Origin of the sequence: Streptomyces sp. NRRL F-5122, from assembly GCF_001507435.1 — a bacterium.
Classification (GTDB): domain Bacteria; phylum Actinomycetota; class Actinomycetes; order Streptomycetales; family Streptomycetaceae; genus Streptomyces; species Streptomyces lannensis.
On the sequence record NZ_LMWH01000048.1, the window covers coordinates 55,288 to 110,067 of the forward strand.

General features: G+C 70.1%; 52 protein-coding genes, 1 tRNA gene and 1 pseudogene. 32 read left to right on the forward strand and 22 right to left on the reverse strand.

The window, feature by feature from the left end:
• Positions 1–47 precede the first annotated feature (47 nt).
• From ADL25_RS07975 to ADL25_RS07990, 4 genes are all read left to right on the forward strand, one after another.
• Complete coding sequence (locus ADL25_RS07975) at positions 48–647, forward strand: hypothetical protein (RefSeq protein ID WP_059126945.1); 600 nt, start codon at positions 48–50, stop codon at positions 645–647.
• Between the two features lie 107 nt (positions 648–754).
• A complete protein-coding gene (locus ADL25_RS07980; protein WP_059126946.1) occupies positions 755–1,744 on the forward strand; it encodes an asparaginase in 990 nt (329 codons plus the stop codon).
• Between the two features lie 130 nt (positions 1,745–1,874).
• The gene (locus tag ADL25_RS07985; protein WP_059126947.1) at positions 1,875–3,140 is read left to right on the forward strand and encodes a GNAT family N-acetyltransferase; all 1,266 of its coding nucleotides are present in this window, start codon (positions 1,875–1,877) and stop codon (positions 3,138–3,140) included.
• Positions 3,141–3,433: 293 nt separating this feature from the next.
• Positions 3,434–4,342 carry a winged helix-turn-helix domain-containing protein gene (locus ADL25_RS07990; RefSeq protein ID WP_079050241.1) on the forward strand — a complete coding sequence of 303 codons (909 nt, stop codon included), beginning with the start codon at positions 3,434–3,436 and terminating at the stop codon, positions 4,340–4,342.
• 42 nt (positions 4,343–4,384) lie between these two features.
• Here ADL25_RS07990 and ADL25_RS07995 read toward each other — a convergent pair whose 3' ends face one another.
• Positions 4,385–4,573 (reverse strand): hypothetical protein, encoded by a 189-nt coding sequence (locus tag ADL25_RS07995; RefSeq protein ID WP_059126949.1) that lies wholly within the window; start codon positions 4,571–4,573, stop codon positions 4,385–4,387.
• A gap of 228 nt (positions 4,574–4,801) precedes the next feature.
• On the opposite strand from ADL25_RS07995, the gene ADL25_RS08000 reads away from it, so the two are divergent.
• Together ADL25_RS08000 and ADL25_RS08005 are read left to right on the forward strand one after the other, a co-directional pair.
• Positions 4,802–5,680 carry a winged helix-turn-helix domain-containing protein gene (locus ADL25_RS08000; RefSeq protein ID WP_059126950.1) on the forward strand — a complete coding sequence of 293 codons (879 nt, stop codon included), beginning with the start codon at positions 4,802–4,804 and terminating at the stop codon, positions 5,678–5,680.
• Positions 5,629–6,417, forward strand: coding sequence for an HAD family hydrolase (locus tag ADL25_RS08005; protein ID WP_079050242.1), 789 nt, complete (start codon positions 5,629–5,631; stop codon positions 6,415–6,417). Before ADL25_RS08000 ends, ADL25_RS08005 begins: the two co-directional genes overlap by 52 nt.
• Here ADL25_RS08005 and ADL25_RS08010 read toward each other — a convergent pair.
• Positions 6,408–6,590 carry a hypothetical protein gene (locus ADL25_RS08010; RefSeq protein ID WP_059126952.1) on the reverse strand — a complete coding sequence of 61 codons (183 nt, stop codon included), beginning with the start codon at positions 6,588–6,590 and terminating at the stop codon, positions 6,408–6,410. The genes ADL25_RS08005 and ADL25_RS08010 overlap by 10 nt on opposite strands.
• Before the next feature lie 175 nt (positions 6,591–6,765).
• Here ADL25_RS08010 and ADL25_RS08015 point away from each other — a divergent pair, with 175 nt between their 5' ends.
• The 3 genes from ADL25_RS08015 to ADL25_RS08025 all read left to right on the forward strand — a co-directional run bounded on the left by ADL25_RS08015 (position 6,766) and on the right by ADL25_RS08025 (position 10,966).
• Positions 6,766–7,653 carry a GntR family transcriptional regulator gene (locus ADL25_RS08015; RefSeq protein ID WP_059126953.1) on the forward strand — a complete coding sequence of 296 codons (888 nt, stop codon included), beginning with the start codon at positions 6,766–6,768 and terminating at the stop codon, positions 7,651–7,653.
• A gap of 146 nt (positions 7,654–7,799) precedes the next feature.
• Positions 7,800–10,040, forward strand: coding sequence for a phosphotransferase family protein (locus tag ADL25_RS08020; protein WP_059126954.1), 2,241 nt, complete (start codon positions 7,800–7,802; stop codon positions 10,038–10,040).
• 38 nt (positions 10,041–10,078) lie between these two features.
• Positions 10,079–10,966, forward strand: coding sequence for a hypothetical protein (locus tag ADL25_RS08025; protein ID WP_059126955.1), 888 nt, complete (start codon positions 10,079–10,081; stop codon positions 10,964–10,966).
• A 51-nt stretch (positions 10,967–11,017) separates the two neighbouring features.
• On the opposite strand, the gene ADL25_RS08030 is transcribed toward ADL25_RS08025, so the two are convergent.
• Together ADL25_RS08030 and ADL25_RS08035 are read right to left on the reverse strand one after the other, a co-directional pair.
• Positions 11,018–11,491: a hypothetical protein gene (locus ADL25_RS08030; protein ID WP_181923092.1), complete on the reverse strand. Its 474-nt coding sequence runs from the start codon at positions 11,489–11,491 to the stop codon at positions 11,018–11,020.
• Between the two features lie 462 nt (positions 11,492–11,953).
• Entirely contained in the window at positions 11,954–12,841 is an 888-nt protein-coding gene (locus ADL25_RS08035; protein ID WP_059126956.1) for an NAD(P)-dependent oxidoreductase, read from the reverse strand.
• A gap of 50 nt (positions 12,842–12,891) precedes the next feature.
• Here ADL25_RS08035 and ADL25_RS08040 point away from each other — a divergent pair, with 50 nt between their 5' ends.
• On the forward strand, positions 12,892–13,242 hold the full coding sequence (locus ADL25_RS08040) for a winged helix-turn-helix transcriptional regulator (protein ID WP_059126957.1): 351 nt from the start codon (positions 12,892–12,894) through the stop codon (positions 13,240–13,242).
• A 250-nt stretch (positions 13,243–13,492) separates the two neighbouring features.
• Here ADL25_RS08040 and ADL25_RS50365 read toward each other — a convergent pair whose 3' ends face one another.
• Positions 13,493–13,702 (reverse strand): hypothetical protein, encoded by a 210-nt coding sequence (locus ADL25_RS50365; protein ID WP_234380722.1) that lies wholly within the window; start codon positions 13,700–13,702, stop codon positions 13,493–13,495.
• Positions 13,699–13,968 (reverse strand): hypothetical protein, encoded by a 270-nt coding sequence (locus ADL25_RS08050; RefSeq protein WP_059126958.1) that lies wholly within the window; start codon positions 13,966–13,968, stop codon positions 13,699–13,701. The genes ADL25_RS50365 and ADL25_RS08050 overlap by 4 nt, the downstream gene beginning before the upstream one ends.
• Before the next feature lie 57 nt (positions 13,969–14,025).
• On the opposite strand from ADL25_RS08050, the gene ADL25_RS08055 reads away from it, so the two are divergent.
• Positions 14,026–14,607, forward strand: a complete 582-nt coding sequence (locus ADL25_RS08055; RefSeq protein ID WP_059126959.1) for a DUF4240 domain-containing protein — start codon at positions 14,026–14,028, stop codon at positions 14,605–14,607.
• A gap of 86 nt (positions 14,608–14,693) precedes the next feature.
• Here the strand turns inward: ADL25_RS08055 and ADL25_RS08060 are convergent, their stop codons facing one another.
• A complete protein-coding gene (locus ADL25_RS08060; RefSeq protein ID WP_199839127.1) occupies positions 14,694–15,278 on the reverse strand; it encodes a TnsA-like heteromeric transposase endonuclease subunit in 585 nt (194 codons plus the stop codon).
• A gap of 259 nt (positions 15,279–15,537) precedes the next feature.
• Between ADL25_RS08060 and ADL25_RS08065 the strand changes: the two genes are divergently transcribed.
• From ADL25_RS08065 to ADL25_RS08075, 3 genes are all read left to right on the forward strand, one after another.
• On the forward strand, positions 15,538–15,987 hold the full coding sequence (locus ADL25_RS08065) for a helix-turn-helix domain-containing protein (RefSeq protein ID WP_059126960.1): 450 nt from the start codon (positions 15,538–15,540) through the stop codon (positions 15,985–15,987).
• 103 nt (positions 15,988–16,090) lie between these two features.
• On the forward strand, positions 16,091–16,741 hold the full coding sequence (locus ADL25_RS08070) for a hypothetical protein (RefSeq protein ID WP_059126961.1): 651 nt from the start codon (positions 16,091–16,093) through the stop codon (positions 16,739–16,741).
• A gap of 133 nt (positions 16,742–16,874) precedes the next feature.
• Positions 16,875–17,216 carry a DUF2516 family protein gene (locus ADL25_RS08075; protein WP_059127112.1) on the forward strand — a complete coding sequence of 114 codons (342 nt, stop codon included), beginning with the start codon at positions 16,875–16,877 and terminating at the stop codon, positions 17,214–17,216.
• 92 nt (positions 17,217–17,308) lie between these two features.
• On the opposite strand, the gene ADL25_RS08080 is transcribed toward ADL25_RS08075, so the two are convergent.
• The 3 genes from ADL25_RS08080 to ADL25_RS08090 form a co-directional block, all read right to left on the reverse strand.
• The gene (locus ADL25_RS08080) at positions 17,309–18,604 is read right to left on the reverse strand and encodes a PP2C family protein-serine/threonine phosphatase (RefSeq protein ID WP_059126962.1); all 1,296 of its coding nucleotides are present in this window, start codon (positions 18,602–18,604) and stop codon (positions 17,309–17,311) included.
• A 248-nt stretch (positions 18,605–18,852) separates the two neighbouring features.
• Entirely contained in the window at positions 18,853–19,929 is a 1,077-nt protein-coding gene (locus tag ADL25_RS08085) for an NlpC/P60 family protein (RefSeq protein WP_059126963.1), read from the reverse strand.
• A 229-nt stretch (positions 19,930–20,158) separates the two neighbouring features.
• On the reverse strand, positions 20,159–20,977 hold the full coding sequence (locus ADL25_RS08090) for a class I SAM-dependent methyltransferase (protein ID WP_181923091.1): 819 nt from the start codon (positions 20,975–20,977) through the stop codon (positions 20,159–20,161).
• A 282-nt stretch (positions 20,978–21,259) separates the two neighbouring features.
• Here ADL25_RS08090 and mshA point away from each other — a divergent pair, with 282 nt between their 5' ends.
• The 3 genes from mshA (at position 21,260) to ADL25_RS08105 (ending at position 24,956) form a co-directional block, all read left to right on the forward strand.
• Entirely contained in the window at positions 21,260–22,585 is a 1,326-nt protein-coding gene (gene mshA, locus ADL25_RS08095) for a D-inositol-3-phosphate glycosyltransferase (RefSeq protein WP_059126965.1), read from the forward strand.
• 35 nt (positions 22,586–22,620) lie between these two features.
• Entirely contained in the window at positions 22,621–23,121 is a 501-nt protein-coding gene (locus ADL25_RS08100) for a YbjN domain-containing protein (protein WP_059127113.1), read from the forward strand.
• Positions 23,122–23,288: 167 nt separating this feature from the next.
• On the forward strand, positions 23,289–24,956 hold the full coding sequence (locus tag ADL25_RS08105) for a glycoside hydrolase family 55 protein (protein ID WP_402522254.1): 1,668 nt from the start codon (positions 23,289–23,291) through the stop codon (positions 24,954–24,956).
• Positions 24,957–24,960: 4 nt separating this feature from the next.
• Here ADL25_RS08105 and ADL25_RS51810 read toward each other — a convergent pair whose 3' ends face one another.
• Positions 24,961–25,182, reverse strand: coding sequence for a hypothetical protein (locus tag ADL25_RS51810; protein ID WP_324614039.1), 222 nt, complete (start codon positions 25,180–25,182; stop codon positions 24,961–24,963).
• Between the two features lie 267 nt (positions 25,183–25,449).
• On the opposite strand from ADL25_RS51810, the gene ADL25_RS08115 reads away from it, so the two are divergent.
• Both ADL25_RS08115 and ADL25_RS08120 read left to right on the forward strand, forming a co-directional pair.
• On the forward strand, positions 25,450–25,821 hold the full coding sequence (locus tag ADL25_RS08115; protein ID WP_059126967.1) for a DUF4267 domain-containing protein: 372 nt from the start codon (positions 25,450–25,452) through the stop codon (positions 25,819–25,821).
• Positions 25,822–25,851: 30 nt separating this feature from the next.
• Positions 25,852–26,346, forward strand: a complete 495-nt coding sequence (locus ADL25_RS08120) for a cupin domain-containing protein (protein ID WP_059126968.1) — start codon at positions 25,852–25,854, stop codon at positions 26,344–26,346.
• 28 nt (positions 26,347–26,374) lie between these two features.
• Here ADL25_RS08120 and ADL25_RS08125 read toward each other — a convergent pair whose 3' ends face one another.
• On the reverse strand, positions 26,375–27,631 hold the full coding sequence (locus tag ADL25_RS08125; RefSeq protein ID WP_059126969.1) for an MDR family MFS transporter: 1,257 nt from the start codon (positions 27,629–27,631) through the stop codon (positions 26,375–26,377).
• 175 nt (positions 27,632–27,806) lie between these two features.
• Here ADL25_RS08125 and ADL25_RS08130 point away from each other — a divergent pair, with 175 nt between their 5' ends.
• The gene (locus ADL25_RS08130) at positions 27,807–28,568 is read left to right on the forward strand and encodes a phosphoglyceromutase (protein WP_059126970.1); all 762 of its coding nucleotides are present in this window, start codon (positions 27,807–27,809) and stop codon (positions 28,566–28,568) included.
• 78 nt (positions 28,569–28,646) lie between these two features.
• Here ADL25_RS08130 and ADL25_RS52140 read toward each other — a convergent pair whose 3' ends face one another.
• Entirely contained in the window at positions 28,647–29,060 is a 414-nt protein-coding gene (locus tag ADL25_RS52140; protein ID WP_059126971.1) for a hypothetical protein, read from the reverse strand.
• A gap of 715 nt (positions 29,061–29,775) precedes the next feature.
• Here ADL25_RS52140 and clpS point away from each other — a divergent pair.
• Entirely contained in the window at positions 29,776–30,048 is a 273-nt protein-coding gene (clpS, locus tag ADL25_RS08140; protein ID WP_059126972.1) for an ATP-dependent Clp protease adapter ClpS, read from the forward strand.
• Between the two features lie 64 nt (positions 30,049–30,112).
• On the opposite strand, the pseudogene ADL25_RS08145 reads toward clpS, so the two are convergent.
• The 3 genes and pseudogenes from ADL25_RS08145 to ADL25_RS08155 form a co-directional block, all read right to left on the reverse strand.
• Positions 30,113–31,051 (reverse strand): annotated as a pseudogene (locus ADL25_RS08145) (NAD(P)H-dependent flavin oxidoreductase); the annotation flags it as partial.
• A gap of 185 nt (positions 31,052–31,236) precedes the next feature.
• Positions 31,237–33,309, reverse strand: a complete 2,073-nt coding sequence (locus tag ADL25_RS08150; RefSeq protein ID WP_234380744.1) for an N-acetylmuramoyl-L-alanine amidase — start codon at positions 33,307–33,309, stop codon at positions 31,237–31,239.
• Positions 33,310–33,777: 468 nt separating this feature from the next.
• Positions 33,778–35,289, reverse strand: a complete 1,512-nt coding sequence (locus ADL25_RS08155) for an FG-GAP-like repeat-containing protein (protein ID WP_059126974.1) — start codon at positions 35,287–35,289, stop codon at positions 33,778–33,780.
• A 528-nt stretch (positions 35,290–35,817) separates the two neighbouring features.
• Between ADL25_RS08155 and ADL25_RS08160 the strand changes: the two genes are divergently transcribed.
• Positions 35,818–37,050: a serine/threonine-protein kinase gene (locus ADL25_RS08160; protein ID WP_234380724.1), complete on the forward strand. Its 1,233-nt coding sequence runs from the start codon at positions 35,818–35,820 to the stop codon at positions 37,048–37,050.
• A gap of 345 nt (positions 37,051–37,395) precedes the next feature.
• On the opposite strand, the gene ADL25_RS08165 is transcribed toward ADL25_RS08160, so the two are convergent.
• Both ADL25_RS08165 and phoU read right to left on the reverse strand, forming a co-directional pair.
• A complete protein-coding gene (locus ADL25_RS08165) occupies positions 37,396–37,647 on the reverse strand; it encodes an SCO4226 family nickel-binding protein (protein ID WP_059126976.1) in 252 nt (83 codons plus the stop codon).
• 496 nt (positions 37,648–38,143) lie between these two features.
• Entirely contained in the window at positions 38,144–38,833 is a 690-nt protein-coding gene (gene phoU, locus ADL25_RS08175; protein ID WP_059126978.1) for a phosphate signaling complex protein PhoU, read from the reverse strand.
• Between the two features lie 242 nt (positions 38,834–39,075).
• Here phoU and ADL25_RS08180 point away from each other — a divergent pair, with 242 nt between their 5' ends.
• Both ADL25_RS08180 and ADL25_RS08185 read left to right on the forward strand, forming a co-directional pair.
• Positions 39,076–40,344, forward strand: coding sequence for a sensor histidine kinase (locus ADL25_RS08180; RefSeq protein ID WP_059126979.1), 1,269 nt, complete (start codon positions 39,076–39,078; stop codon positions 40,342–40,344).
• Complete coding sequence (locus tag ADL25_RS08185) at positions 40,341–41,021, forward strand: response regulator transcription factor (RefSeq protein ID WP_009340348.1); 681 nt, start codon at positions 40,341–40,343, stop codon at positions 41,019–41,021. The genes ADL25_RS08180 and ADL25_RS08185 overlap by 4 nt, the downstream gene beginning before the upstream one ends.
• Before the next feature lie 205 nt (positions 41,022–41,226).
• On the opposite strand, the gene ADL25_RS08190 is transcribed toward ADL25_RS08185, so the two are convergent.
• Positions 41,227–41,892, reverse strand: a complete 666-nt coding sequence (locus ADL25_RS08190; RefSeq protein WP_059126980.1) for a hypothetical protein — start codon at positions 41,890–41,892, stop codon at positions 41,227–41,229.
• Positions 41,893–42,521: 629 nt separating this feature from the next.
• On the opposite strand from ADL25_RS08190, the gene ADL25_RS08195 reads away from it, so the two are divergent.
• From ADL25_RS08195 to ADL25_RS08220, 6 genes are all read left to right on the forward strand, one after another.
• Positions 42,522–43,004 (forward strand): CarD family transcriptional regulator, encoded by a 483-nt coding sequence (locus tag ADL25_RS08195; RefSeq protein WP_003953493.1) that lies wholly within the window; start codon positions 42,522–42,524, stop codon positions 43,002–43,004.
• A gap of 349 nt (positions 43,005–43,353) precedes the next feature.
• Positions 43,354–44,142, forward strand: a complete 789-nt coding sequence (ispD, locus tag ADL25_RS08200) for a 2-C-methyl-D-erythritol 4-phosphate cytidylyltransferase (RefSeq protein WP_059126981.1) — start codon at positions 43,354–43,356, stop codon at positions 44,140–44,142.
• Positions 44,132–44,626, forward strand: coding sequence for a 2-C-methyl-D-erythritol 2,4-cyclodiphosphate synthase (gene ispF, locus ADL25_RS08205; protein WP_059126982.1), 495 nt, complete (start codon positions 44,132–44,134; stop codon positions 44,624–44,626). The genes ispD and ispF overlap by 11 nt, the downstream gene beginning before the upstream one ends.
• A gap of 265 nt (positions 44,627–44,891) precedes the next feature.
• Entirely contained in the window at positions 44,892–46,292 is a 1,401-nt protein-coding gene (gene cysS, locus ADL25_RS08210) for a cysteine--tRNA ligase (RefSeq protein ID WP_059127116.1), read from the forward strand.
• A gap of 95 nt (positions 46,293–46,387) precedes the next feature.
• On the forward strand, positions 46,388–47,329 hold the full coding sequence (rlmB, locus tag ADL25_RS08215; RefSeq protein WP_059126983.1) for a 23S rRNA (guanosine(2251)-2'-O)-methyltransferase RlmB: 942 nt from the start codon (positions 46,388–46,390) through the stop codon (positions 47,327–47,329).
• A gap of 138 nt (positions 47,330–47,467) precedes the next feature.
• Positions 47,468–49,195, forward strand: a complete 1,728-nt coding sequence (locus ADL25_RS08220) for a DoxX family protein (protein ID WP_107116548.1) — start codon at positions 47,468–47,470, stop codon at positions 49,193–49,195.
• Between the two features lie 94 nt (positions 49,196–49,289).
• Here the strand turns inward: ADL25_RS08220 and ADL25_RS08225 are convergent, their stop codons facing one another.
• The 3 genes from ADL25_RS08225 to ADL25_RS08235 all read right to left on the reverse strand — a co-directional run bounded on the left by ADL25_RS08225 (position 49,290) and on the right by ADL25_RS08235 (position 51,894).
• The gene (locus tag ADL25_RS08225; RefSeq protein ID WP_059126985.1) at positions 49,290–50,021 is read right to left on the reverse strand and encodes a nucleotidyltransferase family protein; all 732 of its coding nucleotides are present in this window, start codon (positions 50,019–50,021) and stop codon (positions 49,290–49,292) included.
• 52 nt (positions 50,022–50,073) lie between these two features.
• Positions 50,074–50,520 (reverse strand): hypothetical protein, encoded by a 447-nt coding sequence (locus ADL25_RS08230; RefSeq protein WP_059126986.1) that lies wholly within the window; start codon positions 50,518–50,520, stop codon positions 50,074–50,076.
• Between the two features lie 237 nt (positions 50,521–50,757).
• Complete coding sequence (locus ADL25_RS08235; protein ID WP_059126987.1) at positions 50,758–51,894, reverse strand: ABC transporter ATP-binding protein; 1,137 nt, start codon at positions 51,892–51,894, stop codon at positions 50,758–50,760.
• A gap of 227 nt (positions 51,895–52,121) precedes the next feature.
• Here ADL25_RS08235 and ADL25_RS08240 point away from each other — a divergent pair.
• Both ADL25_RS08240 and ADL25_RS08245 read left to right on the forward strand, forming a co-directional pair.
• Positions 52,122–52,195, forward strand: a tRNA-Thr gene (locus ADL25_RS08240).
• A gap of 526 nt (positions 52,196–52,721) precedes the next feature.
• A complete protein-coding gene (locus ADL25_RS08245; RefSeq protein WP_159044900.1) occupies positions 52,722–54,575 on the forward strand; it encodes a hypothetical protein in 1,854 nt (617 codons plus the stop codon).
• Positions 54,576–54,780: the final 205 nt, after the last annotated feature.

Here is a 54,780-nt window from a genome sequence, read left to right on the forward strand (position 1 = left end):
GGCGCATCCGTGGGGGGTGCCGCGCCGGTCGAGGGGACGGTAAGGACATGAGCACAGTGGGTACCGGGCGACGACCCGGGGTTGCGGCGCCCGCCCGATCGGGGAGCGCCGGGGAGTGCCGGGCTCCCGTGCAGCGCACGGACAGCCCGCTGCCCGCGGACGGGTCCGGGCAGGACCTGTCCACGCTGCGGCTGACCGAACTGCGCGCACTGCGCCGTGGCGCCCAGCGGGACGAAGCCGATCTCAGCTATGTACGACGCCTGCTCCAGGGCCGTATCGACATCCTCCGGGCGGAACTGGCCCGGCGCGGCGGACGGATGCCCGAGGAGGTGGTGACGCGGCTGCCGGAGATCCTCAGGGACGCACCCGCCCGCCATCGCTCGTCCGCCCGCCATGTGACGGTCGGCACACCGCAGAGCGAGGAGTTCCGGCGGCTGGCGGCGGAGATGCTCGCCGAGGTGGAGCTCTCGGACCTCCAGGCGCGTACGGACGACGAGTTGGGGGCCGGCATGAAGCGCCTCGAGCGGTACGAGCGGCAGGTCTCGCGGCGGCGGCAGCGGTTGCAGCGCACGGCGGACGATTGCAGCGCCGAGATCGCACGCAGGTACCGTGAGGGAGAAGCACAAGTAGACGACCTGCTCATGTGACGCGGAGGGCCCCGGCGAACCCGGGGCCCCTGGGTGTGCGCGGCGGCCCCGGTACCCCGGCGGCATCCGGGCGAAGGGGCGGGTCCCCGTCGCGAAGGCAAGCACCCATGTCGACTTCTGCCCAGACCGTCCTGCCCACCGGATCCGGCCACTCCGCCATACCCCCGATACTCGCCGAGGTGGTGCGGTCCGGGTTCGTCGAGGGCCGGCACCGGGGGAGCCTGGTCCTGCTCGGCGCGGACGGTTCCGTGGAGTTCGCGCTCGGAGACGTCTCGTCGCCGGTCTTCCCCCGCTCGTCCAGCAAGCCCATGCAGGCGGCCGGTGTGCTGCGGGCGGGCCTGGACCTGGCCGGGGAGCGGCTGGCGATCGCCGCCGCGAGCCATTCGGGCGAGGCGTTCCATCTGGATCTGGTGCGCACCATGCTGACCGAGCACGGCCTGAGCGCGGAGGACCTCCAGTGCCCGCCGGACCTGCCGCTGGACCCGGCCGAGGCGGAGGCGTATCTGGTGTCCGGTTCCGCGCGCGAGCGGGTCGCGATGAACTGCTCGGGCAAGCACACGGCGATGCTGGCGGTGTGCGCGCTGCGGGGCTGGCCGCTCGACTCCTACCTCGACCCCGGCCACCCGCTGCAGCAGCTGATCCACTCGGTGGTGGAGGAGACGGCCGGGGAGCCGGTCGCGGCGGTCGGTACGGACGGCTGCGGCGCCCCGCTCATGGCGATCAGCCTCACCGGGCTGGCCCGCGCCTTCCGGTCCTTCGTGCTCGCGCAGCCGGGCACCCCGGAACGCCGCGTGGCCGACGCGATGCGGGCGCATCCCGAGTACGTGGCGGGCACGCGCCGCCCCGACACCTGGCTCATGCGGGAGATCCCCGGCGCCCTGTCGAAGATGGGCGCGGAGGCGGTCCAGGCGGTGGCACTCCCGGACGGCCGGGCCCTCGCGTTCAAGGTGGACGACGGCGCGACCCGGTCACTGGGCCCGATACTGTCCCGCGCCCTGACCCTGATGGGTGTGCAGGCCCCGGTGGTGGACCGCATCGGCAGGGCGCCGCTGCTGGGCGGGGACCGCGAAGTGGGGGAGATACGCGCGGTGTTCTAGCCGCACCGCCCCCGGTGGCCGGGGGCTGCGGGACGGAGCGTGGGCAGGATCGTCCCGGGGGCGCCCTCGTGGCAGCCGGGGCGCGGAAATCCGCGCGACACCCGATTCGCCGTACCCCTAGCGTGGGGCCATGAGCCGCCGCGCCCAAGACATCGAGGTACGCCCGATCACCGAACCCGAGATCCGGGACTGGAGCCGTGCGCTCAGCACGGGCTTCCTGCGTTCCCCGGCCCTCTCGGACCACGACGTCGCCGACCTCGGCACGTACGTCGTTCCGTCCCGTACGCTCGCCGCCTTCGACCGCGGCCCGGCGCGCATCGTGGGGACCTTCCGCTCCTTCGCCCAGGAGCTCACCGCCGTCGGCGGGGCGACGGTCCCCGCCGACGCGATCACCAACGTCACCGTCACGGCCACCCACCGCCGCCGCGGCATCCTCAGCCGCATGATGGCCCTGGACCTCGCCGCGGCGAAGGAGCGCGGCGACGTCGCCGCCACACTGATCGCCGCCGAGTACCCCATCTACGGCCGCTTCGGCTTCGGCCCCGCCACCCACACCGCCGAGTGGACCGTCGACCTCCCCCGCACCGGTCTCGACCGTCACCGCTCCATCCCGGACGACGGCGGCCGCATCGACCTGGTCGACGTCGGCGAGGTGCGCAAGCTCGGCCCCGAGCTCCACGAGCGCCTCCGGCTCGCCCAGCCGGGGGCGATCAACCGCAACGAGCGCTGGTGGCAGGTCACCACGGGCGCGGTCCGCCTGGACGCCCGGCCGTGGACCGAGCCCTTCCACGCCCTCTACCGGTCCCCGTCCGGGGAGATCGAGGGACTCGTCGCCTATTCCTGCGACGACAACTGGGGCGACGACAAGCGGCCCACGAACACCGCGTCCGTCAAGAGCCTGATCACCACCAGCCCGGCGGCCGAGCGCGCTCTGTGGCACTACCTCTGCTCGATCGACTGGGTCACCACGGTGAAGTCGGGCCGCCGGGCCCCCGACGACCTGCTGCCGCACCTCCTGCCCGACCCGCGCGCGGCCCGTCTCACCACGTACGCGGACTGGCTGTGGGTGCGGATCCTGGACGTCGTACGGGCTCTGGAGGCGCGTACGTACGGCGGCAGCGGCGCGCTCGTCCTCGAGGTCGTGGACGAGGCGGGCCTGACCGGCGGACGCTACCGGCTGGAGGCCGGCCCGGACGGCGCGGAGTGCAAGCCGACCGACCTGGAACCCCAGCTGACCCTTCCCGTGGCCGAACTGGCGACGCTGTGGCTGGGGGACGAGTCCGCGGTGCGTCTGGCGGCGCTCGGGCGGGTGCGGGAACAGCAAGAGGGCGCCGCCCTTGTCGCCGACGCCCTGCTGCGTACGTCCAGGCGACCGTGGTGCCCGGACATCTTCTGAGCCCTCGCGGGCTTGGCCGGTCTCTGCGGTGGCACTCCTTCCGGGCGGGCGGTGGCGCTTCGTGCTGTGCATCCGTAGCGATTCAGTTGTGGTGGTGCGTCTGGTGCGGACCGACCGAGCTCCCGGCTCCCCTCCGGAAGGGAGTTCGGTCAGCCATTGTGCTGGCCAAGAGCGCTCAAGCTCTCTCAACTTCTCGAAGTTGGCGACCAACTTCACCTTACTTATCTCCGATTGGAGACGTCTCATAACCACCTTCCCCTGAACTGCCGGAAGATGGCGTGAAGTTGTAGTGTTTGGTCGTGGAGCCGGAACATGCCTCCGTCAACGGACGGAAGAGGTCACAGCGGCCACAGAGGTCGCACCATGATGTGGCCGACGAGCTGCGCAGCCGGATCAGGTCCGGAGTGCTGCGGCCCGGCCAGCGCATGCCCACGCAGGCCGAGTTGGCGAACGAGTTCGGCGTGGAGCGCGGCGCGGTGCGTCAGGCGCTGCGCATCCTGCAGACGGAGCGTCTGCTCGTCAACGTGTCCAAAGGGAGCCCGGCGACCGTCGCAGCGCACATGGGCGGTGCCGTGGCCGGCCCGGAGGCTCCGCCCCAGCCCACGATGGTGGCGCTCGCCCCACGGATCTCGGCGGCCTTCGCCGCTCCGCACGTGGAGATAGACGCCCTGTGTCTGACATCGGTATCGCTCACGCTCGCGATGAGCGAGCCGTTGCGCGAGATTCACGCGGGGCGAATAAAACCGGCCAAGGTCGATGTGCGCCTGCTGCTGCCGAGCGGCCGGATCGAGCTGGCGTTCCCCAAACCGGTGGAGGACACCGACGACGACCGGCTGCGCCGGCGCTGGCTGGCGCAGCGGAACGCCCAGGGCCAGGTCCTCAGACACAACCTGCTGGCGCTGCGCAGCACGCACGGCATCGACGTGCATGTCACCTTCCGGGCGCTGCCGTTCACTCCGCCGGTGAAGCTGTACCTGCTCAACGGGGCGGAGGCGCTGTTCGCGTACTACACGGTGACCCGCCGCGGCGCGGAGATCGACCACGAGTATCTGGAGATGTACGACGCCGAGGGCACGCGGTCCATGCTGTTCCCCTTCGCGCAGGGGGCGGGACTGCGGGACACGACATTCGTGGAGCAGTCGCATCTGTGGTTCAACGCCCTTTGGGAGACCATCAGCTCGGAACTGGAGCTCGGCGGCTAGCCGATGTCCTCCAGCGGTTCGGACGGTCTCCCGAAGGGCTGGTCAGAGGGCCGGCTGGGCGACCATCAGGGCGAGGACGACCGCCCCGACGGAGCTGCAGGTGGGGCTCTTGGCCTTGATGCCGACGGTCAGCAAGAGCAGGCCGATGATGCCCATCGTCCCGTACTTCCACTGGACGAACTGGTCGAAGCCGGCGACGAAGAGAGCGGAGAGAAGGGCTATGGCGGGCATGGTGGCACCTCTTTCCGTGCGGGTGGATCCGGGCGATCCGGAGGGCGGGGCAAGGGTGAGCGAACCGTCTGCATGGGGTGACTACCTGCGGCTGGTGCGTGAGGGGAGGCAATTCCTCCGCCAACTCTGTCGAGTTGGTAACCAACTCCCTTAGAGTTATCCCCAGTTGGTCTATGTCTATAAACAACTATCAGACAACTCCACATAGATGGACGTAGGTTGTAGCGTTTGGTCGTGACCCAGGAGAACGTCGCAGTGAACGGCAGCAGAAGGCTCTCGCCCCAGGAGATCGCCGAGACGATGCGGGCCCGCATCCGTGCCGGCGAGCTGAAGGCAGGCGACCGCCTGCCCACACAGGCCGAGCTGGCCGAGGAGTTCGGTGTGGAGCGGGGCACGGTCCGGCAGGCCCTGCGCCTTCTCCAGGAGGCCGGCCTGCTGAGCAACGTCAGCAAGGGGAGCCCGCCCAGGATCGCCCAGCCCCAGCCGGTCAGGGACGAGCCGCAGCCGACGATGGTCGGGCTGACGCCGAGGCTCGTGGAGGCGTTCGGGTCCCCGCACGTCCGCATCGACGCGGCCTGCCTCACCGCGGAGACGCTGATGCTGGCGCTGGGCGAGCCGCTGCGGCAGATCCACGAGGGCCGCATCCGCCCGGAGTCGATCGACGTCCGCATCCTTCTTCCGTCCCGGGACATCAACCTGGCGTTCCCGATCTCGGTCCAGAGCCCCGGTGACGACGACCCGGTCCACAAGCGCTGGCTGGACCAGCGCAACGCCCAGGGTCACGTCCTGCGCCACAACCTCCAGTCCCTGCGCTCGTCGCACGGCATCGACGTCCGCGTGACGTTCCGCGCCCTGCCGTTCACCCCGCCGGTGAAGCTCTATCTGCTGAACGGGTCGGAGGCCCTGATCGCCTACTACATGCTCACGAGGCGGGAGGAGGAGGTCTACAGCCAGACGCTCGAGATGTACGACACCCTGGGCACCGAGTCCCTGCTCTTCTCCTTCGAACGCCGGACCGGGCAACGGGACGCGGCTTTCGTCGATCAGTCACAGAAGTGGTTCGACGCCCTCTGGGAAACCATCACGTCGGACCTGACACTCTCCTAGTGACTTCTGATACGACGCAGACTGATCTGGTGGCAGAAGAGACTGAGAATCTGCGGAAGTTGATCGCCAAGGCGCGATTTATACTCTTTGACTTCGATGGGCCGATCTGTCGGCTCTTTGCGGGGCACACAGCGGAGGACGTCGCGCGCCGACTGGTCGAATGGCTCGAAAGCCGGGGGCTGCGCGGCCTGCTGACCGAGGAGGAACGGGTCCATCCGGACCCTCACTACGTCCTCGAGGCGATCCATCGACGGCATCCGCAGAGCGATCTGGTGACCGAACTGGAGGAGCGGCTCACCCAGCAGGAGTTGAAGGCGGTGACGTCCGCGATGCCGACGCCGTACGCCGACCCGTTGATCCGTACCTGGAGCGCCCTCGGCGGTCAGCTCGCCGTGGCGACCAACAACTCCGCCCGAGTGGCGACCGCGTACCTCGCAAGACGCGACCTGGACTCCTGCTTCGCCCCCTATGTCTTCGGCCGCACACACGACCTCGACCTGCTGAAGCCGCATCCGCACTGCCTCAATCAGGCCCTCAACGCGATGGGCGCGGATCGCACCGCCTCCCTGATGATCGGGGACGCCCCCTCGGACTTCTACGCCGCTCGGAACGCCGGCGTCGCGTTCATCGGCTTCGCGCGCAACCAGGACAAGGAGAAGCGTCTGAGGAGCGCGGGAGCCGAAGTCGTCGTGGAGTCGCTTGAACCGGTGCTGCGGATGCTGCGCGGTCAGGCCTGAGACATCACGATGGCGAACATGACCGCGGCTCCCACCGCGAGGCGGGTGTGGTTCATCCGGATGCCCGCGAAGATCAGCGCTATGAGGATCGCCCCCAGTAGCCCGATCTTCGACTGGGCCAGCATCGACAGGACGAACTCCGCAGCGGCGACAAGTCCTTCTGACTGGATCACTTTCCCCACCCGATCCTTCCGCTTCCAGTCAACCAACCAACTTGCAGCCCAATTGGACTGGTTATCGTGATTGGCATGTGCCCTGCTCGCTTGATCCTGTAACCAACAGGGCAGTTGGACTGCTTGGTTGGCTGGAAACGGTTTGCCGATCGGGTGAAGGAGGTACGGTCGGCGTGTGGATGCAGAGCGCGTCGGTGAAGGTGGCGGCACGGAGTTCGACCGCGTCGCGGGAGTCCTGCGTGCCCGGATAGCCGACGAGACCTATCCGTTGAACGGCACGCTGCCCCCGCAGCGGGCGCTGGCCGACGAGTTCGGCGTCTCCCGCGACACCGTGCAGCGGGCGATCAGGGAGCTCACCAGCGAAGGCTGGATCGAGTCCAAGCGCGGTAGCGGATCGCGAGTGATCAAGACCCAGCGCATCGAGTCCTCGACCCCCCGGGGCGTGAAACCGGGCGACCCCGTGACCGTGGGGTCATTCATCGAGCAGGCGTTCAATTTGCCGGAGGTCGACCTCGACGTCTACACGCTGACCTCGGAGTCGCTCAACATGCATCTCAAGATGTTGTACGACAAATGGGTCCGTGATCGGAGAGTCGAATCGCATCCCACGCCCCCACGGGTGAAGCTGCGCCTTCTGCTGCCGGCGGAGGATCTGGAGCTTCCCTATCCGAAGGCCCGGAACGCCAAGGACGATTCCGCCGTGGCGGAGCGGCACCTGGGAATCGCCCAGGAGCACACGTCCTCGCTGCGGCGCGTGCTGGGCAACCTCCAGGCGGCGAAGCTCGTCGAGTCCTTCGACCTCGAGGTACGCCACGTGAGACTGCCTCCGGCGTTCAAGGTGTACCTGTTCAACGAGACCGAAGCCCTGTTCGGCCCCTACGTGGTCGACGAGCGGCCCATCGTCCTGGACAGCGGCAAGGAGATCGAGGCGCTCGATGTCATCGGACTCGGCGCCACGCTCACCCACCACATCAGGGACCACGACCCGAACTCACCTGGTTCGACGTTCGTCGACAGTATGCAGTCGTGGTTCGACTCGCTGTGGGATCTGCTCACGGTCTGACGTCCGAATCGGGGTGACCGATTCGCCGCCATGGCGGCACGCCGCCTTGCATCCTCGCGACCCGTTACGTCGTTGAGACCAGTCCGGAGGGCGCATGGTTCAGGTTGCCGCTAATGTTGCCGCAACTTGAGCAACAGGAGAGGCCCGTGGGCGCACCTCCCGTTCCCCGGCACGCCTTATGGGGGCGATGGGCCGCCGGTGACGCCTACGACGAGTTCGTGGGCCAGGCAATGCTGGGCGGGGTGATGACCACGGGTCATCACAACCGGAACTATGTGCTGCCCCTCACCGAGGCCATGGCGCGCCGCGTGCGACGCAAACCGGGCACGAATGTGACCGTGCGCGTGCGCAGACCCGAAGCGCTGCCGGTCGTGATCAGGACCTGGCGGGACGAAGCGGAGATCCTCGACGCCATCAAGGGGGAGCTGCCACACGTCCCCACCTGTCTGGTCCGCGGCCGGGGGGCGTCCATCCACAGTTATGTGGAAGGCGTCCCGCTGTCCACGATCTGTCCCAACGGCAAGCCGGTCGAGAGGTTGCTGATCGACGCACTGGCAGGACTGCTCGCCCAGATGTCGCAGGTACGCAGGGAGGCGCTGCCGCGACTGCCCGATGGGTGGCCGCGCAACGACAAGGACAGCCAGGGCTTTCTGAGGACACTCGCCCTTCGGGCCGACCGGCAGATCCGTCAGCCCAATTGGACTGCCTTCGGCGGACTGTTCGCCGCACTCGGCATCCCCGAGGACGCGCTGATCCGGCTGGCCGAGCGAGTGCCGCTCATGGTCCGCAGGCCCTTCAGCCTGCTCCACGCGGATCTGCACCGGGACAACGTGATCGTCACCTACCGTGGTGACCCGCCCCTGATCTGTGTGGACTGGGAGCTCGCGACCTACGGCGACCCCCTGCACGATCTCGCCACCCATCTGGTCCGGATGCAGTACCCGGCGTTCCAGTGGGGTGAGGTGATCGACGCGTGGGCGCACGCCGTGCAGGCCATCAGACCGATGGCGGCCAAGGGTCTGGCCAGGGATCTGCGGCACTACGTTGCATTCGAGCGTGCCCAGTCCATTTACCCCGATGTGATTCGCGCTGCGACGTCGCTGGACGACTCGTTCGACCAGAAGAGCCTGGACACGGCGACCGAGAGCGTGAGCCGCGCTCTCCAGGCCGCGGCCGAACCCCTTCGGCTGGCTCATGTGCCGGACGCCGCCGAGATCGAGCGGGTTCTCATCCGGTGGCGGACGTCTCGGGGCGAGCAGGCGAGCGGTGTCCGCCGGACGGCCACCGCTCTGCGGTGGAAGCCGGACGAGCGGCTTCCCGAGCACCCTGGTTTTCCGCGTTCGGCCGTTCGTGACGCCTTGCTCGCCGAGGGATCCGCGCCGGCCAACCGGGTGTTCAAGGGCACCGGCCACCTCAACTCGGTGGTGCGCGTGGCGGACATCGATTTCCCCGTCGTGGTACGGCGCAGGTTGGCATCCGGCTGCCGTCGCGAGCGCGGTTACCTCAGCGAACACGCGGTCCTCGCAGCCATCGAGCGGTCCGGTGACGCAGTGATGGCCCCGAGGGTGCTCGCCCTCGGCGAGAGTCACGCCGGCGATCCCTTCGCCATCCACACATACGTCGGCCCTCCCGAGGGGGACCGGCCACCGAACCATCCCGTCAATGGTCTGCTGCCCCACGAGGCGGACGGGCTGGTCGACCAGCTGTGCGCTCTGACACGGGTCGACTTTGCCCCCGTTGATCCGACGTCCTGCGAGGTGAGCGACGGGGGCGGCTTCTACGGATGGCTGAGTGAGCAACTCGTCCTGCTGGTGGCAAATCTGCCCAAGGAGTCTCAGCAACTGGCCCGAGTTCTGGGCCTGCCCGGTGCGGAACGCCTGCGGGAGATCCTTTCCCGGCACCTGGTGACCCCCCGGTCGGCCGCCCTGTTGCACGGGGATCTGAACCCCTGGAATCTGGTGCGTCGGTCGGGCGGACTCACGCTCATCGACTGGGAGATGGCCATGGTGGGCGATCCGCTGTACGACCTGGTCCGCCATATGCATCTCACTCCCACACGTCCCGAGATCCGCGGGAGGATGTTCACGCGTTGGTCCCGCTCGCTGACTGAGGAGTACACGAGGGGCTGGCAGGAGGACTGGCGCGTGTATCGGTGGATGGAGGTCGTCCGCTCGGCTTACGTGGACCTCGACCGTCTCGTGACCGGCGACAGTCTGGATGCCCCCAATGTGCGCCGTGCCGTGGACACGTACGCGATGACCCTGGCCGAGGCCACGGCCGCACTCGGATTGCCCGTCAAATGGATCGCGAATCCCCATCTTGTCCGTGCACTGCCACACAGGGACCATGGAGCCCAACGGGTTGGCGGGCTCTCCGCGGACAACTGAACCACCGCTGGGCGCCTCGGTGCGGGGAGGGGCTGCGGATGTCCGTCGGTGGGAGAAGGCCGGCCGAGGGCGATGTGATCGAGCGCCTGAAGAGGTTACGGGCCCGCTACGAGCCGGCGGTCACACGGATCCTGCTGCTGGGGTTCTTCGGCACGGGGCTGATCGCGCAGTTCGTGAAGCCGGTGGGGGACGCCCTGCAGGGCAAGGTGTTCCTTGGCGGCGCCCTGCTCAGCCTGGTCGGCTACGTCCTGTACGACTCGGTGAAGGACCTGACCGTGTCCCTGCGGATGCCACCGCGCCGGCAGGTCAATTCACGGGAGCTGGGCGGCTTCGTGAGCGAGGCGTTCAGCGCACGCACCGTGGAGATCAGCTTCCTCGGCTATACCGGCGAAACGCTCTACAACGAGCTCTACCATCGCCTCGAAGGGCTCCTCGACGATCCCGGCCCGACCAGACACGTCACCGTTCGTTTCCTGATCCCGGACTTCGGACAGTCGATGACCGTGCCCTCGATGGTGGGACCGGGCGGGATGCCATTGGACGACCCCGACTTCCGTAGGCGGCTCGAGCTGCGGTGCCAGGAGTACGACCGCACCCTCTCCATCATCGCCGAGAGGCTCACCGCGGTCGGCCGGGTGGCGGCGGAGTGCGAGTACCGCGTCTATCCCGGCATACCGAGGGACAAGATCTGCATCTTCAACAGGGAGTTGGTGCTGTACGGCCTCTACGACGTGGCCCCCCGGACGATGCTGCGCAGCACGGATCCCGAGTTCTACGACCCGAAGGGCTATCGCACGGACCTCAACGTCTGGTCCCAGGAGGGCGGTGACGAGGCCAAGACCGTGATCACTACATGGAACAAGCACTTCGACGACCTGTGGACCCTCGCCGCTAACCCGAGCTGGAGACAGGGGACGACAGCGTGAGGGGCGGCCTTTGGCCGGATGGAAAAGTCGTGGCCTTGCCTTCTCGCGCTCTCACCGGATCTCAGGCGAACGGTGAGCCCGCCAGGTGTGTCTGAGCGCCTCGAGTTCGCTCCGGGGGAAGTGTTCACCCCACTTGCCCCGGTATCCGCTCTCGCCGTGGACCAGCGCAACCTCGTCGAAGCAGCGAACCACCGCACGGGCGAGACCGTCGATGCTCAGCGCTCCGGACCACAGTTGGGTCCCGGCGTTGTCGTGTTCACCGCCGTGCCGCAGTTCGAGCAGGCGGAGCCAGACGTCGTCGCCCTCGCGATGGAAGAACCAGCGAAAAGCCGTCGGCTCCGCCTCGAACTGCACACGTGCCTCCGATGCGCCGGCCATGAGTCGGGTGACCGCATTCAGCAGGTCCTCGGGAGCGTTGCCGATGTGCGAGGCGGTCAGCTCGGCCTTCGCTGCAGGCGCTTCGATCGTGCAGTCGGCCCAGCCGTGCCCGGTCAGTGTCCAGGTGAGCCGAAGGCCAGTGCTCACGGTCGGTCACCTCTGGAGCCCACGCCACGAGGTCCTTGTCGGCCCTGTCCGAGATTCTCGTTGCCGTCGGTTCCGCGTACCCGCTGCCCCGGCACCGCCATCGGTGCCTCCTGACGTCGAAATCCGCGGACAGAGTGACCGCGCCGGAGCAGGAGCCGTCGGCCACCGCACAGGTATCGGCTCTCCTGGGGCACAGCCGCCGGTCGAACGTCCGTTCCTAGTCCCACGGTTGAACGATATGCGACCTCACCGACATGGACGGAGAAGTTTGCTCCGCGATGGCGGGCAGGAGGCGGAAGGGCCCGGCACCGCGGCTGACCGACCTTCGCGGACACGGGGCCGCCCCGTGACCCGTCTCAGTGAAGGTGAACCAGCGTGATGCTGTGACCTGTGGTGATTCAGATTGACTGAGACAGCTGCTACTCGGTTGTCTCAGTCGATCTGGGTAACGCGGGGGCTTCCTTAGCGACGGCCCAGGAGCTCGGCGATCCGTATGAACCCGTCGGCGCCGTGACCCCGTCCGATGGCTCGGCGGGCCATGCCCTCAGCCGCGCGCATCACACCCGCGTCAATGCCATGTGCCTCGGAGGTGTGGACGATGTGCGCCATGGACGATACGGCCGAGGTGATCGGGTTGCCCTCACCGGAGTAGCTACCGCTGTCGGCCTCCTCCGCGGCCTCTTCGAAGATCGGCGGGAGGATGTCGCCGATGCCCTTGGCGAACGGTGCCAGCTCCCGCGCGGAGATGCCTTCGGCCCGCGCCATCGACAGGGCGTGCACATAGCCCGCCATCGCGGTCCAGAAGATGTCGAGCAGCGCGATGTCGTATGCCGCCGCGCGGCCGATCTCCTCGCCGAGGTGGGTGTGGGTGCCACCCAGCGCCTCAAGGACGGGCTGGTGCTCGCGGTAGAGATCCTCTGGGCCGCTGTGGATGAACACCGCGGCCGGAGTGCCGATGGTCGTGTTCGGCGTCATGATCGCACCGTCCAGGTAGCGAACACCGTGCTCAGCCGCCCACGCTGCCGCATCTCGGGCCCGGTCCGGCGTGTCGGCGGTCAGATTGACCACCGTGCGCCCCTTGAGTGCGCCGGTGACCGCCTCTCGCCGCAGAATGGTGTCCACGGCGTCGTAGTTCACCACGCAGACCACGGTCACACTGCTTGCGGCAACCGCTTCCTCGGCCGACTGGACACTGACCGCGCCCCGCGCGACCAGCCCCCGGTCCCGGCCCGGCGTCCGGTTCCAGACCGTGGTTCGCAGGCCGGCATCCAGGAACGCGCCCGCCAGGGATCGGCCCATCGGCCCCAAGCCGAGGACGGTGGCGGCAGACTGTTCGGTGTGTGAGGACATCTCTCAACTCCCATAGAAAATATCGGTAATCTGTGACGAATGGGACGAAAATGACGCGCAGCCGTGCCCAGGACCCGAATGTCTGTGGGGTAACTGCCGCGATCGCTGTGATCGACGGAAAGTGGAAGACGGTTCTGCTCTGGCTGCTGGAATCCGGTCCGCACCGCCCAGGCGAGCTGCGTCGGCGGCTGCCGGGCCTCAGCGAGAAGGTGCTGACTCAGGCGCTCCGCGAGATGGAGGCCGACGGACTGGTGCACCGGGAGGTGCACGACGTACTTCCGCTGAAGACCATGTACTCCTTGACCGCGTTCGGTCGAGAACTCTCCGAGGCGCTGGCTCCCCTCTCTGATTGGGGCCACCGCCGCTTGGAGAAGCTCAGCGAGGCCCAGTCGGCCTCATGACACATCGCCTCGTCACCCACTTTTCACCAGGATCTGACGGCCCTCCGGCCGCCCTTCACCAGAGTCACCCCGCTGCCGCCCGTCGCCAAGTACCCACAAAAAAGTGGCTACTACGGGTGCACATGCCCTCGGCGGCGAACTCGTCGAGGAGCTCGAACAGGACCTTGATCGCGTGCTGTTCGTCCTCAGGCGGAAGGTTCCAGATGTCGTGCCAGCCGTTCGGGAGGGCGATGTGGAGGACCTGGCCGGGTCAGGCGGGGTTGCAGTCGCGTTCGCGACGGGCGATGAGCCAGTCGTGCCAGCCGGTGAGCCCGTGCCCACCGTGCCGGTGAGCATGATGGTCGTAGCCGGTCAGGAACGCGGTCAGCATGTGGAAGGAGGTCTTGCCGACGAACATGCCGGGACGTTGGCCGACGCGGGCGAAGTAGTCGCGCTCCGTCATTTCCGAGAGGGGTTTCATGAGCCCGCCCCCTCGTGGTCTCCGGAGCCGTGGTCCGGGGTTGGACCAAGCCTGCGGCGGGCCGCTTCCAGGCGTTCGGCGTAGTCCGCCGCAAAGATCCCCGGTAGCGACTTGTCGAGCGTTCCGGCGATGCGGTGAAGGGGTGCCCAGACCGCGGCGTCGTCGACGAGACGGCTGAGGTCCGTCATCTGCACTCGCTCCAGCCAGTCCGACAGGACCAGCGCCTCGTCCGGGGTGAGTTTGATGATGATCTCCGGATTTACCACCGCTCGAACATAGTCCGAGGACCGTGTGTTGTCAGAGGCGCCTGGCACAGTGCCGCCGTGGACATCGATTCCTTCTGGGAGCTCATCGAGGAGTGCCGGCGGCGGGCGCAGGGGCCGGACGAACGGCTCGCGTGGCTGCGTGGCGCACTGTCGCAAAGGTCGCCGGCAGAGGTCGTGCAGTTCCAGGTGCGCTTGGACGAGGTGACGCACGAAGCGTTCACGTGGGACCTGTGGGCAGCAGCGGACCGGATCTTCGGCGGCTGGTGTTCGGACGACGGGTTCTGCTACTTCGGCCTGTGGATGGTGGGACTCGGCCGGGAAGCCTTCACTGAAGTGGTGGCTGATTCCGATGCCCTGGCCGCCACCCTGGAGGTCCAGGGCCTGGTGGGCCGTCCGCGGGAGGTATGGAACGGCGACTGGCCCGGGTGGGAGTCGCTCGACTATGTCGCCATGGAGGCGTACGGGATCCTGGCTGGTGTTGACGACGAGTGCGGCGAAGCGTTCTACGAAGCCGTTGACGCCGAGCAGGGCGATGGAGGCGGCAACTCCGGACCGCTCGGTGAGCGGTGGGACGTTCGGTGCGAGGATGAGGCAGTACGCAGGCTGCCGAGACTGAGCGCGATGTTTCCCCTGCGATAGTGACCCGGTGGTGCGAGCGGGCGGAGACCGTCGCATCAAGTTCCAAAGCCTGGATGACTGTGGCGTAAGGGCTTCCAACTGTGTTTTCAGCGTCCGTAAGACGGGGTGTGGCGTAGAAGTCTGCGCATGATGAGCGGAGGCCACCATTCTGGGGTGCTTGGCCGGTAGCCCGACAGCCACCGCAGATTCGCCCCCAACACCGGATCGAGCACTCCGACCCGTCCATAGCCCCAGCCGATCCGGGCACAGGCCACGGCCGTGGCCGCGAACTTCGCCGCGTCCTCCGGCTCGATCCGCTCGTCCGGGCGCAGGTCCAGCACGGCGGCAGTGCCGTCTCGGCCGCGTACGAAGTAGTCCGGCGTGTGCCGGATCCGCCGGCCCCGGCCGCCGTGCCGCCAGGACAGGCGGAACGGCTGTGAGACCACCGCCATCACGTCCGGGTCGGCATCCAGCCGCATCAGATGTCCGAGTTCCACCCATGACTCGTAACCCACGAGGTCAGCGCAGGTCGCGGCCCAGTACCAACCCGCGAAGTCGCGCTGCCCCCGGTAGGACGGGAACGCACGTACCTGCCCGGCCGTCTCGAACCGGGCCCGCCGCATCACCTCAACTGGCCCACCGTGGACTCGCCCCGGGCGCCGATCCTCCAGCCAGAAGTCCTCAGCCTCCAACAGGCACCTCCATTCGGCGCTGGCCAGGTGGGACGACCGTAGGCAGCCGGACGAAGCGGTGGGTCAGAAAGAGCGAGACGGATCAGCGGACGGCCAAGGTTGACTGAGACGCGCGACCAGATGGTTCAGATGGACCGAGACCGGCTGACCTTCAGTGAGATGCGTCACCCCGCACGGGCGCACCCGCCGGACGTGACACGACGCACTTTTGCAAGCGACCTGCTTGCAATTGTTAGCAAGGGTGCGGCAAGGTGGACGTATGGCATCGCTCAACGTCGGCAATCTCGGTGAGTACCTGCGCGAGCAGCGGCGCAATGCGCAGCTGTCGCTCAGGCAGCTCGCCGACGCCGCCGGGGTGTCCAATCCGTATCTGAGCCAGATCGAGCGCGGGCTGCGCAAGCCGAGCGCGGAGGTGCTGCAGCAGGTCGCCAAGGCGCTGCGGATCTCCGCCGAGACGCTGTACGTGCGGGCCGGCATCCTCGACGCCGAGCGGGACCGGGACGAGGTGGAGACACGTGCGGTCATCCTCGCCGATCCCACGCTCACCGAGCGGCAGAAGCAGGTGCTGCTCCAGATCTACGAGTCCTTCCGCAAGGAAAACGGATTCGAGATCGCCCGCCCGGACACGGACGACGCCCAGGACACCGCAGCCCCCGGCCCCCGTACGGCCGACGACGGTGATGCCGGTCCGCGGAAGAGCGAGGGGTGACCTCAGGACCGTGACGACGAGCGAAACGCACGGGACGACTGGAAAGCGCCCCGCGGGCCACCCAAAACCCTCAGACGAAAAGCGATCCGGGAGGACCGTTCCCATGGCCATCAGCAACGACCTGCGCAAGACCCTCAGCGACCCGACCCCGCTCTACTTCGCCGCCGGCACCGCCGATCTGGCGCTGCAGCAGGCCAGGAAGGTGCCCGGCCTGGTGGAGCAGCTGCGCTCCGAGGCCCCGGCCCGCATCGAGGCCGTGCGCAACACCGACCCCAAGGCCGTCCAGGAGCGGGCCGCGGCCCGCGCCAAGGTGGCCGGAGCCCGCGTCAAGGAGACGCAGGAGAGCCTCCAGACCAAGTTCAACGAGTTCATCAACGGTCTGGACTCCGACATCAAGAAGTTCGGCACCAACCTCGACGCCGACCTGAAGAAGCTCGGTGAGACCGCCCAGGACCTCGCCCTGCGGAGCGTCGGTGTCGCCGCCGAGTACGCCGTCAAGGCCCGCGAGACCTACGAGAAGGTCGCCGAGCATGGCGAGCTGGCCGTGAAGACCTGGCGCGGTGAGGCCGCCGAGGAGATCGAGGAGCTGGCCGTCGCCGTCGAGGGCAAGCCGGAGCCCGTCGTCGTCAAGGACGAGCCGAAGCCTGTCGAGGCCGTGGCCGAGCCCGCCGCCCCGGCGAAGAAGCCGGTGGCGAAGAAGGCCCCGGCCGCCAAGAAGGCCCCGGCGAAGAAGACCACGCCCCCGGCGAAGTAAGTAAGTGCGACGGATCGTGTGACATCGGACGGACCGGGCACTTGCGCAGTGCCCGGTCCGTTCTCACGGATACACGGCTGCCGGACACGGGTACGGTGGCCGTACATAGGACTCGACCCGGGTGGTGGGCATAGTGCTGTTGACGGCATTCGGCGGCTTTCTCTCGCTGCTGTACCTCGCCATGCTGGTGCTCGCCGTGGTGGCACTGGTGATGGCCGCGCTGTACCGGAATGACGCGTACCGGGCGGCCGACAAGCAGAACAAGGGCTTCTGGCTGATCATCCTGGGTATCGCGGTCGCGGTGAACCTGCTGGTACCGATGCTCTTCCTGCAGCTCGCGGGCCTGGTCGCGAGCATCGTCTTCTTTGTGGACGTCCGGCCCGCCCTCAAGCAGATCTCCGGAGGCGGCTGGGGTCGGCGTCGGCGCGGAAGCAGCAGCGACGGTCCCTACGGTCCGTACAACGGCGGACGGTAGACGAGGGCAGCGGTCCTACCAGTACGACGGCGGCGGCGGGCCATGCCCGCCGCCGCCGTGTTGATCGTCGTCGCGTCGCTTCTCGCCGTGCGTCACGGTCCGCGGTCGAGCAGGACGACCGCGACGTCATCCGCCAGCTCACCACCGTTGAGGTCGCGGACCTCGTTGACCGTGGTGCGCAGCAGTTCCTCGCCGGTCAGGCCATCGGCCAGCCGGCGTCGCACCAGCTCCAGCATGCCCTCCTGGCCGAGCCGCTCGCGGCCCTCGCCGATACGCCCCTCGATCAGCCCGTCCGTGTAGAGCATCAGGCTCCAGACGGGCCCCAGCTCGACCTGCAGACGCGGCCAGCGGGCGTGCCGCATCAGACCGAGCGCCGGGCCGTTGTTGTCGTACGGCAGCAGCTCGGCCGGCCGGTCCGGGCGGGCGATCAGCGGGGACGGGTGGCCGGCCAGACACAGTCCGGCGCGGCGGCCGTCCGGCGCGATGTCCACCGTGCACAGCGTCGCGAAGATCTCCTCGTTGCCGCGCTCGTGCTCCAGCACTTGCTGGAGGGTGGACAGCAGCTCGTCACCGCACAGGCCCGCGAGCGTCAGGGCACGCCAGGCTATGCGCAGCTCCACACCGAGCGCCGCCTCGTCGGGGCCGTGCCCGCAGACGTCGCCGATCATCGCGTGCACCGTGCCGTCGGGCGTGCGGACGGTGTCGTAGAAGTCACCGCCGAGCAGCGCGCGGGAGCGGCCGGGGCGGTAGCGGGCAGCGAAACGCAGCGAGGAGCCGTCGAGCAGCGGATTGGGCAGCAGACCCCGCTCGAGCCGGGCGTTCTCCTGGGCCCGCAGCTTGGACTCCGTCAGCCGGCGCTCGGCCGTCTCGGAGCGCTTGCGTTCGACCGCGTAGCGTATCGCCCGGCTCAGCAGGCGTCCGTCCAGCTCGTCGCGGAACAGGTAGTCCTGGGCGCCGACGCGCACGGCCTCGGCGCCGCGCTCGGCGTCGCAGGATGCGGTGAGGGCGAGGACGGCGTGCCGGGGCGCGATCTGCAGCACGTGCCGCAGTGCCGCCAGCTCGTCGTCCTCGGCCGCGGCCCGGCCGGGGGCGGGCAGCGCGAGGTCCAGCAGGATGCAGTGGACGTCGTCCGTGAGCAGCCGCCCGGCCTCGGTGAGGTTGCGGGCGGTGCGCAGCCGGATGGGACGGCCCGCGGTGTCGAGCATCTCGGGCACGATCGGCGAACCGGCCGGGTCGTCCTCGATCACCAGCAGGGTGAGCGTCTCGGCCGCGGTGGTGCCGCGGGCGGCCGGCCCCTGTGCGGCCGCGGTCACGGGCGGGGACTCGGCTTGAGCCTGACCACTCTCCGCGGCCGGGATCGCCCTCTGCCGCGGTACGGGTACGGGCATCGTCTTGGGTTCCTTCCCTCCCCCCGAGGGCACGGCGGGGCGAGGGACCTCGACCCACCGACGGGGACCATAGCGGTAGCCGAGGGGGCAACGGAATGCCCGGTGGGGCGGCTCGGGGCAACCGGCCGCCGTCATATGCCGCATCAAGTACCGCAGTTGGACACGACGGACCCCACCGGGGATGACGAATGTCACGTGTGGTCGAGGTTTTGGGCGGGGCCGTCGTGTGCCACGTCACGTGGGACGCATCACGCGTCCGGGCGAACGACCCCCAGGATGGGCATTGAGCCCGCGCCCGCGATGGTCACCGTCCGGCCCGGGCGCGGGGCGTGGATGATCGCGCCGTGACCGATGTACATCGCGACATGGCTGGCGTCATGGAAGTAGATGATCAGGTCGCCGGGGCGCATGTCCTTGACGTCGACGTGCCGGAGCTGCTTCCACTGCTCCTGGGAGGTCCGGGGGATCGGTGTGCCGGCCGCGATCCAGGCCTGGGAGGTCAGGCCCGAACAGTCGTACGACTTGGGGCCCTCTGCGCCCCATACGTACGGTTTGCCGATCTGGCGCGTGGCGAACCGCACGGCCTTCCTGCCCTCTTGGGAGGCCTTGGCCTTGATCTCCTTCAGTATCCCGGAGTCGAGCCAGGCGGTCTGGGCCTTGTGTGCGGCCTCCTCCTCGAGCTTGCGCAGCCGCTCCCGTTCCTTCTTCTGCAGCTGCGACTGGAGCTTCTCCGCCGCGGCGATCTGCTTCTCGATCCTCTTCTTGGCCTCGGCCCTGACCTTGCGGTTGGCGTCGAGTTCCTTCCAGCGGTCGGAGGCGTCGCGTGCGTACTGCTCCAAGTCGTGCTGTGTGCGCGTCAAGTCGGCGAGCAGGCCCTGGGTCGCGCGTTCGCCCTGGCGGACGGTGCCCGCGTCGTCGAGGAACGCCTGCGGATCGCTGCTCAGCCAGAGGCGTACCTCGGGCGGCAGACCCCCGCCGCGGTACTGGGCGCGGGCCGCGGCGCCTGCGCGGTCCTTCAACTCGGCGAGCTTGTCCTGCCCCTTGACGATTTCCCGGGCCAGCTCGACGATCTGCGCCGACTGCTCCTTGCTCTTCTCCTCGGCCGCGTTGTAGGCGTCGGTGGCGACCGCGGCGTCGTGGTACAGCGTGTCCAGTTTCTCGCGGACGGCTTCGAGATCCCCGACCGGCGCCGTCGCCGACCGGTCGGACGGCCTGGGCGTCGGCCGGCCCGGGCCGGCGTACGCCTCTGCGGGCACGCCCAGCACGGTGACTGCGCAGACCAGAACGATGGCCGACGTGGTGAGGGTCCGCTTCCCGGATCCCATAACTTCGCCCCCAAAGCTGATTAACTGTCAGTAACTCCCAGACGCCTGGGGGATCGTGTCACGGCGGCGTGCAAAGTGACAGAGGCAGGACTTAGGGGCGCAAAAAACTCCCTCTCCTGCCGCACCTCGTACGACGATCTCCCTCCCCCACAGGCCGTCTTCGTACGACGATCTCCCCGCGAATGTGACGAAGGACTCAGGAAGATCGTTCCCCGCAGATCGGACGGGTTCAGTCGCGGGGTGCCAACGCCCCCCAGGTCACGGTGACTTCCCCCTGACGCCAGCGCGCCGGGCCGTCGGTGACCGGCCAGTCCGACGTCAGTCGGCGGACGGTGCGTATCCACCGCTGGCGCGCGCCGTACGAGGCGTAGGGAGCGGCGGCGGCCCAGGCGCGGTCGAAGTCGCGCAGGAAGGTATGCACCGGTTCACCTGGGACGTTGCGGTGGATGAGCGCCTTCGGCAGCCGTTCGGCCAGGTCGGACGGGCGGTCCAGCGAGCCGAGCCGGGTCGCGAACGTGACCGTGCGCGGGCCCTCGGGGCCGAGCGCGACCCACACATGGCGGCGTCCGATCTCGTCGCACGTCCCTTCGACGAGCAGCCCGCCGCGGAAGCCGGCCCCGGGGTCGGCGGGGGCGAGCCGGGCGCGCAGCCGCTCCCACACGGCGGCGACCTCGCGCTCCTCGTACTGCCGCAGGACGTTCGCGGCACGGATGAGGGCCGGGCGGCCCTGCACGGGCACCTCGAAGCCGCCGTGCCGGAAGACCAGGCCCTCCCGGGCGTACGGCTGCGCGGCCGCGACCCGGACAGGCTCTATCTCCACGCCCACCACCCGGGTCCGCGGTGCCGCCGCACGCAGCCGGTGCAGCAGCTCGACCGCGGTCCACGGCGCGGCGCCGTACCCGAGGTCGACGGCCACGGGGTCCGCCACGCGGCGGAGCTCTGCCCCGTGGACCGCTGCGATCCAGCGGTCCATCCGGCGCAGCCGGTTCGGATTGGTGGTCCCGCGCGTCACCGTACCCACGGGGCGGGACGCGGCGCGGGTTGACATGCGTACGAGGGTAAGCGGCCCGGGCGGTGGGGCTCTGGACGGGGCCGGCGCGCTGCATCGATCGGCGACCCGACGGGGTCCGCGGCGAGAGGTGATCGCGTCCCGCAGGGCCGACGCCGGATCCCTCCACGCCGACCAGCCTCGAACGGTTGAGCGACGATAGGTAATGATTGGGCAAAACCATCCGTGCTGGAAATGGAGAGTCGTCCTCCGGCGTTCGCACCTTGGAGGGGGTCCTGCGCCCTCCCTGAAGGCATGCCCGGAACAAGGAGGAAACGCCACGTGAGCCAGTACATCAGCAGGCTCGGGCGTCGCTCCCCGACGGCTCCGCCGCGGCTGCGGCTGCCGCATCGCAGGCCGCGCCGCGTGGCCATGCTCTCCGTGCACACCTCGCCGCTCCATCAGCCCGGCACGGGCGACGCCGGCGGCATGAACGTCTACATCGTGGAACTGGCGCAGCGTCTGGCAGAGATCAACATCGAGGTCGAGGTCTTCACTCGGGCGACCACGGCCGCCCTCCCGCCGGTCGTCGAGCTCGCCCCGGGCGTCCTCGTCCGGCACATCGACGCCGGACCCTACGAAGGGCTCGCCAAGGAGGAGCTCCCCGCCCAGCTCTGCGCCTTCACCCACGGCGTGATGCAGGCCTGGGCAGGTCACCGCCCTGGCTACTACGACCTCGTGCACTCCCACTACTGGCTCTCCGGCCATGTCGGCTGGCTCGCCGCCCAGCGCTGGGGCGCCCCCCTGGTGCACGCCATGCACACCATGGCCAAGGTCAAGAACGCCTCGCTCGCCGAGGGCGACACCCCCGAGCCCGCCGCCCGGGTCATCGGCGAGACCCAGATCGTCTCCGCCGCCGACCGGCTCATCGCCAACACCGCGGAAGAGGCCGCCGAACTCGTACGGCACTATGCGGCCGACGCCGGCAAGGTGGCCGTCGTCCATCCGGGGGTGAACCTGGAGCGGTTCTGCCCGGCGGACGGGCGCGCCGCCGCCCGCGCCCGGCTCGGTCTGCCGCAGGATGCGCTGATCCCCCTCTTCGCGGGTCGCATTCAGCCCCTCAAGGCGCCCGACGTGCTGCTGCGCGCCGTCGCCCTCCTGCTCGACGAGTGCCCCGAACTGCGCTCCCGCATCGTGGTGCCGGTCGTGGGCGGTCCGAGCGGCAGCGGCCTCGCCAAGCCGGAGGGACTGCAGAAGCTCGCCGCGCGGCTGGGCATCGCCGATGTCGTGCACTTCCGGCCGCCCGTCGAGCAGGCCCGGCTCGCCGACTGGTTCCGTGCCGCGTCCGTTCTGGTCATGCCGTCGTACAGCGAGTCCTTCGGGCTTGTGGCCATCGAGGCGCAGGCGGCCGGTACGCCGGTGATCGCCGCCTCGGTCGGCGGACTGCCCGTCGCCGTCCAGGACGGACGGACCGGATTCCTCGTGCCCGGACACGACCCCGCCGCCTACGCGCGCGTGCTGCGCGAGTTCGCCGCCAACCCCCATCTGTGCGCCGGCATGGGCGAGGCCGCGGCCCGGCACGCCAAGTCGTTCGGCTGGGACACGGCGGCCTCGACGACGGCCGGCGTCTACGCGGAGGCGATGCAGGCGCACCGGCGCCGGGCGTGAGCGCCGCGGCCGACGCCGTCACGTACGCTGCCCGCATGTCCGACGAACAGCAGGCGGCACAGGTCATCGAAGGGGCGCTCGAGGACGCCGAACTGGAGTGGGAGAGCCCGCAGACGGGCTCGTACGTCGTGAAACTCCCCGGGACGCGCAAGCTGTCGACGACCGTGTCGCTGATCGTCGGCAGGCACTCCCTCTCTCTCAACGCCTTTGTGATCCGGCACCCCGACGAGAACGAGCCGGCCGTGCATCGCTGGCTGCTCGAGCGCAATCTCAAGCTGTACGGGGTGGGTTACGCCGTCGACCCGCTCGGCGACATCTATCTGACCGGCCGGCTCCCGCTGGGCGCGGTCACCGCGGACGCAGTGGACCGGCTGCTCGGGTCGGTGCTCGAGGCGGCGGACGGCAGTTTCAACACCCTGCTGGAGCTCGGTTTCGCGTCCGCGATCCGCAAGGAGTACGCCTGGCGGGTGTCGCGCGGCGAGTCGACCCGCAATCTGGCGGCGTTCAGTCACTTGACCGAGCGCTCCGAAAGCTGACGCTCCGGTCCGTACCAATCAACCGCTGCACAACTCTTTCCCCGCCCAGGGGCGCCGTGGCATGCTCACCGCCAACGCAAACATGAACAGCGTTCACATCCATGGAAATTCACGTCTCGGAGTCCTCGGAGTCCTCGACATCCTTGGAAGGCGGTTCGGACATGGGCATGGGGCACGCGGACATCACCAGACGGAGCCTGCTCGGCAGCGCCATCGCCGTGGCGGCCGTCGCCGTGACCGGAACGCCGGCGACGGCCGTCGCCTCCACTCGCGACAAGGGGGAAGTGCCCCTCCTGTGGCGCGAGTTCGTCCGAACCCCCTTCACCCATCCGCAGATCCCGTACATCGGCCGGGCCGGCTACGGCCGTGGCGCCACCCGCTTCCCGCGCCGTCGTGTGGTGGCCGATGTGACCGCGTACGGAGCCGTGCCGGACGGCGCCACCGACTGCGCCCCCGCGATCAACCGTGCTGTCGCCGACGCCGGGAGGGCCGGGGGCGGCACGGTGCTGATCCCGCCGGGCACGTACCGCATCGACGATCTGATCCGCATCGGACACGACAACGTCGTCCTCAAGGGTGCGGGCAGCGGCCGTACGACGCTGTACGCGACGAAGAACCTCACCGAGCTGATCGGTGTCTACGGCTCGCGGTACGGTGGCGACAAGTCCTCCTGGTCCTGGGCGGGGGGCCTCATCTGGCTGGCACCGAAGGCGCGTTGGGACTCCCTGGCCGTGGCGATCCGGGACCGGGCGTGGCCGTTCGAGGGCTGGACGGGCAACAAGCGCGACGAATGGGAGACGCTGACCACGGTGTCCCCGGCCCAGCGGGGCTCCTGGACGGTGACGGTCGCCGACACCCGGCGGCTGAGGCCGGGGCAACTCGTCCTGCTGCGCCTCGCGGACGACGCCGGGCACACCCTCCTGGAGCACATGTCCGGAGGCGGCTCGGGCCCCGAGGCGTACTACTGGGACGACAAGACGAAGCTGACCTCGTACGTCCCCTACGAGTGGCCCGTGCGCATCGCGCGCGTGGCGGGCCGGAAGGTCACGTTCGAGCGACCCCTTCCGCTGGACGTGCGCCCGGAGTGGGATCCGCGTCTGACGACACACGTACCCGCGCTGACCGGCGCGGGAGTGGAGGGCCTGACTCTCCAGGCCGTCCAGACCCCGCAGTCCCCGCACCTGCTGGACAAGGGCTACAACGGGGTCGCGTTCCAGTGCACCTACGACTGCTGGGCGGACGACGTCGTGGTGCGTGACGTCGACAACGGCTTCGGCCTGGTCGCCGCCTCCTCCTGCACGCTGCGCCGCACCCGGGTGGCCGGCCGGGGCTCGCACCACCCGTACTTCTGCCGGGAGGGCTCGCACGACAACCTGATCGAGGACTTCACCGTCGAGGAGCGCACGGTGCCGGCCCCGCCGAACACCCAGCTCCACGGCATCAATGTGGAGGGGTTGTCCTCCTACAACGTCTGGTCGCGCGGCGAGATGCGGATGGGCACCTTCGACTCGCACCGCGGGCTGCCCTTCGCGAACGTCCGGACGGACATCACGGTGAACAACAACGGCCGCCACGGCGGGGACGCGTCCGCGGGTCCCCTCTTCGGCGCCCGCTTCACCCACTGGAACGTCCGTGTGACGAACGGACGTGCGGGACTGATGAGGATCGACGGCCTGGCGCCGTACTCGGCCACCGTGGGGCTGAACGAGGTCACGGAGTTCGACCAGATCGACGTCCCCGACTTCGCGGGCGATCTGCACGCCCGTCTGGAGTTGTACGGGACGACGGACACCGTGCGTCCGCGCAACCTCTACGAGGCGCAGCGGGAGTTGTAGCCCGTCACCGGCGGTCGATCAGGAGGGGCAGCCGGCGGTCGTGCTGCTCACGGGGCAGCCGGCCGCCGCGCATCGGTGTGAGCGGTCCGTGCAGACCCGCCCGGAGGGTCTCGGCGACGACGCCCGGATCCTCTTCCGCGGCGAGCGGTGCCACGGCCGGGCGCGGTTCGCCGAAGGCGGCGCGCAGCGGGGCGGGCTCCCCGGCCGTCGCGAACGGCGGGTCCACGGCAAGTGGCTGTAGAGGACGGGCCGGCTGTATTCGATCTCGGCGGCGAGGCGGCGAGGCGGCGAGGCGGCGAGTGGTCAGCGCGTCCCGGCCCTCGGCCTCCGCGAGTTCCCGCGCGGCCGTGACGATGAGTCGCTCGCGTTCCGCTCCTTCGCGCTCACGGCGCGTCCGGGGTCGGCATGGCCACAATTCTAGCGTTGCTAGTCATTCTTTCGATGCTATGTTAGCGTAGCTTCAATATCTAGCGGTGCTAGAAAGGAGCCCGACATGCTTACGCCGGCTGCCTACGGCCTCGCCCTTCTGCTCGACCTGTTCGTTCTTGTGATCGGGGCGCGCTTCCTGCTGCAGCCCCGGGCCGCCGCCATCGGTTACGGCGTGCCGGCCAAGCCGGGCGGCGACGCCGCGTATCTGGAGATCAAGGGCCTGCGCGACGCCTCCACCGGCATACTTGGGCTCGCTCTGCTCGCCTTCGCCGGAGCACACGCCGAGGCTTGGTTCATGGTGGCCGCCGCCCTGGTCCCGCTCGGCGACACGCTGATCGTGCTGCGGCACGGCGGCACAAGGGCCGCCGCCTTCGGTATCCACTTGGCCACGGCGGCGGTGGTGCTCGTCTCCGCCGTGCTGCTCTTCCTCGCCTGATCCGCCGACGCGCCACCGAGGAGTTCTCAAATGTCGCTTTTCGTGCCGCAGTTCGACTCGTCCGTGATCGTCCGCTCCGCCGACGCGGAAGTCGTCGGCCGGGCTCCCACGACCGTACGGCTGCTGGCCGACAGCAGCGCGACCGGCGGGGCGCTGTCCACCCAGCGCGTCACCCTCACCGGGGGCGCGGACGGGGCGCGACCCCACTTCCACACCCGCTCGGCCGAGATGTTCTACATCCTCGACGGCACGGCCCAGCTGCTCTCCGGCGACCGGGTCGTCACGGCGGAGCAGGGCGATCTGGTCGTCGTGCCTCCTGGGGCGGCGCACGCCTTCGCCGCCGCGCCCGGACAGGACGCCGACATCCTGATCGTGATCACTCCGGGTGTCGAGCGCTTCGAGTACTTCCGCCATCTCGAGCGCGTAGGCCTTGGGAAGGTGCCGCCGGAGACGCTCCTCGAAGTACAGGAGCTCTACGACAACCACTTCCTGTCGAGTGAGGCCTGGGAGGGCCGCCGGGACTGAGCGGACGTGCCGGGACGGGGGCGCCCGCTCAGGCTGTGCTGGCCTCTGCCTCGGGCGCTCCCACCCGGGCCCCCGTCGTCGTCACCTCCGCGGGCAGGCGGCGCATCAGTGCCGCGTACCCGGCCGCCGCGCCCGTGCCGACCACCGCGCACAGCCCCCACAGCCACTCGGCGCCGAACCGGTCGATGACGACACCGGACATCAGCGGGGCGACCAGGGCCGCCACCGCCCAGGACAGGGTGTACATGCCCTGGTAGCGGCCGCGCCCGTGCACGGGGGAGAGGCGGACCACGAGGCCGGTCTGGGTCGGGGCGTTGACGATCTCAGCCAGGGTCCACACGCAGACCGTCAGCATGAAGACGCCGACCGAGCCGGCGAAGGCGGTGAGCCCGAAGCCGTACCCCGCCAGCATGGAGGAGGCCACCAGCAACCGGCGCGGGTCGCGGTGCTCGATGAAACGGGTGACCGGGATCTGCAGCGCGACGATCAGCGCGCCGTTGACGGCGATGGCCATGCCGTAGTCCGCGGGTGTGAAACCGGCCCGGCCCATCGCCACCGGCAGGCCCACCGACCCCTGCTGGAAGACGACCGCGACGAGGAAGGACAGCCCGACCACGCTCATGAAGCGCCCGTCGCGCAGGACGGCCGCCAGCCCCACGTCCTTCCCGGCCGCCTCCTTGGCGGTGACCACGGGCCGCGACTCGGGGAGCTTGGCGAACACCACGATCGCGCAGATCATCGTCATCCCCGCCTCGATCAGGAACCCGGCGAGGTAGCTGAACTCGGCGATGAACCCCGCGGTCATGGAGGAGACGGCGAAGCCCAGGTTGATCGCCCAGTAGTTGAGGGAGAAGGCGCGGACCCGGTCCTCGGGCCGGACGATGTCCGCCATCATCGCCTGCACCGCTGGACGGGACGCGTTGCTCGCCATACCGACCAGGAAGGCCACCGCGGCGATCGCGACGGGGTCGTGCATGAAGCCGAGCAGGGCCACGGAGACGGCCGTGGACAACTGGGCGACGAGGAGGGTCGGCCGCCGGCCGAGCCGGTCCGTCATCACGCCCGAGCCGACGGAGGAGATCACTCCTCCCAGTCCGTGCAGCGAGGCGACGAGTCCGGCGTAGGACGCGGAGTAGCCGCGGTCCAGGGTGAGGTAGAGCGCCATGAACGTGGCGACGAAGGCGCCCAGCCGGTTGACGAGCGTGCTGATCCACAGCCACCAGAACGCGCGGGGAAGGCCGGAGACCGTCTCGCGGGCGGCACGTCTGACGGCGGCGAGCGGCATGAGAGGTCCCCCACGGATGTAAGCGGTACGAGCGGTGAGCACAACTTACGAGTTTGCAGGCCGGAGGGGCTACTCGATTAACAGATGCCGTCAACTGGCGGACGCCCGAGAGGACGGCCGTCCGCCTGGCGAGCGGGTGCGCAAGCGGTCGGAGGCTTCGATTACGCTCGGGGCCATGGCCGACGCACCGTACAAGCTGATCCTCCTCCGCCATGGCGAGAGCGAGTGGAACGCGAAGAACCTGTTCACCGGCTGGGTGGACGTCAACCTGAACGAGAAGGGCGAGAAGGAGGCGGTCCGCGGCGGTGAGCTGCTGAAGGACGCCGGCCTGCTGCCCGACGTGGTCCACACCTCCGTCCAGAAGCGCGCGATCCGCACCGCGCAGCTCGCGCTGGAGGCGGCCGACCGCCACTGGATCCCGGTCCACCGCAGCTGGCGTCTGAACGAGCGCCACTACGGTGCCCTGCAGGGCAAGGACAAGGCCCAGACGCTGGAGGAGTTCGGCGAGGAGCAGTTCATGCTGTGGCGCCGCTCCTACGACGTGCCGCCGCCGCCGCTCGAGGACGGGGCCGAGTTCTCCCAGTCGGACGACGCGCGTTACGCGTCGATCCCGCCGGAGCTGCGCCCGAAGACGGAGTGCCTGAAGGACGTCGTCTTCCGCATGCTCCCCTACTGGTACGACGGCATCGTGCCCGACCTGCTGACCGGCCGCACGGTCCTGGTCGCGGCCCACGGCAACAGCCTGCGCGCCCTGGTCAAGCACCTGGACGGCATCTCGGACGCCGACATTGCGGGGCTGAACATCCCGACGGGCATCCCGCTCTACTACGAGCTCGACGCCGACTTCAAGCCGCTCAACCCCGGCGGCAAGTACCTCGACCCGGACGCGGCCGCGGCGGCGATCGAGGCGGTCAAGAACCAGGGCAAGAAGAAGTAGGTTTTGTGATCATGCCCCTGAGCTGCGCAGACGGCGCGACTCAGGGGCATTTTCACGGCCCGGGCCCTCTCTGGGCCCTCAGGCCCGCGGGTCCTGCGGCCGGAGCGCTCGCCCGAGAGCTTTCCGAGCCCGGTCCCGGCGGCTCGGCATGAGGTGCGCGTACACCTTCAACGTCAGCCCCGGATCGGAGTGCCCGAGGGACTCAGAGAGGGCCTTCGTCAGGCTCGGAGCGGCGGGCAGTTCGGCCGGTCTCGCGGCCGTCCCCTCGTTGCCGCCGGGCTCCACACCCGGCGCGTCCAGGCGGTGCTGCCACGCGGCGGGCCACCCGACGATCACCGCCAGGACTCCGACGGCGGGCCACGACAGCCACGCGAACGTGTCGACAGGCGCCGGAAGGCTGCTCCCGGTGGCGACATTGACGGCGACCGCGAGCAACACCGACAACAGGGCCGAGGCCAGGCCGATGAGCGCGATCGCCCGCTCCCGCCGCATCCGCGCCCCCGTCCGCCGCCCGGCACGTGTCCTCAGTGTGCCTCGGCGGCCGGGCTTCCCCCAGCGATTCGGGCTCCTCGGCACACCAGCCTGGCTCAGACGCCACCGCACAGCACCGGTCAGGGCTTCGTGTTCGGTGGCTTGACCCGGCCGGTGGGCAGGTTGATCCTGTTGCTCGCTGTGTGAGGGCGGGCACGATTCTCTGCGGAGGGCGCATGGCCTGGTGGCGTTCGATCGGGTCCGGACTCCGGGGGCCCGTCGCGTTCGTGGTGGGGTGGACCGTGCTCCTCGTGGGCGAGTTCACCGGTCGCCCGCTCTGGGCGGCGCTCCTGGCGCCCCTCTTCCTGGTGCCGAGTTGCGTCGCGATGTGGCGCCAGGAGCGCAAGCGCCGGCTCCGACTGCACACGCCTCGTCGCCGTCCGTGGCGCGGACGTTCGCCGGCGTCCCCGCCGTTGTCGCCCCCGGTGCGTGGTCGACGGGGCGACTGAGGGAGGAAGGTGATGGCTCCTCCCACGACCGGGATCGCCTGCTTCTCGCCGACGTCGTACGTGAACTCGGTCTTCCGGGATGACCACGAGGTGAGCGACATCTGAACATGCCCTCGGCCTGCGGTTTCCGGGGCGGCGGGAGGGCCGTTCGCCGGGCGGCTGCACTTAGCATGGCGGCGCTCGTGCCGGTCGGGGCACGCTGGGGATGATCTTGTGCCGGGGGCGTCATGGAAGAGGGCCGGAGATCGGGTTCGGACGTGGAGGGGGACTCGTCCTGGGTGGCGATCGTCCACAACGATCCCATCACCCTCATGTCGTACGTGGTCCATGTGTTCCGGGTCTATTTCGGCTGGTCCGAGGCCGAGGCCCGCGATTCGATGACGGACGTGCACCGCAAGGGCGAAGTCGTGGTCGCCGTGGGCAGCCGTGAGGAGATGGAACGGCATGTGCAGGCGCTGCACGGCTACGGCCTGCTGGCCACCCTCCAGCGCAACCCATGAGCTGCGAAAGCTCGGTTCGTGCCGCTGCCGGGTCCGGCGCGGGCCCCGTTCCACGGTGTTGCCGTCACTGCCGTCCGGCGCGGTTCAGGGCGTCCTCGGCCTGACGCGCCAGTCTGTCGACGAGGTCGGCCGCGGGCGGCAGGTCGGTGACCAGGTCGACGGCCTCGCCCGCCCAGACCGGTAGCGGCGGCACCTCGCCACTGGCCACGTCGTCCTGATAGGCCCGCTGCGCTTCGGTGTCCGTGGCGAGTTCCGCCTCCCGGCCCCGCCATCGGTCGAGGTAGCGATGGCCCAGGGTGCGGGCGGTGTACCGGGAGGGCCACGAGGAGCTGCGGGCGATGTCGAGCACGCGGCTGCGTTCCGTGTCCTGCCCGCGTCCCTCGACGAGCGCGGCGCTGATGGCCGGGTGCACCAGGGCCTCGGCCGTGGCCTGGAAGCGGGTGCCGATGACGGCGCCCGCGGCGCCCAGGGCGAGGGCGGCGGCCAGGCCCCTGCCGTCGGCGATGCCGCCGGCCGCGAGCACCGGCACCGGTGCCGCGAGGTCCACCACCACCGGCACGAAGGGAAGGGTGGACCGTCCGTGCCGGGCCCCGTGTCCTCCGCTCTCGGTGCCCTGCGCCACGATGACGTCGGCGCCCAGGTCCACCGCCTGCCTGGCCTCCTCCAGATCGGTGACCTGGATGGCGAGTAACGGACCTGCCCGGCGGATGCGTTCGGTGAAGGCGCTCGGGTCCCCGAAGGAGAGCATCACGGCACTGGGCCGGTGCTCCAGCGCGCGCTCGACCGTGCGGACATCGAGCGCCCAGGTCAGAAAGCCGATGCCCCACGGTCGGTCGGTGCCCTGTACGACGAGGGGCAGTTCACGGGCCAGCCACTGCGGATCGCCGCCCCCGGCGCCCAGCAGTCCGAGCCCGCCGCCGCGCGAGACGGCCGCGGCCAGCGCACCTCCGGCGGAACCGCCCATCGGTGCCAGCGCGATCGGATGCCGTACACCCGACAACTTCGTGAACGCCGTCCGACAACGCCATGGCCCGCATCATCGCACTCGCCGCAGTGCGGCACACGGTGAACGGCGCGCGCCCCGCGGTGCGGAAGGAGGGGCGAACGACCATGCCCCCTGCCGGCGCGTTCTGCGCCGGCAGGGGGCATGTTGGCGTGGTCGTGGCACTGACTACCGCAAGGAACGCCCTACTTGAGGTACACGAGACCGTCGGTCGTGACGGTGGGACGGCCGCTGGTACCCACCAGGACGATCTTCACGGTGTGCTTGGCGCTGGCGGACCAGGACTTGGTCCAGATCGCCTGCCGGTACAGCGTGCTGGACGACTTCAGGTCGACGGTGCTGACCTTCGTGCCGTCGACGTAGACGTAGACCTGGCCGGAGGTGGAGGCGCGGGAGACCACCCACGCCGCCGAGCGACCCGTGAACGTCCAGGTGAGGCTCGCGCCCTTCGAGGCACTGGAGTACGACTTGCCGCCGAGGTAGCTGCTGGAGGAGCGGGTGCTCCAGCTGCCGGACTTCGTGGCGGAGCTCTCCTGCAGGATCACGGGGGTGAAAGCGGGCGAGGAGGTACGGGAGTTGCCCGCGTAGTCGTAGGCGCGCATCGACCAGGTGGTGGCGGTGCCGGACTTGGCGGTGCTGCCGGCGCTGGTGGTGGTCGCGCCGTAGGTGGCCGCGGTCGGGGACAGCAGCTTCACATAGCGCAGGGCCTTGTCGTCCGTCGCCTTCCAGCCGAGGGTGACCGGGACTGCGGTGGTGTTGACGGTGCCGGAGCGCAGGGAGAGCCGCGGGGTGGTGGTGAAGGTCGGCGCGGTCGTCTCCGCCATGACGCTCAGCGCGGCGCTGGTGGCCGTCTTGCCGGACTGGTGCACGGCCCGTACGGCGACGGTGTGGCTGCCGAGGGCCAGGGTCGCGGCGGCGGAGGTGGCGGTGCCCGAGGTGGTGGCCACGGCCTTGCCGTCGACCAGCAGCTGGAAGTTCTTGATGAGCGACGACGGCGTGGTGGCCGTCCAGTGCACGGTGATGGCGCCCTTGGTGTAGTACGTCGAGCCGGAGAGGCCCGCGCCGTCGACCGTCGTGGTCTTCAGACCCTGCACAGGTCCGGCGGCCCACGCCCGGATGGTGGGCAGCTGGGCGTAGAGGGAGCCGCCGGGGCACTGGGTGTTGTAGCCGTCACGGTGGCCGGAGATCCGCTGGAAGGTGTACTTGGTCCCGGTGGTGAAACTGGTGCCGAAGTAGTTCTTCTGGCCGGCGCCCGCGGTGAGCTGGGTGGTTCCGGCGGGGTCGGCACCGTACTGGCCGAGCTTCCAGGCCGCCACGCGGGCGATCGAGGCCAGCGCGGCGTTGGAGGCGCTGGTCGTGGTGTAGTCACCGAGCACCGCGATGCCCGCGGACTCCCGGTTCCAGCCGTAGGTGTGGGCGCCGAGCACCGGCAGATCGACACCGCCCTTGCGGCCTTCGAAGACGGTGCCGCACTTGTCGACGAGGAAGTTGTAGCCGATGTCCTTCCAGCCCTCGACCTGCACGTGGTACGCGTAGATGCCCCGCACGATCGACGCCGACTCGGTGCAGGAGTAGTCGTTGGCCCCGTCGGTGTGGTGGACGAACACGGCCTTGACGTCCGGGTTGTACTCCGGCGCCTCGGGGCTGATCGACTCGTCGGCGCCCCAGCCCGCGCGCGCCACGATGGGCGGTTCGGGCACGGTGGACGGCCGCGCGGCCGGCACGGTGGGCGAAGCGCTCGCCGAGGGGGATGCGGGCACGGAGTCGCTGGGGGTGACCGCGGGCGTGGAGTCGGTCGGAGCGGGAGGCGTGGTGGTCTGGGCGTCCGTCGGCGCGACGGTGGTGCCGTCACCGGGTGTGGCGGAGTCCGTGGGCGCGGTGGAGTCCGTGGGCTCAGTGGAGTCCGTGGGTGTGGCACCGGGACTCGTCTCGGCGACGAACGCGGCCGGCTCGGCGGCGGCGGACTTCGTCTCGGCGGCGGTCACCACACCCGGGTCCACCAGGTTGACCTCGAGCCCCTTGGGCAGCGAGCCGGTGGTGCCGTTCTTGTGGACGACCTGTACCTGGACGCCGTCGGAGGAGCCGACCCACAGCGGTTCGGAGGCGCCGCGCACGTGAGGGCCGGGCTTCTCCAGCGGGTCGATGTTCAGCTCTAGGTCCTGCCAGGAGCTCCACTCGCCGCTGTCGAGGCTGTGGGTGCGTACCTGCACCGTGCCGTCGAGCCGCTTGGCGGCACCCGTCCACGAGACGCCGACCATCGAGAACTGCTGGGTGTCCGTGCGGGGCAGTTCCCGCTTGCCGGACTCGCTGCCCTTCAGCGCGAGGTCGTAGACCTTCACCGGACGCTTGGCACGACCCGTCGCTCCGTGGTCCTCCGAGGGGCTGGCGACCGCGTAGGTCACGATGCCCCCGCCGCCCAGGACGACCGCACCCAGCGTCAGCCACGCGCGCCGTTTGAGGCTCAGCGGTCTGTATGCATGCGAACGACGACCACTCACGACGTATCCCACCCCTAGAAGGCCGATGAAGGCCGCAGACGAAAGTCACATGAGGCACGCCCTTCACAGAGGTGACTCGCTCTCTCAGCGCGCCCCGGCCCGTGAACGTCACGCGGTACGAGGCCGCCGTGATGTAGATCACTGCGGTGGGAGGTGTGACCGGAGTTCCAAGAGGTCGCGGTGCTCCGGTCCCTGGCTGCCGGTCGACACGGCGGCAGGCGCCGGTCGTCATGGCGTCAGTGTCTGTCCGAGGTGGGCGCCGGCGGGTGTGCCGAGGGAGGCTCTGCGGAGCGCGACGGTCCGGGCGAGGCCGAAGCCCGTGCTGTGGACCGGTGTGTAAAGGACGATGCCGTCGCCCGCGTCCTCGCCGTCCGCCCCGAAGACGAGGCCCGCGTGTCCGGAGCCGGACAGATCGACGAGCGACACGGAGGAGCCGAAGCGGTCGCCGGTCTCGGTCGAGTCGAGGATTCCGGGGGTGTCCTGGTTGAGGGCGAAGGATCCGCTCGTCGTCAGACCGGAGGCGCTGCCCTGGAGCAGGGTGGCCTGACCGGCGTCGACACGTTCGACGCCGTCGCGGGTGAGGTCTTCGCCCGGAGTGCCGACAAGAGCGTCCGCACGGCCGTCGGCGTTGTAGTCGCCGACCGCGACGGAGGCGCCGAAGGCGTCACCGGGCCGGTCGGTGCCCGCCACGCCGACGGCGTCCTGGTAGACGACCTTGCGGCCTGCCGGCCTGAAGCCGGTGGCCGTCCCGGGGACCACGGTGATCTGACCGCCCGCCCGGCCGCCGGACTCGGCGGCACAGGGCTGCCCGATCACGAGGTCGTCGTGGCCGTCGCCGTCGACGTCGCCCGCGGCGATCGACCGGGCACCCCGCACCGGGACGACTCCCACCGTGGTCAATCCCGACGTCGAGCCCGCGAACCACACCACGCGCCCGATGCCGTCGGCGCCGCGGTGGACGAGGGCGACGTCCGCGAAGCCGTCTCCGTCGAAGTCGCCGGTCGCGGCGTGGAGTCGCGCGTCGGGAGCGGTGGCGCCGTCGAGCGTGCCGGACGTGGTGGCGCCGCCGGTCAGACGGACGTTCCAGGTACCGCCGCGGCCCGCGCCCGCCGCGAACACGTCCGCCCTGCCGTCGCCGTCGAAGTCACCGACGGCGACCGCGGAACCGAGCCGCGCTCCGGTGGCCGGGACACCGGAGGTCGTGTAGGAGAACCCCGAACGCAGACCCGGTCCGTAGAGGACGGTGACGGACCCGCGGTCGGCGTGGCCGCTCGCGCCGTCCTCGCCGGGGGCGCCGATCACGAGGTCGGCACGGCCGTCCCCGTTCACGTCGCCCCATGCGGTCGCGGCACCGAAGCCGTCGCCCGGCTCGGAGGAACCGGGCACCCCCGGGCTGTCCTGGGTGAGCGTCACCTTCGAGGCGACGGCGGGTCCGTCGGGGCCGCCCGGGACGACGGTCACGCTTCCGGCGGCGCCCGACGCCTTCGGGGTGCCGACGACCAGGGCGGTGATGCCGTCGCGGTTGCGGCCGGAGGCGGCCGGGGTGTGCTCGGCACCGGTCCCGTCCCGGGCGGGCAGCGCTCCGCCGAAGCGGTCCGTGCCCCGGTGCGGTGACGGCGTGTGCCCCGCTCGCCCGTCCGCCGGATGCACGGGGTGCCCGGCGGGTTCACGTCCGTGCCCCTGTGACTGCGCGGGCGGAAGGCCGACGGCACAGACGACGACGCCCGCTCCGCTCAGCACGACGGCTCCGGTCGTGAGTCACGCCGACCGTCTCCGGCTCCACGGCATGTGCGCACCGGTCGTACGGAGACTCAATGTCCCACCCCTCGATCCCCGACTTCCCCACCCGCCCCCGGGCGATACTCACCGAGCGAACGGGCCCGGCCGGACGTCACAGGGTGAGCCGCCCGGCCGGGTCGTTCCGACAGGACAACGCGCGGGCGGCCCCCGAGGAGACGGGCCGTGGCGAAGTGTTCGGGGCAGGTACGACGCGGCAGGGCGCACGCCTTTGGCACCCGGCGCGGGAGTGACACCTCGGCGCCCCCGTGCGCTGTAGGAGTGGACCGTCGGTACCGGCAGCGTTCGTCCCGCTCGTGCGGGTGTGCTCACGCTCCGGTCGGGCGGAGGCGACCCCTTCGTTCGCCTGCCCCGGCGGGCCCGTCGCCGGCGCGGCGTGTCGTCGGCACCGGTGACGTGAGCCCCTTGCGGCTCACGACGTGATGGACCGTGAGAAGCGGCGTCACAGTGGTCGAGTGTTGTCGATGTGGGGTGGGGGCACTGGTGCTGCTGGAGGACCGTTATCAACTGGAGGAACCGCTCGGGCGCGGCGCGATGGGCGAGGTGTGGCGGGCCGCCGACCACGTTCTCAACCGCACCGTCGCGGTGAAGGTCCTGCACGGCGACGACGCCGCAGCTCTCGAGCGGTTCCGGATGGAGGCGCAGACCGCGGGCCGTCTCAGCCACCCCAACGTGGTGGGGGTGTACGACTTCGGCTCCCATGACGGCCGGCCCTACCTGGTGATGGAACTCGTCGACGGCTGGAACCTTTCCCAGGAGCGTTCCGTGTACGGCGTGCTGGCCCCGCGTGAGGCGGCCGGCATCGCGGCCCAGATGGCCGCCGGACTGGCCGCCGCCCACCGGCACGGGGTGATCCACCGGGACGTCAAGCCCGCCAACGTCATGCTCACGATCGACCGGGACGTGAAGCTCACCGACTTCGGGATCGCCCGCTTCGCCGACGCCGCCGCCGGCGCGCTGACCGCCACCGGCAAGATCGTCGGCAGCGCCGCCTACCTCGCCCCCGAACGCGCCATGGGGCACTCCGCCCAGCCCGCCTCCGACGTCTACTCGCTCGGCTGCGTTCTGTATGAACTGCTCACCGGTCATCCCCCCTTCCGCGGCACCAATTCGCTGGCCGTGGTGCAGCAGCACGTCGAAGCCCAGCCGGCACCGCCCACCCAGCTGCGGCCGGACATACCGCCGGCGCTGGCCGACTACGTGATGTGCCTGCTCTCCAAGGACGCGGACGGCCGCCCCACCGCCGACCAGGCGGCCGCCTGGCTCGAGGCCTGGCACCAGTCGCCGGATCCGGCGGAACCGGAACAGGACCGTCCGGAGGCTGTGACCCTCACGGCCGCCCTGCCGATCGCCGCGGAACCGGAGGTGGCGGATACGTCCCCGCGCGTCCAGCGGCGGGGCAGGCGCAAGCCGCCGTCAAAGGCCGTACTGGGCGCCGTGGGTGTGGCCCTCTTCGCGGGTGCCGTCGCCCTCGGCGCCACCTGGAACGGGGATTCCGGCCGCGACACCCCCACCGCGCCGGCCTCCTCGGCACCGGGGGCGGCACCGTCCGCTTCCGTCGACCGGACGTCGCCGACCGGGCCCTCCGCCGGTGCTCCGTCCGACACCGCCGCACCACAGGACGACCAGGGGGGCAACGACGACCACGGCGGCGACGGCCACGGGGGCGGGCACGGCCGGAAGGGCAAGGGGTCCGACGACTGAGTCGCCCCTCGTATGGACACGCCGTACGGAAGATGTGGCCGGACGAGGAGCCCGGCGCCACGGTTGTGCTGATCTTGCGACAGTGACCGGACACCCGTGACACCTGGTGCGCTCGGTGCGCTGGAGGTAGTGACCCCGGGTGGGGTCCGCCGCCTGCTCTCCGGGGGGAGGTACGCGGGCGGCATCGCGACAGGGGCAGGCCGGTTCACCTCCCGTGACCGGCCTGCTCCTGCTCACGTCGTGGTGGCGCAGCCCACCGGGACGAGGAGGACACCGGTGCGGGACCGCACACCTCCCCGCTCGAGTTCGCGGACCGTCGTGGTCCGAGGGCGGCGTGGGTGCGGGTCACCAGATGGACAGCGGGACGGGGTGGACCTCGTCGGGTGCATGGCCGGCGCGTTCGTGGACGCGGCGGACGGCTTCGGCCGAGGGGGCCTCGGAGAGGCAGTAGAGCGTGCCGGACTCGGGGTCGGCCCAGGCCCGCTCGAAGTGCACGCCCTCCTCCCTCTCCACGGCGAGATCGGCCCGGTGGACCTGCTTCAGCCGGTCGTCAGTGATGCCCTTCATCCCATGGTGGACGTCCATGAACTGAGTCATCGCCGCGCACCTCCTTCCGGACGGGCTCGCCTTCTCCGCTTCCCATGCTGCGCCTGTCGGGCGGCACCTGCCACGGACACGAGGGGCCCCGGCACAGTGCCGGGGCCCCTCGTGGTCCTGCTCGATGTCCGGTCGTCCCGTGAGATCGTCCGCGTCGTCCGGCGTCAGCCGCACTGGCACGGAGCGCCCGACTGGCACCCGCATCCGCAGCCGGAGCCGCAGCCGCATGCGCCCACCAGCGGGAGGCTCGTGATCTCGACGGGTTGTTGGGTCTCGCGCTCCTGCGTGGGGTCCTGGGTGCTGGGGGTCTCGGCCATGGGTCCCTCCAAGAGACTGGTGCCTGTGCCCATTTCATGCCCCCGTCGACAGGCGCATCAACGGCGCACAGAGGCTTGTGCACACCCGGCCGGGCCCCTTCGAGCCCCCCGACTGGAGGGTGCCGGTCCGAGCGTCCGCCCCGAGCGCGGACCGCCGGCCCCTCCCCGTCGGGCTTCGGTCAGGCGCCCTCGACGCCCGTCACCGGCTGGATGTCGGGCTGGAGTTCGTCCGCGTGCTCGCCCGTCACCAGGTAGACCACGCGCTTCGCCACCGCAACCGCGTGGTCGGCGTAACGCTCGTAGTAGCGGCCCAGCAGGGTGACGTCCACGGCCGTCTCTATGCCGTGCTGCCAGCGGTCGTCGATCAGGTGCCGGAAGAGCGCGCGGTGCAGGAGGTCCATCTCGTCGTCGTCCTGCTCCAGCTGCATCGCCAGGTCGACGTCCTTGGTGACGATCACCTCGGCGGCCTTGGCCATCAGACGCTGGGCGAGCTGGCCCATCTCCAGGATGGTGGCGTGCAGGTCCTGCGGGACGGCACGCTCCGGGAAGCGGAGCCGGGCCAGCTTCGCGACATGCTGCGCCAGATCGCCCGAGCGCTCGAGGTCGGCGCTCATCCGCAGCGACGTGACGACGATGCGCAGGTCCGTCGCCACCGGCTGCTGGCGGGCGAGGAGGGCGATCGCGCGCGCCTCCAGGTCGTGCTGGAGCTCGTCGACCTTCTTGTCGCCCTCGATGACGGTCTCCGCCAGCTTCAGGTCACCGTCGAGGATCGCCGTCGTGGCGCGTCCGATCGCCGACCCCACGAGCCGGGCCATCTCGACCAGACCTTCACCGATCGAGTCAAGTTCCTCGTGGTACGCGTCCCGCATCAGGGTGTCCCTCTCTTACGTCTTTTCGGGGGGCCGGGGGCCCGGGCCCGTCGTCACCATGGTGAACACGGCCGTCACGGCGCCCTTTGCACCCCACGCTCCCACGTTCTGGTCCGTACGCGACTGTTTCAGTCATCTCAAATGAACCGGCCCTGGCTCCAAGGTGAACTCTGGGCGACGAGTGTCCGAGGTCGCACTCGGATGGCTGTGGTCCGGCGTCCTGACGTGCCTAACCTGGGTGCATGGACGTGAACGCGGCGGTCGCCGCAGCGGCAGCGATCGCCGGGGTGCTCACCGGCGTGATCGCCATGCTGGCGTTCCGCTGGAGCGAGCGCGACCAGAAGCGCCCTACCCGCACTTCCCTGCACACCGACCCCGTGCTTCCGCCGGGCGTCGACACCGTGCTGTCCGTGCTGCGCTCGTCGGCGGTCGTGCTGGACGAGGCCGACGCCGTCGTGAAGGCCAGCTCCGCAGCCTACGCCCTGGGACTCGTCAGGGGCGGCAAGCTCGCCGTCGAGCCGATGCTCCAGATGGCACGTGACACCAGGCGGGACGGGGAGATACGCCAGGTCGAGCTGGACCTGCCGCGCCGCGGCACCGGACGGGGCGAGGCCCTGGCCGTGTCGGCACGCGTGGCGCCCCTCGGCTCGCGGCTGGTGCTGCTGCTCGTCGAGGACCTCACCGAGGCCCGCCGGATAGAGGCGGTGCGCCGCGACTTCGTGGCCAACGTCAGCCATGAGCTGAAGACGCCGGTCGGCGCCCTGTCGCTGCTCTCCGAGGCCGTGATGGACGCCTCCGACGACCCCGAGGCCGTGGAGCGCTTCGCGGGCCGTATGCAGATCGAGGCCACGAGGCTGACCAACCTCGTGCAGGAGCTCATCGACCTCTCGCGGGTGCAGAACGACGACCCCCTCGAGGACGCCGAGCCCGTGCGCGTGGACGAACTGGTCGCCGAGGCCATCGACCGCTGCCGCCACCAGGCCGGCACCAAGCAGATCACCATGGCCGCCGGTGGCACCGCCGATCTGCATGTGTGGGGCAACCGCGGCCAGCTGGCCGCCGCTCTCGGCAACCTCGTCGAGAACGCCGTGAACTACTCGCCCGCCCGCACCCGCGTCGGCATCGCCGCGCGCAGGATGTCGGCCTCGGGCGGGGATCTGATCGAGGTGTCGGTGACCGACCAGGGCATCGGCATCTCCGACAAGGACAAGGAGCGCATCTTCGAGCGCTTCTACCGCGTCGACCCGGCTCGCTCCCGTGCCACGGGCGGTACGGGGCTGGGTCTCGCGATCGTCAAGCACGTGGCCGCCTCGCACGGCGGGGAGGTCACCGTGTGGAGCTCCGAGGGTCAGGGCTCCACTTTCACCCTGCGGCTGCCGGAGGCGGGTGCGGCCCGTGACCGTGCGACCGATCACCCGTCCGGACTCGACGACGAGGACGGCCGGCCCGACGGGACGACCACCGTCACATCCCCGTACGAACCGCTTCCCGCCCCGGAGGTCCTTCCGTGACCCGAGTACTCGTCGTCGAGGACGAGGAGTCCTTCAGCGACGCCCTGTCCTACATGCTCCGCAAGGAGGGCTTCGAGGTCGCCATCGCGACCACCGGGCCCGACGGTCTCGACGAGTTCGAGCGCAACGGCGCCGATCTCGTCCTGCTCGACCTGATGCTGCCCGGCCTGCCGGGCACGGAGGTCTGCCGCCAGCTGCGCGGCCGTTCCAATGTCCCGGTCATCATGGTGACCGCCAAGGACAGCGAGATCGACAAGGTTGTCGGCCTGGAAATAGGGGCCGACGACTACGTCACCAAGCCGTTCTCCTCGCGTGAGCTGGTCGCCCGCATCCGGGCCGTCCTGCGCCGCCGCGGGGAGCCCGAGGAGGTCACCCCGGCCGCGCTGGAGGCCGGTCCGGTCCGTATGGACGTCGACCGCCACGTGGTCACGGTCTCCGGCTCCAAGGTCGACCTGCCGCTGAAGGAGTTCGACCTCCTGGAGATGCTGCTGCGCAACGCGGGCCGCGTCCTGACCCGTATGCAGCTCATCGACCGTGTCTGGGGCGCCGACTACGTGGGCGACACCAAGACCCTCGATGTCCACGTCAAGCGCCTGCGCGCGAAGATCGAGCCGGACCCGGGCGCCCCGCGCTACCTGGTCACGGTCCGCGGCCTCGGCTACAAGTTCGAGCCGTGAGCCGACCGGCGCGCGTCGGCCGGGAACGGCCCCTGAGCGGGGCCTGAACGGCCCTCACGCGCGCACGGCACGATCAAGGGCGGCACCCCCTGGAAGGGGTACCGCCCTTCGTGCGTTCCGGTTCTGCGGCCTCGCTCGCCTCCGCCGCCGCGCGAGCACCGCGGCGGAGGGAGCGGTCACCGGGCGCAGGTGCCCCGGGCCGCTTTCACTGCTCGGACGAGCCCGACTCCGTCGTCGTGTCGCTTCCCGGCTCCTCGCCCGCGGGCGTGCCGGGCGCGCCCGAGGCGGGCGTACCCGTGGCCGACTCCGTCGGGGTGGCGTGCTCGGACGGCGAGCCCGTGGGGGACGGCGTCGAGGGGATGTTGCTGGGCCCCCACTTGGTGAAGTAGCTCTCGGCCGGGACCACGAACGCCCGCAGGTTGACCTCGCCGGTCTTGCTGAACGAGAAGGTGATCTTCTGCGCGTTGCCGTTCTGCACGGCGGCGTCCATGTTGTTCAGCGTGGCCGTGGCGTTGTCCTTGCCGCCGAGCACCAGGGAGCCGCCCGCCGGGACGGTCACGCTGCCGCCGCCCTTGGCCGGCGAGATCTCGGCGGTGCCGTCGCCCTCCACGCTGATCGAGTCCAGCGTCTGGGACGTGGTGCCGGTGTTGAAGATGGTCGCCGAGACCACGGCCGGGCCGCCGGCCTTCGGGTCGGGCTGGGTGATGACCATCGCGTTCTGGACCTTGATGTCGCCGACGCTGGTCGCCGCGTTGTCGGGCTTGACCTCGAGCGTCTGGGCGTTGTTGCCGGCGCCGCACGCGGCGAGCGAGGTGATCGAGAACGCGATGGCGGCGGCGGCGAGGGCGCCGCGTCGAATGCTGCTGCTCACGGCGGCGGCAACTCCTTGAACGTGGGCGGTGCAGGGCGACTCCCTGATAAAGCCGCCCTAAGTGTCTGTCAGCGGCCTTAGGTTACCGAGCCGTTCCAGAGCCGCCGCACCCGACCCGCCCCAAGGCATGCGGGGCCTCCTTGTGGCGCCCGTCGAAGTCGCTTCCGTCACGCCGATCCCATGCATCTCCTCAGGCACTTTGACCTCACGTCGTCCAGTATTCACATAAGCGTCTCCAGCCCCGCGGTGGTTTTCCGCAAGGAAATGCACGGAGGGGCCGAAAATCGATCAACCGATCAACGGCGGGATCACCGGGTGCCGTGATCAATTCCGGATTCGTCTCGCAGCGGCCATGAGGCGCCGAACGGAGTAGCGGAAGTCGATCGCTTGAGGGAGGACATAAAGGGGCGTTTTGGACCTAGTCAGGTGCCTTCGATGTGTGTAACGTGCGCGTTTCTCTTCACCCGCAGAGCGGCTCCGACCTGCGAATACCGTCTTCCGTCGCCCCCTCGCAGCACGTTCCTGTTGTGGTTGTCAAGCCCCGAGATATGCCCTGACCTGCGAAAACGCCATTCAGAAGACGCCGTTTCCGTGTTACCCTGGATAGCCACGGAAGGGGTACCTGTCACATGACGTTCAAGGTTGGCGACACCGTGGTCTATCCCCATCACGGGGCCGCGCTGATCGAGGCCATCGAAACTCGCCAGATCAAAGGCGTGGACAAGACCTACTTGGTGCTGAAGGTCGCCCAGGGCGACCTGACGGTGCGTGTGCCAGCGGACAATGCGGAGTTCGTCGGCGTGCGTGATGTGGTCGGTCAGGACGGGCTGGACCGGGTCTTCGAGGTGCTGCGTGCGCCGTACGCCGAGGAGCCCACGAACTGGTCGCGTCGATACAAGGCAAACCTGGAGAAGCTCGCTTCCGGCGATGTCATCAAGGTTGCGGAGGTCGTCCGCGATCTGTGGCGTCGTGAGCGCGAGCGCGGACTGTCCGCCGGTGAGAAGCGGATGCTCGCCAAGGCCCGGCAGATCCTGGTGAGCGAACTCGCCCTCGCGGAGAACACGAACGAGGACAAGGCCGAGGCTCTGCTCGACGAGGTCCTCGCGTCCTGACGCCCATCCCGCCCCACTCGCTCCCCGGCCGGGAGCGTGACGGACGGAGCAGTGCGCAGCACGTCTGCACATGCCGCGGTGCCCGATGACGCAGTAGCTGTCGCCGGGCGCTGCGGCATGTTCGTACCCGGACGCGCCTCGACGTCATGCTCTGCCGAAATGGTGAAGCCCTGCCCTCGTTCCGTACCCCGGCGGACACCCCCCGGACACGGGAAACCCCCGATACTTGGCGTGCCGGGCCCGGGCAGTCGGCTCGACCGGGGTCACGGAAGGGTCCGGTCAAGGCCTCGCGCCCGGCACGCTGTGGCCATACCCATCCCGGCCGAGCACACAAACCTGACAGGAACCGATGTCTGACGATTCGCGCCCTTCGCTCACCGGAACCCTGCCGGAAACCCCGGACTCCGCCCGGGCAGGGACCCCCATCGCGGCCGTGATCCCGGCGGCGGGCCGAGGTGTGCGCCTCGGTCCGGGCGCCCCCAAGGCGCTGCGCGCGCTGAACGGCACGCCCATGCTCATCCACGCCGTGCGCGCGATGGCCGCGTCCCGCGCCGTGTCCCTGGTGATTGTCGTGGCGCCGCCGGACGGCGCCGCGGAGGTCAAGTCGCTGCTCGACGCGCACGCGCTGCCCGAGCGGACCGACTTCCTGGTCGTGCCGGGCGGGGAGACGCGTCAGGAGTCCGTGAAGCTGGGCCTCGACGCGCTGCCGCCGGAGTACGAGATCGTCCTGGTCCACGACGCGGCCCGCCCGCTGGTCCCGGTGGAGACGGTGGACGCGGTGATCGAGGCGGTGCGCGAGGGTGCGCCGGCCGTGGTGCCCGCCCTGCCGCTCGCGGACACGGTCAAGGAGGTGGAGCCCGCGGCCGAGGCCGACCACCCGGAGCCGGTCGTCGCCACGCCCGACCGCGCCCGGCTGCGCGCCGTGCAGACCCCGCAGGGCTTCGACCGCGGGACGCTGATCCGCGCCCACGAGACCGTGACGGACAACGTCACGGACGACGCGAGCATGGTGGAGCAGCTCGGGCTGCGGGTCGTGGTCGTCCCCGGTCACGCGGAGGCGTTCAAGGTCACCCGCCCCCTGGACCTGGTCCTGGCCGAGGCGGTCCTGGCGCGCAGGAGGCTGACCGATGGCTTCTGAGGGGCCGCTGCTGCCCCGGGTGGGCATCGGGACCGACATCCACGCCTTCGAAGAGGGGCGGGAACTGTGGTGCGCGGGTCTGAAGTGGGAGGGCGAGGGGCCGGGACTCGCCGGCCACTCGGACGCGGACGTGGTCGCACACGCCGCGTGCAACGCGCTGTTCTCCGCGGCCGCCCTCGGTGACCTGGGGCAGCACTTCGGCACCGGACGGCCCGAGTGGTCCGGTGCGTCCGGGGTCACGCTGCTGACGGAGGCCGCGCGGATCGTCCGCGAGGCGGGCTTCGCCATCGGCAACATCGCCGTCCAGGTGGTCGGCCCCCGCCCGAAGATCGGCAAGCGCCGCGACGAGGCACAGAAGATCCTCTCGGACGCGGCGGGGGCACCGGTCTCGGTGTCCGGTGCGACGACGGACGGTCTCGGCTTCCCCGGGCGCGACGAGGGACTGATGGCGATCGCCACCGCGCTCGTGGTGCGGGTGGACTGAGGGCGCACGGACGCAACCGGAGCGTCACCCGGCGACCGAGGCTCCGAAGGCGCTCCGGGACGGCCGGCCCGGCTGTCCGGCACGGTGGTGACATCGGCGCGAAGAGACGTCAGGACCGCGACCCCGGGCGGGCCTCGCGGTCCGGGACACCGGTCGCCCCGGAGGTGGGCGCGGGGATACCTGCGGGCGAACCGTTTGTCACGAATGCATGGCCCTTGACCGCAAGGCGCGTGAGGCACTCCTTCCGGACCACTACCCTGGACTCGTGACTATTCGCCTGTACGACACCAGCGCCCGGCAGATCCGTGACTTCACCCCGCTCAAGCCGGGTTGTGTCTCGATCTACCTGTGTGGCGCCACCGTGCAGGCCCCGCCGCACATCGGGCACATCCGCTCCGGCCTCAACTTCGACATCCTGCGCCGCTGGTTCGCGTACCGCGGTCTGGACGTGACGTTCATCCGCAATGTCACGGACATCGACGACAAGATCATCCGGAAGGCCCACGAGCAGAACCACCCGTGGTGGGCCATCGGTTACGAGAACGAGCGCGCGTTCAACGATGCCTACCGCGCGCTCGGTTGCCTCCCGCCCACCTACGAGCCCCGCGCCACCGGGCATGTGCCCGAGATGGTCGAGATGATGCGCGGGCTCATCGAGCGCGGACACGCCTACGAGGCCGACGGGAACGTCTACTTCGACGTGCGCTCGCTGCCGGGTTACCTGTCGCTGTCGAAGCAGGACCTCGACGATCTGCGCCAGCCCGCCGACGAGGGCGAGACCGGCAAGCGGGACCCGCGTGACTTCGCCATGTGGAAGGCGGTGAAGCCGGGCGAGCCCAGCTGGGAGACTCCGTGGGGACGCGGCCGTCCGGGCTGGCACCTGGAGTGCTCGGCGATGGCCCACAAGTACCTGGGGTCGGCCTTCGACATCCACGGCGGCGGCATCGACCTGATCTTCCCGCACCACGAGAACGAGATCGCCCAGGCCAAGGGCTTCGGTGACGCGTTCGCCCAGTACTGGCTGCACAACGCCTGGGTCACCATCGCGGGCGAGAAGATGGCCAAGTCCCTCGGCAACTCGGTACTGGTCTCCGAGATGGTCAAGCAGTGGCGGCCCATCGTCCTGCGCTACTACCTCGGCACGCCGCACTATCGCTCGATGATCGAGTACAGCGAGGAGTCCCTGCGCGAGGCGGAGTCCGCGTTCGCCCGTATCGAGGGCTTCATGCAGCGTGTCGTCGAGAAGGCCGGCGGGGTCGTCGAGCCCGCCGACGAGGTGCCCCCGGCGTTCGCCGAGGCGATGGACGACGACCTGGGTGTGCCGCAGGCGCTCGCCGTCGTGCACACCACCGTCCGGCAGGGCAACAGCGCGCTGGCCGCCGACGACAAGGACGCCGCCGTCGCCCGGCTCGCCGAGGTGCGGGCCATGCTCGGTGTCCTGGGCCTCGACCCCCTCGACGCCGAGTGGGCCGGGGAGGGCGACCGCGGCGAGGATCTGCACGGCGCCGTCGACACCCTGGTGCGCATGGTCCTCGACCAGCGCGAGGCGGCCCGCTCCCGCAAGGACTGGGCGACCGCCGACGGGATCCGCGACCAGCTCAACCAGTCGGGGCTCGTCATCGAGGACGGCCCCCAGGGTCCGCGCTGGTCGCTCGGCCCGCGCTGAGCCGGCACCGGATCCGATGATCGATTGTGCCGTCCGGCCCTCCGGGCGGCACACTGCATAGACATACGTACGACGCTTCAACAGACGGGTAGGTCATGGCCGCGAACAACCGCCGCATGTCCGGCAAGAAGGGCGCGCAGGTCGGCAGCGGCGGCAAGCGGCGCCGCGGCCTGGAGGGCAAGGGCCCGACACCGCCGGCCGAGATGCGCAAGGGGCACGCCAAGCAGCGTGCCGCACAGGCGAAGTCGCGCCGCGCGCAGGGACGTCCGCAGCAGCGTCGTACCGGTGGCAGGTCCTCGTCCGAACTGGTCGTCGGGCGCAACCCGGTCACCGAGGCGCTGCGCGAGGGCGTGCCCGCCTCCACGCTCTACGTCCAGCAGTTCATCGACAACGACGAGCGTGTGCGCGAGGCGCTGCAGCTCGCTTCCGAGCGCGGCGGGATCAACCTCATGGAGGCCCCGCGCCCCGAGCTCGACCGGATGACCAACGGACTCAACCACCAGGGGCTCGTCCTCCAGGTCCCGCCCTACGAGTACGCCCACCCCGAGGACCTCGCCGACGCGGCCTACGACGAGGGCGAGGACCCGCTGATCGTCGCCCTGGACGGGGTCACCGACCCGCGCAACCTTGGCGCCGTCGTCCGGTCCGTCTCCGCCTTCGGCGGGCACGGGGTCGTGGTGCCCGAGCGGCGCGCCGCCGGGATGACGGCCGGCGCGTGGAAGACCTCCGCGGGCACGGCGGCCCGTACGCCGGTCGCGCGTGCCACCAATCTGACGCGTGCCCTGGAGGCGTACCAGAAGGCGGGCATCATGGTCGTCGGGCTGGCCGCCGACGGGGACGTCGAGCTCGGCGAGCTGGACGCCCTGGGCGGGCCGGTCGTGATCGTCGTCGGCAGCGAGGGCAAGGGGCTGTCTCGACTGGTCGGCGAGACCTGCGACGTCCGGGCGCGGATCCCGATGCCGGGTGGCGCCGAGTCGCTCAACGCCGGTGTGGCGGCGGGCATCGTGCTGTACGAGGCGTCCCGCCGACGGGCCTGACACCCGGGGCCGAGGGCGCGAACAGTCGTTCGCTCCCCCGCCCGTACGGGGTCATTCGGTCGTACAGGACAAGCTTGACGGGGTCCGGACAGATCCGCGCGGTCGGAGCAGTGTCCTAATCACACCTCACTCGGTTAGATGAGTGTGGAGACCAGAACGCCCCGCACACCGACGGGGGACCGATCGTCGGGATTCGACGACACCCCCGTGCTGAGCATGGTGAAGGTGCCGAGCGATCCGGCGCAGGTCATCGTCAATCACGCAAGCTTCCGCGTGCGGTTGGGCGCGTCCACGCGGCGCGGCCCGTCCCCACGGCTCGTCCGGTACTCGGGTATCGCGCAGAGCGGCCTGCACATGCCCGCCGCCGGTTCGGCGGACAGAGCCGCAGAGGCCGACGGCCGCCGGAGGCCCGTCGTCTGGAGTGGCAGGTCCGCACCCGACGACACCGGCGCCCACCGGCTGCTGCAGGCCGTACGGAGCTCGAGCGTGCGCCACGGCGACGACCCGACGGTCGACGCGCGGGCGACCCGGGTCATCCCGCGCATCGGAGTCGAGGACCTGCCGGGTGCCGGCGGCTACGGCGACGACCAGACCCTGCCGTCGCCGGTCATCGGCGCCCCCCGCGGTCACCGTCGCGGCGAGACCCGGCTGCTCCCGCAGATGCGGAGCGCCGGCAGTGCGTACGACGAACCCGCCTATGCTGCGCCCGGCTACGACGACCCCGCCTACGGTGGACCCGATCACTCCCGATCCCCCTACGACGACGCCCGGTTCGCGGACGGCGCGGAAGCCGGGGGGCGGGAGCCGCGGGCGCGGCGGCACGGCGGGGACCATGTGCGGCACGCCTATTACCCCGGCCGCCGTATGAACCTCGGTGTGGTGCTGCTGCCCCTGCGCGTCTTCCTCGGCTCGATCTCGGTCTACTCGGGCATGGGCAAGCTCTGCGACCCCGTCTACTTCGACGGTGGCAAGCGGGGCTCGATGACCACATGGCTCAACTCGCTGCACCCCTGGGAAGCGGCCGAGCCGCTGCGGCAGTTCGCACTCCACCACCCCGTCGGCACGGGGCTGGTCATCGCCTTCCTCCAGGTGATCGTCGGCGTGCTCACGGTCCTCGGCCTGTGGCAGCGGGTCGCGGCCTCGGCAGGGGCGCTGCTCGCGGCCGCCCTGATCGTCACGGTGAGCTGGCACACCACCCCGTCGTACGACACGCCCGACATCATCTATCTCGCCGCCTGGTCGCCGCTGATCATCGCCGGGGCGCCCGTGTACTCCGTGGACGCGCGGCTCGCGGGCGGCGCGTGGCGCAGGCTCGGGCCGCGGGCGGACATCTGGGAGCTGCGGCAGTACGTACTGCGGCGCGGGGCGCTCGTGACGGCGCTCGTGACCGGCGTGACGCTGCTGGTCGGATCGCTCCTCGGCGGGGCGGTGCGGGACGCGGACCGCGTGGTCGTACCAGGACCCGGCGACGCGCCGCGCAACGAACTGCCCGGTTCGCCGCTGCCCGAGACGCCGGGCGAGCAGCAGCACAAGGCCGGCCCTTCGGCCTCGCGTTCCCCGGCGTCCCCGCAGGGCACGTCGTCGCCGTCCGGCCCGGCCCGGACCCCGGACGCGCCCGGTGCGACCGGCACGGTCTCGGGCGGTCGGCCGAGCCAGACGCAGGGCAGCGGTGGCCAGGTCCCGCCGCGCCACTCGGCGCCGGCACAGCAGGCGCCGAGCACGAGCGCGGGCCCGTCGTCCTCGGGCGGCAGTGGCACGGGCGGCCCCTCGGGCGGAGCGAGCGGCGGCGGAAGCAGTGGTGGAGGCCACGGCGGAGGGAGCGGCTCGGGGGGCTCCGAGCACCTGGTGGGCGGCCTGCTGGGGTAGTTGGGCCGGTTCACCCGAAAGGGGCCCCCGCACACTCGGTGTGCGGGGGCCCCTTTCGGGTGAGCACGTGCGGGACGACGCCTCCGGCGGAACCTCAACGCACCAGCGTCGCCAGCTCCTTCGCCGCCTCGGTGAGGTCCTTCGCGGTGTCGATGGCCCGCCAGTACGCGCCTTGAGGGATGGGGAAGCCGGCCAGACGGCGCTCCCGGGCCAGCCGGGGGAAGGTGGTGCGCTCGTGGTCGCCGCGCTCGGGGAGCATCTCGGCGAACTCGGCGGAGAAGACGTAGACACCCGCGTTGATCTCGAACGTGGACGGCGGGGCCTCGATGAAGTCGGTGACGCGCCCGAAGCCGTCCGTCTTGACCGCGCCCCACGGGATGCGCGGGCGCGCCAGGGCGAGGGTGGCGACCGCGCCGCGCTCGGTGTGGAAGTCCGCCATGTCGCGCAGCGAGAACCGGGTCCAGATGTCGCCGTTCGTCGCGTACCAGGGCCGGTCGGGATGCGGGAGGTGCCCGGCGGCGTACCGCAGGCCGCCACCGCGGCCGAGCGGCTCCGATTCGACGACCGTCGTGACGCGGACGGGCAGGTCCGACGTGTCCAGCCACTTCTGCAGGACGTCGGCGAGATGACCGCAGGAGACGACGACGTCGGTGACGCCTTCCTCGGCGAGCCAGGTGAGCTGGTGTCCGATGATCGGGGTCCCGGTGCCCGGGATCTCCACCATCGGCTTCGGCCGGTCGTCGGTGTACGGGCGCAACCGGGAGCCCTGGCCACCGGCCAGGATGACGGCTTGGACGGGGCGCGCGGCGGCGTTCGGATCGGTCATGACCGAACTGTACGTCGCGCGTCCCGTCCTCATTCGGGGCTGTCGAGGGCCCTCAGCCGTGCTGTGCGGCGACGCCCGAGGCGAAGGAGGTGTCGCAGACCGGACGGGCGTAGGACTGGGCGCGTGAGGGGCCGTACACGCGGACGGCGGCGCGTCCCAGCGCGCGGGCGATGGCGACGCAGTGCTTCGCGAGCGAGGGGCGGTCGTTGACGGCCTGCTGGAGGTGGGTGAGCGCGGTGCCCGGGTCCTTCTCCTGAAGCTCCAGCAGCAGCCTGTCGCGCAGTGTGTCCTGCGGCGCACGGGAGGAGGCGCGTGTCGAGACGTCTCCGGAGGAGGCGGCGAGCACCGAGTTGGAAGGGGCTCCCGACCAGTTGACGCGGGCGACCGCGAGGGTCCCGGACAGCACCAGGACGACGGGCAGTACGAGGGCGAGGGTGCGCCCGATGCGGCGGGCGGGGCCACGGCCGCACCGTGTCCGAGGAGTAGTGGTGTGCTTCACGCGAGTGAGGGTAGCGCGGGGTAGTGATTTGGCGACAATTAGTCACCGGTTCGGGGGATGAAGAAGCGACGATTTCCGGGTAGGGGGTTGACGCACTCAGGTGAAATGCCTCTTATGTTGGGGTATTTGTCGACAACGAAGAGGGCCCCGCAGTGGTCTGCGGGGCCCTCTTCGTCAGTGCCGGGAGGCATGACCCGCCGTGGGGCGGATCGGTGCGGTGCGTCCGGTGGGCGGAGCTCAGTCGGAGAGACGCTCGCCGGTCGAGGTCGAGAACACGTGGGTCTCGCCCGGACGCGGCACGACGTGCAGCTGCGCGCCCTTCTCGGGAACCTGGCGGCCGCCGACACGGACGACGAGGTCCTTGGTCTCGCCGCCGACCTCGGCCGCGCCGTAGACGTAGCCGTCGGCGCCGAGCTCCTCGACGACGTTCACGGAGACGGCGAGGCCCGCCGGGGCGTCCTCGGTGTCCTTGGACAGGGACGCGGCGGCTTCACCGTTGTGCTCCACCACGTCGAAGTGCTCGGGGCGGACGCCCACGGTCACCGTGCGGTCGCCCCTGTCGGCCGCGGCCTTCAGCGCCTCGCGGTTCACCGGCACCACGCTGTTGCCGAACTTCACGCCGCCGTCGGTGATCGGGACCTCGACCAGGTTCATGGCCGGGGAACCGATGAAGCCGGCGACGAAGAGGTTGGCCGGGCGGTCGTACATGTTCCGCGGCGAGTCCACCTGCTGGAGGAGACCGTCCTTGAGCACGGCCACGCGGTCGCCCATCGTCATGGCCTCGACCTGGTCGTGGGTGACGTAGACGGTGGTGATGCCGAGGCGGCGCTGCAGGGACGCGATCTGCGTACGGGTGGAGACACGGAGCTTGGCGTCGAGGTTCGACAGCGGCTCGTCCATGAGGAACACCTGCGGCTCGCGCACGATGGCGCGGCCCATGGCGACACGCTGGCGCTGACCACCGGAGAGCGCCTTCGGCTTGCGGTCCAGGTACTCGGTGAGGTCGAGGATCTTCGCGGCCTCCTCGACCTTCTTGCGGATCTCCGCCTTGTTCACGCCGGCGATCTTGAGCGCGAAGCCCATGTTGTCGGCGACGGACATGTGCGGGTAGAGCGCGTAGTTCTGGAACACCATGGCGATGTCCCGGTCCTTGGGCGGCAGGTGCGTGACGTCGCGGTCACCGATGTGGATGGTTCCGGAGTTCACGTCCTCGAGCCCCGCCAGCATGCGGAGCGAGGTGGACTTGCCGCAGCCGGACGGGCCGACCAGGACGAGGAACTCCCCGTCCTCGATCTGGATGTCGAGCGAGTCGACGGCGGGCTTCTGGGAACCGGGGTAGATCCGGGTCGCCTTGTCGAACGAGACAGTGGCCATGGTGAATGGGCCCCCTTCACCGGCAGGAACGTGCCGGACGATCCGTTGTAAAGGTGGTTGCCACTACGGGGTTCCGTCGTGGTGGTGTAGTCCACACGGGTGAACTGGTTCAGGACCGTACCTGGCGTTCACCGCTATGTCAGTACCTGGGGGACTGTGAACTTCGCGGAAATTTTCGACGGGCACGGTCCGGGACCTGGGTACACTGCTCGGGCACGCCCGTGCGCGCCTCCTTAGCTCAGCTGGTCAGAGCGCCGCTCTTGTAAAGCGAAGGTCGTCGGTTCGAATCCGACAGGGGGCTCTTGTGCCCAGCAGTACCAACGCCCCGGACCATGATCGGTCCGGGGCGTTCGACATCCACGGGTGCCGTCGAGCATGGCGGTCGCTCATAGTCGAGGCAGTGTCTGCGCGGGCGGTCCAGGCGGCTGATGACCTTGCGCTGTGTGTCCGATGTCACGTGGGTGAAGCCAGGAGTGTTCCGGTGCTGCAGCGAGCACTCTGCGTTTCCAAGCCCCCAGGATCGGGCTCCGCCCAAACCGGCGAGCTGTCCCAGAAAAAGATCAAGACGATCCCCGGCTGGGCATGGGCGGTCGTCATCGGGTCGCCCTGACGCCGGCGGACCGCTCGGGCCGGGAGTCTCAACAACCCTGCAGGCAACGGCAGGTGACGTCCTCGGCGGTTCAACAAACCCGTTGATCCCGTGTCGTAGGCAGACACTAGAGTTCGATGTGTTGCGTGATGTTCACAGCAACCGCACAAAGAGCGCGGCTTGCCTCCGGATGTCCGGGGCGGCGAGGCCGCGCCATTCCCGTGGGGGGAACCCAGCATTGAGAACACGCTCTGTGGTGTCGGCGGCCGTGTCCGCCGCACTGGGCGCCGCACTCCTCGCCGCGCCAGCGCTGGCGTACGCGGCCGACGTCGGCACGCCCGGGCAGGACCCGGCGGTCACCGCGACCGCGAGCCCGACGGCCGATTCGACGCCGGCGGACCCGCCCACCAGCGCCCCGTCCGACACTCCTTCGGACACCCCGATGCCGTCCGCCCCGCCAATCGGCGAACCGTCGGACACCTCGACCCCGTCCGACCCGCCCTCCGGCGACCCGACGCCCGCCCCGAGCAGCAGCGCGCCTGCCGACGGCACCGGCGCCCCGGTGTTCGGCGACGTAGGCTCCGACCCGTCCGACACCGGCTTCCTGACGGTCGCCGTCTCCTCCGACTCGGCGATCACCGAGGTGTCCGCCGAGCTGACGGAGCTGCACGGCACGGACCCGGCGACCGTCGCGGTCACCGGCTTCACGCTCGTCTCAGGCACACCGCGGGACGGCATCTGGCGCTCGCCGCGCATGTCGCAACTGCCTTCGTACGGCAGCTACGACGTGACGGTCAGCGCCCAGGACAGCGACGGCGACAGCACCTCGGCGGCGGGCGCCACCACCGTGGACGTCGAGCCGAAGCCGGTCTTCGCCGACCGCAGCATCAGCCCCGCCGTGCTGGACGTGGAGCACACGCACGTCACGCTCAGCGGCCGCATCTCGCTTTTCGACCCGATCACCGGTGACACCTCGCCGCTGGCCGGCAAGGATCTGAGCGTGACGGCCGAGTACGCCTACAGCGCCGTCACCGCCGCCGACGGCAGCTACTCGATCGACGTGGCGCCGCGGCTGAACGGCGAGAACGCCACGTCGGTGCCGGTCTCGCTCTCCTTCTGGATCGCCAACCCCGACGGCACGAACACCTATGTGCTCGTCGACAGCAAGACCCTGCCGGTCGTGGTCAGCCCGAGCCGGATTCGGCTGGACCACTCCGGCGTGCAGATCAAGTACGGCACCAAGGCGTCCTCATCCGGCGTCGTGGAGTACTTGTACGACGGCACCTGGCGTCCGGCCAAGGGCGTCGCGCTCGAGATGGGCTACTACGCCACGGCGACCAGCGGTACCGGCGGGCGCTTCACGCTCACCTACCCGTACGTGCCGTCCGACGACGGCACGTTCACGGTCGAGACCAGCCTCGACAGCTACCTGGCCGACCCGTATCTGACCGCCTCGCACGCGCAGTTCAAGGTCGACGTCATCAACCGGACCAACATCTGCTTCTGTTCGAGCTGGATTGACGAGTACTCCAACCTGCACATCCAGGGCAGCATGAACGGCAGCAACGGCAAGGTGCCGCCGAACCGGAAGCTGTACCTCCAGCAGTCGGCCGACGGCAAGTCCGGCTGGAAGTCGCTCGGCTGGTTCACCGCGAAGTCCGACGGCACCTTCAACCTCGACGGGCACGTGTCGGTGCCGAAGGGCTACTGGCGGCTGTACTCGGCGGGGTCGTCGGACTACCAGCCCGGCTACTCCAACTCCGTGCACTTCAACCGCACCGCCACCAGGATCAGCGGCTTCAACGCCGGTCCCGAGCCGGTGCGCAAGGGCCACACCGTGACCACCACCGGCACCTTGCAGCGGCTGAGCGGCACGAAGTGGGTGGCGTTCGGCAAGCAGCGCGTCTACATCCTCTTCCAGGCCAAGGGCAAAAAGTCCTGGACGCAGTTGGGCTCGGTCAAGGCTGACTCGCACGGCCACTTCACCGCCCGCTTCACCGCGAAGCAGGACGGCACCTGGGTCGGGGTCTACCTCGCGTCCGGCTCCTACGTGGACGCCGAGAGCTACCACGACTACGTGGACGTGCGCTGAGCAGCCCTGTGCGAGGACCACCGCGAAGGGCGCCCCGGGAACCTCCGGGGCGCCCTTCGGCATTGCGGCGGGTCTGCCACGTGCAGGGCTCCGGTCCGCGCCCGGGTCAACGGGGGCGCGACGCTCAGCCGGAGGGTGTGGTGGTTCGATGTTGCGCCCCTGAGGTGAAGCCACCTCAGGGGGAGGGCCCGAGCCGACCAGCACC

Excerpts from the sequence above, each read along its gene's own strand:
- ADL25_RS07975 (WP_059126945.1), top strand. The coding sequence starts at position 48 with ATGAGCACAGTGGGTACCGGGCGACGACCCGGGGTTGCGGCGCCCGCC.
- ADL25_RS07980 (WP_059126946.1), top strand. The coding sequence starts at position 755 with ATGTCGACTTCTGCCCAGACCGTCCTGCCCACCGGATCCGGCCACTCC.
- ADL25_RS07985 (WP_059126947.1), top strand. The coding sequence starts at position 1,875 with ATGAGCCGCCGCGCCCAAGACATCGAGGTACGCCCGATCACCGAACCC.
- ADL25_RS07995 (WP_059126949.1), bottom strand. The coding sequence starts at position 4,573 with ATGCCCGCCATAGCCCTTCTCTCCGCTCTCTTCGTCGCCGGCTTCGAC.
- ADL25_RS08025 (WP_059126955.1), top strand. The coding sequence starts at position 10,079 with ATGTCCGTCGGTGGGAGAAGGCCGGCCGAGGGCGATGTGATCGAGCGC.
- ADL25_RS08035 (WP_059126956.1), bottom strand. The coding sequence starts at position 12,841 with ATGTCCTCACACACCGAACAGTCTGCCGCCACCGTCCTCGGCTTGGGG.
- ADL25_RS08040 (WP_059126957.1), top strand. The coding sequence starts at position 12,892 with ATGACGCGCAGCCGTGCCCAGGACCCGAATGTCTGTGGGGTAACTGCC.
- ADL25_RS50365 (WP_234380722.1), bottom strand. The coding sequence starts at position 13,702 with ATGAAACCCCTCTCGGAAATGACGGAGCGCGACTACTTCGCCCGCGTC.
- ADL25_RS08065 (WP_059126960.1), top strand. The coding sequence starts at position 15,538 with ATGGCATCGCTCAACGTCGGCAATCTCGGTGAGTACCTGCGCGAGCAG.
- ADL25_RS08070 (WP_059126961.1), top strand. The coding sequence starts at position 16,091 with ATGGCCATCAGCAACGACCTGCGCAAGACCCTCAGCGACCCGACCCCG.
- ADL25_RS08080 (WP_059126962.1), bottom strand. The coding sequence starts at position 18,604 with ATGCCCGTACCCGTACCGCGGCAGAGGGCGATCCCGGCCGCGGAGAGT.
- ADL25_RS08085 (WP_059126963.1), bottom strand. The coding sequence starts at position 19,929 with ATGGGATCCGGGAAGCGGACCCTCACCACGTCGGCCATCGTTCTGGTC.
- ADL25_RS08090 (WP_181923091.1), bottom strand. The coding sequence starts at position 20,977 with ATGTCAACCCGCGCCGCGTCCCGCCCCGTGGGTACGGTGACGCGCGGG.
- ADL25_RS08100 (WP_059127113.1), top strand. The coding sequence starts at position 22,621 with ATGTCCGACGAACAGCAGGCGGCACAGGTCATCGAAGGGGCGCTCGAG.
- ADL25_RS08105 (WP_402522254.1), top strand. The coding sequence starts at position 23,289 with ATGGGGCACGCGGACATCACCAGACGGAGCCTGCTCGGCAGCGCCATC.
- ADL25_RS08115 (WP_059126967.1), top strand. The coding sequence starts at position 25,450 with ATGCTTACGCCGGCTGCCTACGGCCTCGCCCTTCTGCTCGACCTGTTC.
- ADL25_RS08120 (WP_059126968.1), top strand. The coding sequence starts at position 25,852 with ATGTCGCTTTTCGTGCCGCAGTTCGACTCGTCCGTGATCGTCCGCTCC.
- ADL25_RS08125 (WP_059126969.1), bottom strand. The coding sequence starts at position 27,631 with ATGCCGCTCGCCGCCGTCAGACGTGCCGCCCGCGAGACGGTCTCCGGC.
- ADL25_RS08130 (WP_059126970.1), top strand. The coding sequence starts at position 27,807 with ATGGCCGACGCACCGTACAAGCTGATCCTCCTCCGCCATGGCGAGAGC.
- ADL25_RS52140 (WP_059126971.1), bottom strand. The coding sequence starts at position 29,060 with ATGCGGCGGGAGCGGGCGATCGCGCTCATCGGCCTGGCCTCGGCCCTG.
- clpS (WP_059126972.1), top strand. The coding sequence starts at position 29,776 with ATGGAAGAGGGCCGGAGATCGGGTTCGGACGTGGAGGGGGACTCGTCC.
- ADL25_RS08150 (WP_234380744.1), bottom strand. The coding sequence starts at position 33,309 with ATGGTCGGCGTCTCGTGGACGGGTGCCGCCAAGCGGCTCGACGGCACG.
- ADL25_RS08165 (WP_059126976.1), bottom strand. The coding sequence starts at position 37,647 with ATGACTCAGTTCATGGACGTCCACCATGGGATGAAGGGCATCACTGAC.
- phoU (WP_059126978.1), bottom strand. The coding sequence starts at position 38,833 with ATGCGGGACGCGTACCACGAGGAACTTGACTCGATCGGTGAAGGTCTG.
- ADL25_RS08180 (WP_059126979.1), top strand. The coding sequence starts at position 39,076 with ATGGACGTGAACGCGGCGGTCGCCGCAGCGGCAGCGATCGCCGGGGTG.
- ADL25_RS08195 (WP_003953493.1), top strand. The coding sequence starts at position 42,522 with ATGACGTTCAAGGTTGGCGACACCGTGGTCTATCCCCATCACGGGGCC.
- ispD (WP_059126981.1), top strand. The coding sequence starts at position 43,354 with ATGTCTGACGATTCGCGCCCTTCGCTCACCGGAACCCTGCCGGAAACC.
- ispF (WP_059126982.1), top strand. The coding sequence starts at position 44,132 with ATGGCTTCTGAGGGGCCGCTGCTGCCCCGGGTGGGCATCGGGACCGAC.
- rlmB (WP_059126983.1), top strand. The coding sequence starts at position 46,388 with ATGGCCGCGAACAACCGCCGCATGTCCGGCAAGAAGGGCGCGCAGGTC.
- ADL25_RS08220 (WP_107116548.1), top strand. The coding sequence starts at position 47,468 with ATGAGTGTGGAGACCAGAACGCCCCGCACACCGACGGGGGACCGATCG.
- ADL25_RS08225 (WP_059126985.1), bottom strand. The coding sequence starts at position 50,021 with ATGACCGATCCGAACGCCGCCGCGCGCCCCGTCCAAGCCGTCATCCTG.
- ADL25_RS08235 (WP_059126987.1), bottom strand. The coding sequence starts at position 51,894 with ATGGCCACTGTCTCGTTCGACAAGGCGACCCGGATCTACCCCGGTTCC.